Below are 57,671 nucleotides of genomic sequence, written 5' to 3' on the forward strand. Positions count from 1 at the left end.
CGTCGTCGCTGGAGGCCGCGCTCACGGAATACGCCGTCGCGCAAGATGACCCGCTGCACCCGGCCGCGCTGACGGCCGCGGCGCTCGGCTATCACCGGCGCGAGCGACAGCCGCTGTGGTGGGCGCATGCCGACCGGCTCGACCATCCGGTGGAGGAATGGGCCGACGCGCCGGGAGTTCTGGTCGCCGACTGGGGCACCGTCGACACCAAGTGGCATCGCCGCCCCGACCGCCCGACGATGCGGCGTTACCTGACCCTGACCGGCCGGATCGGAACCGGTGCGAGCAGCTCTCCGGGGCCCAGCGCACTCACTCCCGGCACCACTGTCTACACCTTCTACGACCAGCCGATGGCCGGGATGGTCACCGGCGCGGGCCGGCGGGCCATCGCGACGGCGACGGTGCTCGGCTGCTCGGTGGACGCCGAATTCGACGACACCGTCCGGCTGGAGGAATTGCTGCCCGAGGGCTGCGAGCCCTACGACGAACTGCCGTCCGCGATCGCGCCGGGACTTCCCGCATGGGACGAGAACGCCGCACTGGCAATCGAACTCGCGGCGCAGCAATTGCTGATGACCTTGCCCGGCACGCCCCGCACCGCCGTCTTCGACCTGCTCGCGCGCCGTCCACCCCGGCTGCACGGCGACGCCGGGTTACCCGAGGTGCACGGCGACTACGCCGCCGCGATCACCGCCGCGCTGTGCGCCCTCGACGACTCCTACGTCGCGGTGCAGGGCCCGTCGGGCACCGGGAAGACCGCGACCGCCGCGCGGGTGCTGGAGCGGCTGATCACGCGGAACAAGTGGCGGATCGGCGTTGTGGCTCGTGAGCCTTCGATCGTGGAGAACCTGCTCGACGCGATCGTGCGCGCCGGCGTGCTGCCCGAACTGGTCGCCAAGAAGGACGCGGCGACGGTCGCCCCGGAGTGGGTCGTGATCGACGCCGCCCGCTACCCGCGGTTCCTGGACAGCGCGATCAGCGGGTGCGTCCTCGGCGGCGCACCAGCTGATTTCGCGAACGAAGACCTGGTACCACGCGGGGGCCTCGACCTGCTCGTCATCGCCGACGCAGGCCGCTTTCCGCTGGCCGAGACCGTGTCCGTCGCGGCGTGCGCACGCAACCTGCTGCTGCTCGGCGATCCGGTGCCGTCGACCGCTCGCGGCGCGCATCCGGCCCCGGTCGGCGAGTCGGCGCTCGCCTGGCTGGCCGAGGGACGTCAGACGTTGCCTGCCGAACGCGGCTACTTCCTGGACCGCACCTGGCGGATGCACCCCGCTGTCTGCGAACCCGTCTCCCGCCTGTACTACGACGGCCGCCTGCGCGCCAACGAAACGGTCACCTTGGCCCGGCGTCTGGACGGCGAGGAGCCGGGCGTGGACACCGTCCTGGTGGAGCACTACGGCAACGCCACCGAGTCACCGGCGGAGGCGCGGGAAGTGGTGCGCCGGGTCCGCGCGCTGCTCGGCATGTCCTGGACGATCGGCGCGACCACCCGCAGACTGCACCCGCACGACATCTTCGTGGTCGCGCCGTACGCCGCGCAGGTCGGGCGCATCCGGACCCTGCTGGCCCGCGCCAAGATCGAAGACGTCCTGGTCGGCACGCCGGATCGATTCCGCGGCCGGGAGGCGGCGGTGGTGCTGCTCTCCATGACCACCTCCAGTCCCGCCGACGCTCCCTACGGCATGCCGTCGCTGCTGTCGCGCGGCCTGATCCACGCGCTGTGCCGCGCCATGTGGAAGGCGGTGGTCATTCGCTCACCGCTGCTGATCGAGTACCTGCCCGCCACCGCGGACGAACTCGCCGATCTCGGTGCGTTCCTGCGGCTGGCCGCCGCGGGTCAGCCGAAGCAGACGCCCTCGCCCCGATAGGTCGGCACGGCGACGCGGGAGCCGTCCTCCTCGACCAGATGCACCGTGTCGAAGCGCTCGCACAGTTCACCGGCCTTCGCGTGCCGGAACCACACCCGGTCGCCGATCCGGAGTTCCGCAGCGCCCGACAGCGGAGTCTGTACTTCGCCCGCGCCCTCCGTACCGAGCAGCTTCAGTTTGCGCGGCCAGACCGGTTTGGGTACCCGCGACGGCCCGGCGGGGCCGGAGGCGATGTAGCCGCCCGCGAAGACGGTGGCGATATCGGGCGCGGGCAGCCGCAGCACCGGCATCGCGAAATACAGCGCGGGTCGCGGGGTGAACGAGCGGTAGGCGTCGAACAGCGTCGGCACGTACAGCCCGGACCCGGCGGTCACCTCGGTGACGTCCGGATCGGCGACGCTGACCTCGATGGATCCGCTGCCGCCGCTGTTGACGATCTCGAGTTCGCCGGTCACCGAGCGGACCGCGTCGAGCACCTCGGCCCGGCGCTTGCGGATTTCCGCCGCTGAGGCCCGTTTCACCAGGCGCACCGCGACATTCGAGTCCGGCAGCCCCGCGATCTGCGCCTCGTAGGTCATCACGCCCACCACGTGGAAGCCCTGCCGGAGCGCCTCGCCCGCGAGGGTGGCCGCCTGCCCCGGGGTGCGCAGGGGAGAACGGCGCACACCGAGGTGCAGCGGGCCGATCCGCAGGGAGGCGTCCACGTCCAGGCAGACGCGCGGCCGCACCCGGTCGGTGCCGACGGCGGCCCGGATCAGATCGAATTGCGCGGCATCGTCGATCATCAGCGTGATCGAGCGCAGCAGGAGGTCGTCGGCCGCCAGTTCGGCCAGCGCCGCGCGGTCCACGCTCGGATAACCGAGCAGGACATCGCGCGCGCCGTGGCGCACGAGCCAGAGCGCTTCGCGCAGGGAGTAGGACATGATGCCCGCGAAGCCGCCCGCGGCGGTGAGGTCGGCGCCGAGGACTTCGGCGAGGACGGCGCGGCAGCGCACGGATTTGCTGGCCACACGCACCGGCGTGCCACTAGCGCGGCGCACCAGATCGGCGGCGTTCGTTCGCAGGGTGAGCAGGTCGAGGGCGGCCAGGGGTGGGTCCAGTTCGGCGGTGGCCGCGTGCAGCCCCGCGATCGGCGACGTCTCGGTCACCAGGACAACTCAACCACCAAGTTGGTCAAACGTCCAGTATTTGTCAGATCTCCACGGCCTTGGTGGCGAGTGCGCTGACCATCTCATCGAGCACCACCAGCATGGTCTCGTCGTTGCAATCGGCCAGCCAGCGCAGGACCGTACCTTGCACGATCGAGACGACGTTGCAGGCGATCGCCTCCACCGGCTCCAGCCACTGCGTTTCCGACAGCTCCGCGCACAGCTTCAGGAACGCGGTGACCTCCGCGTCCTTCTCGCGGTAGAACTCGGACGCGATCGGATCCGGGAAGCAATCGCCCCTGACCTGCCAGCGGGCGCGCAGCGCCTGCACGGTCATCTCGTAGGACTGGATCTGCCTATCCGGAGTGGCCTTGACCAGCGGCCAGTAGGCGCTGACCCCCGCATGCAGCAGTACTCGCAGCGCGCGCAGGCCCTTGTAGTCGAGCGTGGCGGCCGCGGCTTCGACTGCGGCGGTGACGGCGGGTCGTAGCCGGATTTCTGTTATCACTTCTCCACGTGCGCTCAACGACGACTCCCTCGGCGAAAGAACTCGCGCACCTCCGCGGCGCGACTCCGCTGAACAGGGCGGGCAACATCGGGAAACACCTGGGCTGCCCGGTCCAACGTTCATCAATGGTAGAGCGTTTTCGGGGTTTGAGAATGGGTTCGATGGGTAATTCCAGACTGAAAGAATGTTTTGTTACCCAACCGGGACCGGTATGCGATCCCGCCGTGTCGCCCGGAAATCCCGCTATGACGGTGGATCTCGGGGCCACCCTACTACTCGGCAGACCGTTGACAACGGTACGGTTCGAGTCGCTGGCAACCCAAATTCTGTGGCGCATCCCACACTGAAACCGCCCAAAACGGTCAGCTTATCGTGTGAGGTCCGATCCGCAACCGACACCTTTTCGTTCCGTCATGCGGATAGCCTGGATCGGTGACTCTCTCGCCCCCCGCCGACCAGTACTTCCTCTCCGGCACGTTCAACTTCCGAGACACCGGCGGGCTGCGCACCGACGACGGCGCCAAGGTCCGCCCCGGCGTCCTGCTGCGCTCGGCCCAGCTGAGCGGACTCGATGAGACCGGCCACGCCGCGCTGCGCGAACTGGGCGTCAGCGATGTGCACGACCTGCGCGGACAGCGCGAGATCGACCACATGGGCGCCGACCTGCTCCCCTCCGGCGTCCGGCTGACCGTCACACCGTTCGACTCACGGATGGCCGAGGCGCCGCCGCACGAGGCGACCGCGCGAACCGCCTACACGCACATGCTCGAGGTCTACCGGATGTTCCCGGCATTACCCGAGGCACATGCCGCCATCGTCGCCCTCGCCGAGTCCATCGTGCGCGGAGACGGCGCCGTGCTGGTGCACTGCGCGGCGGGCAAGGACCGCACCGGCTGGGCCGTCGCGACACTGCTGCGCGCGGTCGGCGTCACCGAGACCGACGTGCAGGCCGATTACCTGCTCAGCAACGGGGCCATCCCCGCGCTGCGCGCCGTCATGACGACGAAACTGCTCGCCGGCGAGGAAGTCTCGGTCGACCTGCTCGGCGTGCGCGAGGAGTACCTCGACATCGGCACCGCCTCGATGCGCGAGTTGCACGGCGGCCTGCACGGCTATCTCGCGACCGCCGGGCTGACGCCGGAACTGCTGGCGCGGCTGCGCGAGCGCATGCTCGAGTGAGACCGGCTCACTCGACGGACGCCGCCGCTCCCCTGCGCACCAAGCCGTCGGCGTCGATGGTCACCTGATCGCCGGTGTGGAACCAGGTACCGGTGAACCGCGCCGCGGTCGTGGTGGGGTCGTTCCAGTAGCGCGGCGTGATATTCGGCCCTCGGCACAGCAGTTCGCCGTGCCCCGCCTTCGCCTTCGGACCCCAGAGCGCCAATTCCGTACCGCCGAAGGGGAATCCGAGCACCGTGGCCGCGTCGGACGGATCGGCGTCCTGCTCGGCGTCGTCCACCGCGAGGCCGATGCCGCTGGTCTCCGTCGCGCCCCACACCGACCACTGCCGGGCCTCGGGAAACACGCCGCGCAACTCGATCGTCAGGTCGGCCGGAGCGCACGCGGACGCGGCGCGCTCGGCGCGATGACCGGCTTTGCTGATCCGTGCGATGCCCTCGGTGCGCAGGCCCTCGGCGCGCAGATCCGCCAGTTCGGGCAGCAGGCCCGCGAAGATACGCGGCGTCGCGGAGACCATGTCGACCCGCTCGGCGGTGATGGCTTCGGCCAGGCCGGGCGCGTCCCGGGCGAGCACGACGGTGCCGCCGACGGCGAAGGTCGGCAACAGCTGGTCCACACAGCCACTGGCGTGCGCCAACGGCAGCAGCACCAGGTTGCGCAGGCCGTCGGTCGGCAGATCCAGCGCCGCGACCACCGAGCGCACCGCGGACAGCAGATTCTCGTTGGTCAGCTCCACGCCTTTGGGCGTGCAGGACCCGCTGGTGTAGCACAGCAGCGCCAAGTCGCCGAGCGCCGCACCGTCATCGATGTAGGCGGCGCCGTCCGGAAACTCGCTCTCGGCGCCCGTGCGCCCGACCACGAAATCGGCACGGCTGTCGGCGATCACGCGCTCGGCCATCGCCTCGGGCAGCCCGTCGGGCACCAGCACCGGTACCGCGCCGCTGAGCAAGGCGCCGAGGAAGGCCTGCACCCAGCGGACGCCCGCGGGCATGCGGATCGCGATCCGGTCGCCGTACCCGATGCCGTGCTCCTGCAAACCGCCCGCGATCCGGGAGGCGGAGTGCCACAGCTCGCGGTAGGTCAGGCGCGGGCCGCCGACCTCGACCACGGCTTCGCGGGTGGCGAACGCGTGCACTTGCAGATCCAGGAGTTCGGTCAGCGCGGGTGTGAGGTTTCCGTAGCGCAGCACCCCGTCGGCGCCCCGGGCCAGCGGGTTGTCCAAGGCGTGTGCGCCGGTGAGGGGATATTCGACGAGCAACTGCGACATTCGTCCTCCGCATGCCTCGAGGTATCAGGCACTGCGACTATATGACGCATGTCACAACTTCGCTGCGATAGGCGACGAACGTGTCCTAGCTGTCACCGCCCGGCGTAGCGAGCCTTCCCCGGCCCCTGCTCGAGAAAACTGCGCACGCCACCCTTCAGGTCCTCGGTGTCGAACAGCACTCCGGACACCTCCGGCGTCACCGAATCCGCATGTGCCACACCGCCGGAACGCCAGGCCTCGATGATCTTCTTGGTCGCCGCATTCGCCTTCGTCGGGCCCTCGGCCAGCCGGTGGGTCAGGGCCCGCGCGGCGGCGTCGAGGTCGTCGTGCACGGCGTTCACCACGCCCCACTCGGCCATGGTCGCCGCGTCGTAGAGGTCGCCGGTCATCACGAACTCGCGGGCCCGGCCCGAGCCCGCGCGCTCGGCGAGGCGCTGCGGACCGCCCATCGACGGGGTCAGCCCGACCACGATCTCCACCAATCCGAACTTCGCCTTCGGCGCCGCCAGCAGGATGTCGCAGGCGAGCGCGATCTCGAAGGCCGCGGTCAGGGTCAACCCGTGCGCGGCGAACACCACCGGGCACGGCAGCGCCTCCAGCGGATGGATGATCTGCGCGAACAGGGTGCGCCACAACTCGGCGCCCTGCTCGGGGGACAGGCCGTCGAAGACGTGCACGTCGACGCCGCCGGACACCAGTTTGCCCTCGGCGCGCAGCAGCACCGCCCGCGGCGGCCGCGCCGACAGGTCGGCGATATCGGCGATCAGCGCGTCCAGCATGGCCCGATCGAAGAGGTTGAGCGGCGGATGGGCGAGCGTGAGGGTCGCCACCTCCGCACCGCCGTCGGTGCGGTCTCGTTCCAGCCGGGTCGCCTTCGTTTCACTCATCCGGTCAGCGTACGAGGTCGATCTGGAAGACTGTGGGTGTGATCAAGTCGGCCAGCGAACGCGGTTCCTACGTCGAGCCCGGCGAGTTCAAGCGGGACACGAACTACATCACCACCCGGATCACGGCCGACGGCCGCGACGGCTACCCCGTCGAGCCGGGGCGCTACCGGCTCGTCGCGGCTCGCGCCTGCCCGTGGGCCAACCGAACGCTGATCGTGCGCCGTCTGCTCGGGCTAGAGCCGGTGCTCTCGCTCGGCCTGTGCGGGCCCACGCACGACAAACTCAGTTGGACCTTCGATCTGGATCCCGGCGGCGTAGACCCGGTACTCGGCATTCCCCGGCTGCGCGACGCCTACCTGGCCCGTTTCCCGGACTACCCGCGTGGCATCACGGTGCCCGCTGTCGTGGACGTGCCGACCGGGCAGGTCGTCACCAACGACTACGCGCAGATCACGCTCGACTTCTCCACCGAGTGGACCGAGCACCACCGGCCCGGCGCACCGCAGTTGTACCCCGAACCGCTGCGCGCGGAGATCGACGAAGTGAGTCTCGCGGTGTTCCGCGACGTCAACAACGGCGTCTACCGTTGCGGGTTCGCCGGGGCGCAGGACGCCTACGACGCCGCCTACGACCGGCTCTTCCACCGGCTGGACTGGCTGTCGGAACGCCTTGCCGGACAACGCTATCTGGTCGGCGACACGATCACCGAGGCCGACGTGCGGCTGTTCACCACGCTGGTCCGCTTCGACGCCGTGTACCACGGGCACTTCAAGTGCAACCGGTCCAAGCTCGCCGAGATGCCGGTGCTGTGGGCGTACGCGCGCGATCTGTACCAGACCCCCGGTTTCGGCGACACGATCGACTTCGAACAGATCAAGACGCACTACTACGTCGTGCACCGGGACATCAACCCGACGGGAATCGTCCCCAAGGGCCCGGATCTGGCGAACTGGCTGACCCCGCACGGCCGAGAGGTCCTCGGCGGCAGGCCCTTCGGGGACGGAACCCCGCCGCCCCCTCCGCAGCTGGTCGAACGCGTGCCCGCGATCCACACACCGTAACGAGCGCAGCCGGACGAAGTCCGACGTGAACCGCGCCGGGCCGAGCGAAGCCGAGGCAGCCGCATAACGGACGCAGCCGGACGGAGTCCGACATAAGCCGCGCCGAACCGAGCGAAGCCGAGGCAGCCGCATAACAGGCGCAGCCTGACGAAGTCCGTCCGGTCCAAAGCAGGCGGCCGCCGGTGGAACCGATCCGCCTGGGTACTTCGTTGTCATGACGAGCTGACGGCAACCGGTGCCATACAGTTCTACCCAGCAGACCGGAAGAGGAGGATGCCGCCGATGCTCAAAGGCGCGTTCGAGAAGACGGTGGTCGAACTGCTCGACACCGGGTCCCGCCTGCAGGCCCCCGCGGTCGCAAAGTACGTGGACCGAATTCGCCGCTCCCACCCGGACGAAAGTCCCGCGCAGATCATCGATCGGTTGGAGAAGCAGTACCTGCTCGCGGTGACCGGCAGCGGCAGCGCGGTCGGCGCGACCGCCGCTTTCCCCGGCGTCGGCACCGTCGCGGCCATCGCCGCGGTGAGCGCCGAGACCACCTTCTTCATGGAGGCCTCGGCGGTGTTCACCCTGGCGGTCGCCTCGGTGCACGGCATAACGCCGGAAGACCAGGAGCAGCGCAGGGCGCTGGTGCTTGCCGTCGTGCTGGGCGAGAGCGGCATGCAGATCGTCCAGAAGAGCGTCGGCACCTCGGCGAAGAACTGGGGCACCGCCTTCGCCAACCGGATTCCCGGCCTGTCGAGCATGAACGATTCGCTGTTGAAGCGGTTCATCATTCGGTTCATCACCAAGCGCGCCGCGCTGATGGCGGGCAAGGTGCTCCCGGCGGGCATCGGCGCCGTGATCGGCGGCGCGGGCAACCGCGCGCTGGGCAAGGCCACGATCTCGAACGCGCGCAAGGCATTCGGGCCGCCGCCGGGCACCTGGCCCATCGACCGGAACCTGGTGATCGACGCCGATCCGCTCACCGCGATCGACCCGGCGAAGCCGCAACCTCCGGCCACGCCACGATGAGCGGGGCGCGTCCGGTCGCGTTCGCGGTCCGCGGACTGACCAAGCGGTACGACCTGACGACCGCCGTGACGGACGTCAGCTTCACCGTGCCCTCCGGCGCCGTCGCCGCACTGGTTGGTCCGCGCGGTGCGGGTAAGACCACGATCCTGCGGGCGCTGCTCGGTCTGCTCGCCCCCACCTCCGGCACCACATCCGTCGGCGGCCCCGGTTCCCGGCGCGACGGCGTCAGCGCTGCGGGCGTGATCGGCGGCGTCCTCGCGCCCCGCGGGTTGCATCCGGCGCGTACCGTGCGAGACCACCTATGGATCTACGCCGCCGCGGCGCGCGTCGCCGACAGCCGGGTGGCCGAGGTGCTCGAGCTCGTCGGTCTGGACGAACAGGCCACGACGAAAATCGGCGCCCTCTCGATCGGACAGCAGACGCGGCTGGCCCTGGCCACCGCACTGCTCGGCGATCCGCCGCTGCTGGTGCTCGACGAGCCGATGGACGGGCTCGACGCCGCCGAATGCGGTTGGCTGCACGACTTCTTGCGCAAGCACGCCCGTCGCGGCGGTAGTGCCCTGCTGACCAGCGAGAGCCTCGGCGCCGTCCTGCCGGGCGCGGATCAGTTGATCGTGCTGCACGAGGGCACGGTGGCCTACCAGGGCACACCCGCGCGATTGCGGCGCGGGCATCCGGACCGGCTGGTCGTCGCGGCGTCCACCCCTATCGCACTGGCCACCATGCTCGCGGCACAAGGATTCACCGACGCGGTCATCCGGCCCGACGGCCGTCTGGCCGTCGCCGAAGCGAGCGAAGCGCAGATCAGAGCCGCGGCCACCGCGGCACAGGTGCGGATCGATAGCATCGTCCCCGACCCGATCCACCCCGACCGGGTGCTCGCGTCGCTGACCAAACCCAGCGCCGCGCCGGCGCCGCCCTATCCGGGCCTCGCCGCGCCCGGCCTCCAGCCCATGCCGACGCCCTACGGGATTCCACGATGATCGCCATCCTGCCCGCGGACCTGGTGCCGAACGTCGACTCCGAGGTCCGCAAGATCGTCACGATGCCGCGCGTCCGGGTGCTCGCCGGTGCGCTGGTCGCCGTGGCGCTGTTCGCCGGCCTCGCATCGGCGAGCATGGCCGGACCGCCGGATCCGCGCGGCCAGCCCGCCACGGGCGCGGCGACGATCGGGCTCTACGTCGGCCTCGCACTGGTGGCGCTGGCCGCCGCGGTCTTCGGCGCGGTGGGCAGCGGCTCGGAGTACCGGTATCACAGCATGGCCGTGACCGCGCTGTTCACCGCCGACCGCGATCGGCTCGCCGCCGCGAAGTTCCTGGTCATCGGGTGCTGCGCGCTGGCGGCGGCGGTAGCGGTGGAAGTGGTGTCGGTCGGCGCGCTGTTCGGCGTCGGTCGCGGCAAGGTCGCCGTCACCGGGGAGTTGTTCGCGGTGCTGGGCGGCGGACTGCTGGCCGCGGTCTGCTGGTCGCTGATCGGCGCGAGCGCGGGCATCCTCCTGCGGTCCTCGACCAGGGCGGTGACGCTGCTGCTCGGCTGGATCGTGCTCGCGGAACCCTTGCTCTGGCTGATCGCGCGCGGCCTGGGCATCCCGGGCGTGGTCACCCTGCTGCCCGTCTCGGCCAGTGTGGGCGCCGTCGCCGTCGGCTCCTACCCCGACAGCGATCTGCTCGCACCCACCCCCGTTGCCGTCGTGGTGCTGCTGCTGTGGACCATCGGCCTGGGTGCGACGAGCTGGTGGAGCCTGCGCACCCGCGATCTGTGATCCGAGGGCGGACCGGGAACAACGAGATGTCGGCCGGTGTCGGTACCGTCGATGGCGAACACGGTACGACGAAGGGGGCCGGCGAGCGTGGACGGGGGACACAGACCGGGGTGGATGAGCAGGCTGTGGGCCGAGTGCCTACCGCACCGCACGGTGCTGGCCGGCCTCGCGGCGGCGGTGCTCGGCGGGGCGATCGTCGAGACCGCGGGGCCACTGCTGACCAAACAGGCCATCGACGCGGCGGGCATCGGCGACACCGGAACGATCGGCGCCGTCGCGGCGCTGCTGCTGGTTCTGGCGGTGAGCCGGTCCGCGGCCGGGTTCGGGCGGCGCTGGCTGGCCGGACGGCTCTCCCTGGACGTGCAGCACGCGTTACGGGTGAATCTGCTCGGCTCACTACAACGACTGGACGGCGTCGGACAGGACACCTTGCGCACCGGGCAGGTGGTGTCGCGATCGATCACTGATCTCCAGCTGGTCCAGGGTCTGATGGCGATGGTGCCGCTGTCGGGTATGGCACTGCTGGAATTCGTGCTCGCCGCCGGGGTGATGATCTGGCTTTCGCCGCCGCTGGCCGCCGCGGCGCTGCTGGTGGTGCCCGCGATCGGCCTGGTGGTCTACCGCATGCGACCGCGCCTGCACGCGGCGACCTGGTCCGCGCAGCAGCGCGCCGCCGATCTCGCCCAGCACGTCGAGGAGACGGTCACCGGTGTGCGGGTGGTCAAAGGTTTCGGCCAGGAAGCGCGGATGGTCGATCTGCTGGAGCGGCACGGACGCAAGCTGTTCGCCGAGCGGATGCGGGCCGCCCGGATCGACGCCGGGTTCGCGCCGACCATCTCGACGATTCCGCAGGTCGGCATGGTCGCGGTCATCGCGCTCGGCGGGCTGCTCGCGCTGCACGGCAGCATCGGCATCGGCACCTTCGTCGCGTTCGCCGCCTACGTCGCCGTCATGACCGGTACCGCGCGCATCCTCTCCTCGGTGATCGTCATGGCTCAGCTGACCCGAGCGGCGGCCGAGCGCGTGTTCCAGGTGATCGACACCGCGCCGGTCGTCGCCGACCCCGATCGTCCGGTCGACCTGCCGGACGGACCGCTCGGCATCGAGATCGACGCGCTCACCTTCGGGTTCGATCCCGACCAGCCCGTGCTGCGCGAACTGGACCTGCGCGTGCGGCCCGGCGAGACGGTGGCCGTCATCGGCCCTGCGGGTTCGGGCAAGTCCACCCTCGCCCTGTTGCTGCCCCGGTTCTACGCGCCGGACGCGGGAAGTATCCGGCTGTTCGCCGACACTGTCCCCGCCACCGGCGTCCCGCCGCGTGACGACCCGGCCGACGCGTTCCGCGCCGCGCACGCGGGCTCACGCGCCGCGACCCGCACCGCCGAGACCGTCGGGGTCGACATCGCCGACGTGCGCGCCGCCGACCTGCGCGCCGCCATCGGTGTCGTCTTCGACGACCCCTTCCTGTTCTCCGACACGATCGCGGCCAATATCGCGCTCGGGCGACCGGACGCGACCGACGAGGAGATCCGCCACGCGGCCGTGCAGGCCGCCGCCGACGAATTCATCGCCGAACTGCCCGACGGCTACGACACCGTGGTGGGCGAGCGCGGCCTCACCCTGTCCGGGGGGCAGCGGCAGCGGATCGCGCTGGCGAGAGCGCTGCTGTCGCGCCCGCGCATCCTGGTGCTGGACGACGCCACCTCCGCGGTGGACGCCGTGACCGAGGCGGCGATCTTCGACGCGCTGCCCGGCGACGGCGGCCGGACCACACTGATCCTGGCGCATCGGGAGTCGACGCTCGCCCACGCCGACCGCGTGATCCGGTTGCCCGCTCCCGCCGCACCTCTGGCTCCGGAGCCGAACGCGGTCGCGAGCAGGCGAGCGGTCAGCGGTTCCGCCGGCCGCTTCACGGGCGCGGCGGCCGACATCAGCGAGACACCCGAGCTGCGCCGGAACATCGAACGCCTCCCACCTGCCACCGAGCAGCCGGGCCTGGACGCGGAAGGACTGCGCGAGCCGGACCCCCGCTTCCGGCTGGCCCGCATGCTGCGCCCCGTTCGCGGGCTGGTGCTGACGGTGATAGCGCTGCTGGCGGCGGACGCGGCGATCGCGCTCGCGTTCCCACCTCTGGTGCGGTACGCGATCGACGGCGGCGTGCTCGGCCACAACGCCGCGGCACTGGTCCGCGCGGCGCTGCTCGGCGCGATCCTGGCCGCCGTGGGCTGGGCGGTCGGCGCGGCCACCACCTTGCTCACCGCGCGCACGGGCGAACGGGTGCTGTTCGGGCTGCGGGTGCGCAGCTTCGCGCATCTGCAACGGCTCGGCTTGGACTACTACGAACGCGAGTTGTCCGGGCGGATCATGACGCGGATGACCACCGACGTCGACGCCCTGTCCACGTTCCTGCAGACCGGTGTCGCCACCACCCTGGTCGGCTTGCTGACGCTGGCAGGCATCACGGTCGCGTTGCTGGTCATCGATGTCTCGCTGGCGCTGGTCGTGCTGTCGACGGTGCCCGCCCTGGCGATTGCGACAGTGCTGTTCCGGCGGGTGTCCTCCACCGCGTACACCGTGTCGCGGGAGCACGTGTCGGCGGTCAACGCCGACTTCCAGGAGAACGTGACGGGCTTGCGCGCGGTGCAGGCCAACCGGCACGAGCCGCGCGCCGCCCGGCGCTTCGCCGAATACTCCCAGCGCTACCGCAACAGCAGGCTGCGGGCCCAGCGGGCGATCGCGCTGTACTTCGCGTTCGTCGTCGGGTGGGCGGACGTCGCGCTGGCCGCGGTGGTGTTCTTCGGTGCGCGCGAGGTCGCCACCGGCGCGACCAGCGCGGGGACGCTGGTCGCGTTCGTGCTGTATCTGCAGTTGCTGTTCGTGCCGATCCTGCAGTTGTCCCAGGTCTTCGACGGCTACCAGCAGGCCAGGGTCGGCCTGCGCCGGATCGGGGACCTGCTGCGCACGCCCTCCTCGATCGCCGCCGATCCGGCCGAGCCGGTGCCGATAAACCAGGGGCTGCGCGGCGACGTGGCGTTCGACGACGTCCGCTTCCACTACGCGGGCAGCCACGTTCCGGCGCTGGACGGCGTCTCGCTGCGCATCCCGGCCGGTTCCACCCTGGCACTGGTCGGGCCCACCGGCGCGGGCAAGTCGACCGTCGTCAAGTTGCTGGCTCGGCTGTACGACCTGCCGCCCGATCCGGGCGGAAGTCCGGCGGAACCGGACGAGGTCGCGGTCCCGGCCACGCGGGAGCCCGCCGCGGCGACGAACGGCGCCCGACCGATCGCGAGCGATCCCGGCGCGATCCGCGTGGACGGCGCCGACATCCGCGACTACCGCCTCGCCGACTACCGCTCCCGGCTGGGCATCGTCCCGCAAGAAGCTCACCTGTTCAGCGGTGACGTGGCGAGCAACATTGCATTCGGGAAACCATTCGCGACCGCCGCGGAGATCGCCGCGGCGGCCGCGGCCGTGGGGGCGACGGACATGATCGCCGGCCTTCCGCTGGGGATGAGCCAGCCGGTCGGTGAGCGCGGCCGCGGACTGTCGGCCGGGCAGCGGCAACTGATCGCGCTCGCCCGCGCGGAACTGGTCGCTCCGGACTTGCTGCTGCTCGACGAGGCCACCGCGACGCTCGACCCGGACACCGAGGCATCGGTGCTGGCCGCGAGCCGATCGCTGAGCCGGGAGCGGACCACGGTGATCGTCGCGCACCGGCTCGGCACGGCGGCGCGCGCCGACCGGATCGCCGTGGTCGATCACGGGCGCATCGTGGAATTCGGCTCGCACGAGCAACTGCTCACGGCAGCCGGCCCATATGCCCGGCTGTGGGCAGCGGCGCTGCCGTCGGAGGGAATATTCTCGGGAGACGACGGGTCGTCACCAATAGGGTCGGGGGTGTCGGGTGGTCAGTGAATCCGCCGATTTGCTGCTGGGCCTATCCTCAGATAGGGCGCATCGGCGCGCAATCCGCTGATCCCCGTGCCGGGCACGTCACAAACGTCGCAGCGCGAAGAACGAAATGAGGCGAACACCTGCTGTGAGCAGCTCAACTTCCCAGTTCGGACAGAACCAGTGGCTAGTCGATGAGATGTATCAGAAGTTCAAGCAAGATCCATCCTCGGTCGATGAAAGCTGGCACGAGTTCCTGGCCGACTACACGCCTGACGCGAGTGGCGACGCCGGCAACAGCCAGCCCGCCTCCGCGCCCGCGCAGGCTGCCGCTCCTGCACCGGCTCCAGCGGCCACCAAGCCCGCTGCCGCCAAGCGCAACGACGCCGCGACTGCCGACACCAAGCCCACCGCCGCCGCCGTAGCCCCGAAAGCGCCCGCGCCTGCCGCCGCCAAGCCTGCCCCGGCCGCCGCGAAGCCCGCCGCAGCGACCACGCGCACACCGCAGACCACGCCGGCGCCGACGTCGAACGCCGCACCGACCTCCGGCCCCAAGCAGGCCGACACCGCCACCGACGAGTCCAAGGTGCTGCGCGGCGCCGCCGCGGCCGTGGCGAAGAACATGGCCGCTTCGCTGAGCATCCCCACCGCGACCAGCGTGCGCGCCATCCCGGCCAAGCTGATGATCGACAACCGCTTGGTCATCAACAACCACCTCGCCCGCACCCGGGGCGGGAAGATCTCCTTCACCCACCTGCTCGGCTACGCCATCGTGCAGGCGGTCAAGGCTTTCCCGAACATGAACCGGCACTACGCCGAGGTCGACGGCAAGCCGAACGCGGTCACCCCCGCGCACACCAACCTCGGTCTGGCCATCGACCTGCCCGGCAAGGACGGCAGCCGGTCGCTGGTCGTCGCGGCCATCAAGGGCTGCGAGGCGATGACTTTCGGGCAGTTCCACACCGCCTACGAGGACATCGTCCGGCGCGCCCGCGACGGCAAGCTCACCGCCGAGGACTTCTCCGGCGTCACCATCTCGCTGACCAACCCGGGCACCATCGGCACCGTGCACTCGGTCCCCCGCCTGATGAACGGTCAGGGCGCGATCATCGGCGCCGGCGCGATGGAGTACCCCGCCGAGTTCCAGGGCATGAGCGACGAGCGCATCGCCGAACTGGGCGTCGGCAAGCTGATGACGCTCACCTCCACCTACGATCACCGCATCATCCAGGGCGCGGAGTCCGGTGACTTCCTGCGCACCATCCACCAGCTGCTGATCTCCGACGACTTCTTCGACGAGATCTTCCACGGCCTCGGCGTGCCGTACGAGCCGGTCCGCTGGCGCAAGGACATCCGCGAACGCGGCGTGGACAAGAGCGCGCGCGTGCTGGAGATGATCGCGGCCTACCGCAACCGCGGTCACCTGATGGCCGACACCGATCCGCTGCGGCTGGTCAAGGACAAGTTCCGCAGCCACCCGGACCTGGACGTCACCCAGCACGGCCTCACCCTGTGGGACCTGGACCGCACCTTCAACATCGCGGGCTTCCACGGCCAGGAGCAGATGAAGCTGCGCGACGTGCTGTCGATCCTGCGCGACGCCTACTGCCGCCACGTCGGCGTCGAGTACACCCACATCCTCGACCCGGAGCAGCTGCACTGGATCCAGGAGCGGGTCGAGCAGAAGCACGCGAAACCGACTGTCGCGCAACAGAAGTACATCCTGAACCGGCTGAACGCGGCGGAGGCCTTCGAGACCTTCCTGCAGACCAAGTACGTCGGGCAGAAGCGCTTCTCGCTGGAGGGCGCCGAAGCCGTCATCCCGATGATGGACGCGGTGATCGACCAGTGCGCCGAGCACAGCCTCGACGAGGTCATCATCGGCATGCCGCACCGCGGCCGGCTCAACGTGCTGGCCAACATCGTCGGCAAGCCGTACTCGAAGATCTTCACCGAGTTCGAGGGCAACATGAACCCGGCCGCCACCCACGGCTCCGGCGACGTGAAGTACCACCTCGGCGCGCAGGGCACCTACCTGCAGATGTTCGGCGACAACGAGATCGAGGTCTCGCTCACCGCCAACCCCTCGCACCTGGAGGCGGTCGACCCGGTCCTGGAGGGCCTGGTCCGCGCCAAGCAGGACCTGCTGGACAAGGGCGACGGGGCCGAGGGCTACTCGGTCGTGCCGCTGATGCTGCACGGTGACGCCGCGTTCGCCGGTCAGGGCGTGGTCGCCGAGACGCTGAACCTGGGTGGCCTGCGCGGCTACCGGGTCGGCGGCACGATCCACATCGTGGTGAACAACCAGATCGGCTTCACCACCGCTCCGGAGAACAGCCGCTCCACCGAGTACTCCACCGATATCGCGAAGTTCATCGGCGCGCCGATCTTCCACGTCAACGGCGACGACCCGGAGGCGTGCGACTGGGTGGCGCGTCTGGCGGTCGACTTCCGGCAGAAGTTCCGCAAGGACGTCGTGATCGACATGATCTGCTACCGCCGTCGCGGCCACAACGAGGGCGACGACCCGTCGATGACACAGCCGTACATGTACGACGTCATCGACACCAAGCGCTCGGTCCGCAAGGCCTACACCGAGAGCCTGATCGGCCGTGGCGACATCTCGCTGAAAGAGGCCGAGGACGCGCTGCGCGACTACCAGGGCCAGCTGGAGCGGGTGTTCAACGAGGTCCGCGAGCTGGAGAAGTACTCACCCGGACCGAGCGCGTCGGTCGAAGGCGACCAGCCGGTGCCCGCGACCGTCGCGACGGCCGTGGACAAGGCCGTCCTGCAGCGCATCGGTGACGCGTTCCTGCACGTGCCCGACGGCTTCAACGTGCACCCGCGCGTCAAGCCGGTGCTGGAGAAGCGCCGCGAAATGGCCTACGAGGGCAAGGTCGACTGGGCCTTCGCCGAGCTGCTCGCGTTCGGCACGCTGATCGACGAGGGTCGCGCGGTGCGCCTGACCGGTCAGGACTCCCGCCGCGGCACGTTCACCCAGCGGCACGCGGTGATCATCGACCGCAAGACCGCCGAGGAGTACACCCCGCTGCACAACATCGGCAGCGAGAACCCGGGCTGGTTCGCGGTGCACGACTCGGCGCTGAGCGAATTCGCCGCCGTCGGCTTCGAATACGGCTACTCGCTGGGCAACCCCAACGCGCTGGTGTTGTGGGAGGCGCAGTTCGGTGACTTCGTCAACGGCGCGCAGCCGATCATCGACGAGTTCATCTCCTCCGGTGAGGCCAAGTGGGGCCAGCTCTCCGACGTCGTGCTGCTGCTGCCGCACGGCCACGAGGGTCAGGGCCCGGACCACACCTCCGGCCGCATCGAGCGCTTCCTGCAGCTGTGCGCGGAGGGCTCGATGACCGTGTCGGTGCCGTCCACTCCCGCGAACTACTTCCACCTGCTGCGCCGCCACGCACTGGACGGCATCCGCCGCCCGCTGATCGTCTTCACTCCGAAGTCGATGCTGCGCAACAAGGCCGTGGTCTCGGATCTGAAGGACTTCACCGAGAGCAAGTTCCGCTCGGTCTTCGACGAGCCGGCCTACGAGCAGGGCATCGGCGACCGCAGCAAGGTCAAGCGCATCCTGATGACCAGCGGCAAGCTCTACTACGAGCTGGCCGCCGAAAAGGCCAAGCAGAAGCGCGAAGACGTGGCCATCGTGCGGATCGAGCAGCTCTACCCGCTGCCCGTGCGCCGCCTGAACGAGGCCCTGGAGGGCTACCCCAACGCCACCGACCTGGCGTGGGTCCAGGAGGAACCGGCCAACCAGGGCGCCTGGCCCTTCTTCGGCCTCAACCTCCCGGAAACCCTCCCCGACCGCCTCGGCAAACTCCGCCGCATCTCCCGCCGCGCCATGTCGGCCCCGTCCTCGGGGTCGAGCAAGGTCCACGCGGTGGAGCAGGCGGAGATCATCGCGGAAGCGTTCGAACCGACCAGCTAGATTTCTGAACTGACGCCGGGCCGGATCGCTCTGACCAACAGAGCGATCCGGCCCGGCGTTCACGTTTCGAGGTATGACAGTTGAGGGCGCCCAACCGAGTCTCGCTGTCATAGCGAAGAAGTGGGGGCAGATTCGTTGCCTCGCAAGCTTCCCGAAGCGCACCCCCTCCGTCGTTCACAGCTACAACGCGTCTACACCTTCACGATCTCGATCTCCGTGCCGCACAGCAAGGCCAGATCCTCAGGGTCCGACGTCACCACCGTGACCAGGCCGTGAACCGACCGGGCGGATGCCGCGAGAACGGCGTCGATCGCGTACTTGTGGCCGCTCAGCCCGTGTTCCCGCAACAGCGCGGCGGCCTGCGCGGCCAACTCGCGGGTGACGACGTGAACATCGATCTGTGACAGTGTCCAGGCGATCCGGGCCGGATGCACTTTGCTGTAGTCGGCTTCCACCGTCGTCATCGCCGTGGTCGCCACGCGCACGCCGTCCTCTTTGGCCGCCTGCACCCATGCGAGCATTCGGCGATTCTTCCGATACAGCATCGACAGCCCCTCGCTATCGAGAAACAGCACATCCGGCATCAGGCGGCCGATCCGCGCGAACCCCGACGGCGCCGCTCGAAACCCAATTCCGCCCGCGCCTCGTCGACTTCCACACGCGTCAGCGGCTCGTTGTCCTTCTCGAAATCGGCCACCAGCTCACCGAGCTTGTCCATCGCAACTCGCTGCTCCAGCGCTTCGGCGACGTAGGCGGAGAAGCCGCCGGGCCCAACGTGAGCTCGGGCCTGCTCGGCAAGATCTTCCGGGAGGCTGATCGAGTACTTCTTACTACCACCCATACGCTCGATGCTACCAGCCGTAGCAATCCCAGCTGCACCCGAGAAGAGATTTTCCAAGTCCCTGACGGCCTCTGTGTCCAAGGTGGCGAGGCGGCGGAGGACAGCCGCCACCTCGCCGTACGCCGGAACAGTCGGCCCTGGGTTCGGACCGTCAGGACGGCGCGAGCGCCTTCATCAGCGCAGCAGCGGTAGCGTCATCGATGCACGTCGGCTTACCACCGTTGTCGGAGTGGAATGCACCGCCTTTGGTGTTTCCGGTGAAGTAGCACATCGGAAACGCCGGTTTGCCTTCCGGGAAGGTCAGCGGCGGAGCGAGGCCTCCGAGGGTCTCGTCGCGCAATGCGCGCAGCCCTTTGATCACATCCGCGCTCGTCGATGACGGCGACAGGCCGGCAGCTTTGGCCGCCGCCAGGAAGAGCTGCCCGCCTGCCCACGGCCACAGCAGTGGGGAGCTGAAGTCCGCGCTGTCCCGAAGGCCGGGAATATACTCGGCGAGAGCGTCATTGAAATCCTTGACGGCCGGAATCGATTCGTCGGTGTACAGCGCATTGGAGCCTGCGAAAATGCTGCCCTCGAAGTTCGGGTCCGTGGCCCACGCCTTCTGCAGGCTCACGCCGGTAGGAGCCTGAATCGGTTTATAACCTTGCTGCGCACAGGATGCCGCGATGCGCGAAATCGCCTCGACCGAGACGCCGGGGAATACGGCGTCGACACCCTTTTCCTTGAATGCCAGGCAGGGCGCGATGTAGTTCGGCGCCGCAATCGCGACTTTCTCCGAAGCGAATCCCAGACCGGCCTGTTCGGCCATCGGCTTCACCATCTGCGGTAGCTGCTCGCAGACCGGGATCTCGGCGCAATAGTAGACGCCGAGTTTCTTCGCGCCCGCCTTCTTGGCCTGGGCGACTTCGCCCAGCATCAGCACCGGCAACGTAGTTCCGGAGGCGAAGAAGTTCGGATCGGTGATGAACGGGGCATCGACCGGCTGTCCGCCGATGACCGGAATGCCCTTGCTGTCGACGTAGCTTTGCCAACTCGAACTGACCAGGCTGGTTTGGCCGACGATGGCGACCACCTTGTCCTCTTCGACCAGTTTCTTCGCCACAGCCAGCGCCGTCGTCGGATTCTGCTGGTCGTCGTAGGTGATCAGCTTGACCGGGTGCCCATTGATTCCGCCACGATCGTTGACCCATGACGCCCATGCCTGCAGCACATCGCTGCTACGCCCGACCGATCCGGCGGCGGGGCCGGTGCAGCTGCAAATCGATCCGATGACGATCGGATCGCCTTTGAGCCCGCCGTCGGACACTTTCCCCGGGCCAACGGTTTTGGCCCCGTCGCTCGTCGAGTCGGCGGAACACGACGTGAGCGCGAGCGCTGCCGCCAGTATCGGTGCCACGCACCACAGAAACCTTCTCTTGCTCATTACTCCACTCCTGGACCGAGTATTCGCTACGCCCATGGCCCGGCCGCGGTTCCGGATGGGTGTCCCGCCGACGATGCCGGCAAGTCTGTGTGTCCCCCGTCGACGCCGAGATAGTTCTGCAGCACGACATCTCGGTCGATCCCTGCGGCGGGCCCGGCGAACGCGACGGTGCCGCGGCTGAGCAACACCACGTGATCGGCCATCGTGAGCGCGCGGTCGACGTACTGTTCGACGAGCACAATCGCCGCGCCCGTGGTGCGCAATTCGCCAAGGGCCGCGAAGATCTCGTCCACGACCAGCGGAGCCAGGCCCATGGACACCTCGTCGAGCAGGACAACCGCCGGATCGGCCAGCCAGGCGCGCCCCAGTGCCAGCATCTGCTGCTGCCCGCCGGACAGGGAACTTGCCCGCTGATCGAGCTTCGCCCGCAGCGCGGGGAAGACATCGAGCACGTCATCGGTCCTGACTCGGCGCCACGGCGGTGTCAGCAGGCGCAGGTTCTCCCGGACCGTCAAGTCCGCGAACACACCGCGGCCCTCGGGGATCAGGCACAAACCCGCGCGGGCGCGGCGTGCCGGGCGAGCGCGGGTCAGATCTGCTCCGTCGATCGACACGGTTCCCGATCGTGGTCGCAGTAGCCCGGAGGCCACCCTGAGCAGCGTCGACTTTCCGGCGCCGTTCGGTCCGAGCAACGCCACGACCGAGCGAGGTGGAACGGCCAGGTCGACGTCGTGGAGCACCATCGTCGAGCCGTATCCCGCGGCGATCGAGCGCAATTCGAGTGCGAAATCGGTGCCGGTGGTGCTGTGTCCCTTTGCGCATGCCCCGGGATCCCGAGCTGCGGCCTCCTTGCCCTGGCCGGTCATGCTACGGGCTCCTTCAGCCGGTTCTCGTCCGTGACCGGTACGCCGAGATAGGCGTGCTGCACCACCTCCGAAGCCCGGACCTGCGCGGGCGAGCCCCGGAATATCAGGCGACCGAAGTCCAGTACGAAGATCTCCTCGCAGATCTCCAGCACCAGCGACATGTCGTGCTCTACCAGGACGATTCCGACGCCGCGTTCGGCGACGACATGCGTAAGAATCTGCCCGAAGCGCGCGGTCTCCGCAGGATCGAGACCCGCGCTCGGCTCGTCGAGCAGCAGGATCCGGTACGGCCCGGCAAGACATCGCGCGAGTTCGACCAGTCTTCGCTGGCCGGTGGACAGTGCGCCGACGCGAGAATCCTTGATGGACTCGATACCGCACAACGCCATAGCAGAAGCCGCCGCGGCGCGCACCCTCCGGACATGTCCGTGCGCCGCGAACAGTTGGGCCAGCGGATTCGCCCCGGCGAGTGGGCCTTCGGCTCCCATCGCGACGTTTTCGGCCACGGTAAGGGAATCGAACAGCTCTGTCCGCTGAAAAGTTCGCCCGATGCCGAGCCGCGCCCGGCGGGACGCCGAGACTCGACTGATCATCCGGTCCTGCAATCGCACCTCGCCGGCGTCGGCCTGGACGAGACCGGTGCAGGCATCGAACGTCGTCGTCTTTCCCGCACCGTTCGGGCCGATGAGTCCGGTGATCCGCCCGGTACGTGCCTCGAACGAGATGCCATCGACGGCCACCACGCCGCCGAAACGAACCGAAAGATCCCGCACCTCCAGCAGTGCCGAGGGCTGCCTCGGGGCCGGCTCCACCGCGACAACCGCCGACGACCGCTTGCCGCGAAACGCGCTGTCCAGGAGGGACCGGATCGGTCCGGGAACCTCCAGGCGGCTCGCGGTAGCGGCACGGAGCACCACCAGGATGCCGAACAGGACCTGGAGCCACAGCGACACGCCTGCGACGGGGACGTAGGACGGCACCAGGATGAGCGCGACCGCGGCCAGCAGCGAATACCACGGCTCCCGGCCCACCATGATGACAATGACGGCGAAATAGGTGACCGACAGTAGCGGCTGGTAGTTGGTCGCGGAGGCAGTGGTCTGGGCCATTCCTGCGAGTGCGCCACCCAACGCCGCGATGAACGCCGACACGCAGAAGACGAGAACGCGGGTGACCTCGATCGAGACACCGTTGGCCCGCAGCGCGGTCGGCGATTCGGCCAGGCCCCGGAGCAATCGTCCGAGCCTGCTCTTGTCCAACGCCACCACCATCAGCGTGCCGGCCGTGGCCAGTACCAGCACCAGCCGGTAAAAGGACGGGTCGGAGTCCAATCCGAATACGCTGGGGCGCGGCATCGGCAGGCCGAGACCGCTGGTGCCGAACATATAGGGCCGGCTGTAGAACATCATCTGGAGCACGACGCCGAATCCGAAGGTCGCCAACGCCAGATACAGGCCGCTGAGCCGAATGGCCGGAATCGACAACACCGCACCGATCGGCACGACCACCAGACCACAGGCGAGGAGAGCGAGCGGCCACGGCCACCGCCAATCGACCGCGAAGTGCGAGAACGCGCACGCGCCGATCGCGGTGAAAGCCACGTGACACAGCGAGACTTGACCGGACGTACGAACCAGCAGACCGAGCGAGAAAAAGACGAGCGTCATCGCCAGCGCCACAGTCCAATCCGTCAGGTGAATACCGGCGAACGACGGAACCAGCGCCAGCACGACCAACACCACCACCCCGCCAATGGATTGCAACGCCGGCGGGGCAGTCCAGCCGGATCGGATCCGCCGGACCACCCGATCCCGGTCCAGCGCGAAGCGACGCGGCATGACGAGCAGTACGAGGAACAACGCCAGGAACGGCAATGCGGCGGGAACTCCCGCGGCCGGCCCGGTGGTGAAGTAGCGGGTAGCCAGCGCGGCGAACACCCCGATGAGCAGTCCACCGCCGAAGCTCCATGGCAGGCTCGTGAATCGGCCGATGGCCGCCGCTCCGAACGCCTGGATGACCAGCAACGTCAGCTGCATGGGATCAAGCGGAATCAACGGCGCGAACAACACCCCGGACAGCGACGCCAGACCGGTGCCGACACACCAGGCCCATCGCCGAGTGCTCACCGGACTGGTCCCGGCGAGATCCAGCAACGGCGCGTTCCCGACGACCGCGCGCATCGCGACACCACGCCGGGTGAACCGCAGCGCGGCCGAGAGCGCGGCGGTCGCCAGTACCGCGACCCCGAACGTGGCGACATCCGACCACTGCACCTGCACACCGACGGCGGCGAATCCGCCTTCCGGCAGGAAGGCCGGAACGATGCGCGTCGTCGTCTGCCCGTAGTACAGAGTCACACCCGCCTGGACAACCAGCAGAACGCCGACGGTCGCGGCGATCCGCAGTTCCACTGTCGCCTGGTCGACAACGCGGGCCAGCAATTCCAGCGCCAAACCCATGGCCGGACCGATACCGAGAACACAGATGGCCGCGGCGAGCTGCCAAGCAAGCCCATTGACGACATGCAAGGTGTAGAAGCCGTACGCCGACACCGTAGCCATGGCACCGTGGGCGAAATTGAACACTCCCGACGTCTTGTAGGTGAGCACCAAACCCACCGCGGCCAGCCCATAAACCGAGCCGGATACGATTCCCGCGATTACGAACGGCAAGAGATCTGCCACGATGTACTCCACTTTTCACTGGTCACCGACAGTCCGCGACCGTGACGGAGCGTCGGCGCACGCGTGCCCGAGATGGTCGGCCGCTGATCGAAGAACGACCCACCAGAAAGGGCATCAGCGCTATTTGGTATGAATGGCTCTATCGACAGGGCAACTGGACAATTGACTCGGTCATGCCGTCTCCGGGCTTCGATGAACAGGTGATACGCGCTGGGTCGAGCTCGCGCCAGGTCAGTGTTGATCGTCGGCCCACGCCACACCAAGCAATCTCGCAGCTTCTGCCTCGCAACAAAATTCGACGGCACCAAAACGTAAGCCGCGAGCCGGAGTCGGTGATGGACACCCGGAAGACTCCCCCGGTACCCTTCGGCGTATGAGCGACGGGGGAATCCGGAACCCGGCCCGCGCTTGTCGGTTGTCCCTGAGAAGGTGCGCGAGGTAGGGCAGTACGACGTCTACGACGTGGCGGAGGCCCTGCGGTCTCGATAAGTATTCGGCGGCCCGGAAGTGCCGCGTAACGCGGCTAGCACCGGTCAAGCGCATCCTGATGACCAGCGGCAAGCTCTACTACGAGCTGGCCGCCGAAAAGGCCAAGCAGAAGCGCGAAGACGTGGCCATCGTGCGGATCGAGCAGCTCTACCCGCTGCCCGTACGCCGCCTGAACGAGGCCCTGGAGGGCTACCCCAACGCCACCGACCTGGCGTGGGTCCAAGAGGAACCGGCCAACCAGGGCGCCTGGCCCTTCTTCGGCCTCAACCTCCCCGAAACCCTCCCCGACCGCCTCGGCAAACTCCGCCGCATCTCCCGCCGCGCCATGTCGGCCCCGTCCTCGGGGTCGAGCAAGGTCCACGCGGTGGAGCAGGCGGAGATCATCGCGGAAGCGTTCGAACCGACCAGCTAGATTTCTGAACTGACGCCGGGCCGGATCGCTCTCTCTCGCAGAGCGATTCGGCCCGGTTTCGCGTTTTCCGGAGCATGACAGGTCAGCGAGCCAAAAACCAAGCCTCGCCGCCAGTTCCGAGAAATACGTTTAGCCCAACGCGCAGCTACCGACTAGGTGGCGAAGGCGAGTCGACCGCTCACACCTTCACGATCTCGACCTCCGGGCCGCATAGCAACGCCATGTCCTCGGGATGTCCTCATGGCCGCCTGCACCCATGCAAGAGTTCGGCGATTCTTCCGATACAGCATCACAGCCCCTCGCTGTCGAGAACAGCACATCCGGCATCAGGCAGCCGATCCGCGCGGACCCCGACGGCGGCGCTCGAAACACAATTCCGCCCGCGCCTCATCGATTTCCGCACGCGTCAGCGGCTCGTTGTCCTTCTCGAAATCGGCCACCAGCTCACCGAGCTTGTCCGTCTTCACCGGCCGCGCTCGATTCCCCGGCTCCGTTCTTGACTGTGCCAATAACCACGCTGCACGCGCGGTGACGTGCCCGGAGGTTGCTTCACCGCTGCCGATGGCGGTTGCGCTTGGCCAATCCCGAGAAGCTGCACCACCTCCGGCGGAATCCCCCGCGCCTGCAACCGCGCCAGTTCTTCCGCGCGTCCCTTCTCCGCCGCCTCACGTGCCTTGAACGCGGCCTCTCGTTCCTCCTCGGCGGCCGCGCGCGCCTCGGCCGCGGCACGCTCGACGCTGGCAGCCTCAACCTCACGGGCCGCTTTTCCTCCAGCGTCAGCGGCGTCCCGTTCCTGAAAGTGACTGGGCACCGGAAATTCTTGCGCCACCCGTTCGGCGGCCTCACGTTCGACCCGTGCACGCTCAGTTTCCGGCGTTCTACCTGCTTGCCTGGTTCGCTCGGCTTGCTCTTGCGCCCGTCGGACATGTTCGGCTCGCTGCGGAGCCTCTGGCCGGGCACGCGTGGCACCTTCCCGAAACCGCAGCATGTTCCGAAATTTTGCTGCTCGCTCGCGGGCCTTCTTCGCCAGTTCCGCGGCCTTCGATTGCTGCTCGCGCTGCTGCGTATTCTGTTGCCGCGCCTTCTCGCGGACACCGGGGAATTCGAGCTGTTGCCCCGCTTCTCTTTGCAGCCCGATCGACCAGATCTCACGGGCCGTCTCCCGGGATATTTCTTGATGGGTGAACTTGTCCGGAAAATCTCGCACCAAGCCTTCGATGAGCTTCTGTATTTCGTTCGACCTATACTCACCTTGGACCGACCGCAGTACGTGTTGCTCGATGACCCCCCTATCGAGGAGCGCCCGGACAGCTTTCAGTTGGGTCTCGTCTTTCTTGCCGTCCATCCTTCCGGACTTGTCTTCAATTGTGAAGATCAGCCCCCGGACTTCCCTGATTTTATCGAACTGGACGCGACCCTTAGCGGTGGTGAATATTCGGGACTGCTGGACGTAACCGTTCTCGCGGTCGCGAAAATATGTATATGTGCCGTTCTCGAATATCCTTCCGCGCTTGTTCGGATCGAATTCATCACGGTCTTTGTCGTATCCATCCGGCATGGCCGGCTACATCCCCCCGTGCACGGAAGTACTGATAGACGGTATCGAACGACGAACTATCAGGTGTCAGTAGAGGTTTCCTCGCGACGTTTCGCTTCGTGGTAGCCAGCGTATTCACGTAGTGCCGCTGCAATGTAGCTGAACATGCCGTCGTAGTCCTCCCGGTTGTAGTCGATCATGTCGTCCATCAACCCCCATACCGTGAATTCGTCTTCGTCCTCCGTATCACATCTCAAAGACGGGTTCACGTGGTCATAGAACGAATTTTCGCGGCCGAACCATTCAAAATCCGCCCATTCAGCGCCAGCGAACCGGATGAAGCATTCACCCACAAAGCAAATAAAAGCGTCGGCCATGTCCGCTTTCTCCGGAGCCATCGCGGTAGCCATATCTGGGAACAATTCCGCGACAATTGGGTCCAGCCGCTTCACCTCCGCGGAGCCTTCCGGCCACGGCTCTGAAGGAAAGCGGCTGATGTCTGCGCGCTCCATGAACTTCCGGACTTGCGCCTTGTGGCGGTCCGGATCAACCCATTTGCCCCACTCGGTCTGCTCGACAGGTACGCCGAGATCGATGATCAACTGCTCGTCATTCCCCACGTCGACTCCCTTCCGTCATGATCCGAACAGGTCAGTGTTGCGCCTGCGAACTTCACGGGCAAGCGACGAACAGAAGCGCGAGTGTCGCGGTCGCCGGATGCCTGAAACGCAACGATCATCGCTCCACATACAACCGTTCACACGGCAACCGGGGCAGCCGATCAGTTCCGCCACCAGCGACGCACACGGCGTCGGTGCAATGGCGGATGCCTTCGTCTTGGACGAACACAAGAGCCGCAGTCAGGCACGCCGCGTAGTGCAGTTGGTAGCCGCGCATCCGCACAATCAAGTGCACATCGGGTTCGTCCGGGAGTGGTGACCTCATCACATGCCCCGATCCCGAAACCATCGGTAGTCGTCGCGGATGACGATGACTGCCGAGACGCGCGTCGAGCACGTTAACGGGTCGCAATCCATGTGCGCCTCATACGCCTTGTCGGCAGCGGTGCGGCTCATCAACGGCAGACCAGGGTTGTTGTGCGACGACAACCGTTCGAGCAGTCTCGCTAACGCTGCCTCAACGTCGAACCTGCTGGACCTGCCGCCCTGTATCAGGGTCAACGTCGGGTGTGTGTCACGGTCAGCGTGCGTCATGACCAGCCCAGCCGCGCGGTACCGGTGTGCGGCCAGTGAGAGATCCCCTGGCTCTGTCCGCATGTGTATTCACGCATACGTCATCACCCGCCGACGCCGCGCGGTCTTCTCGGCTCGGATCGCCCGGATGGCTTCCACGATCACGTGACCGGATGGGCGAACATGACTGTGGGGCCGCACGACCCACGCACGGAACTTGGTCCCCACATCGGCCGGGCTGGGCAGGCCGATCGTTCCGCCTTCACGCACGATCGATACATCGAACCGAAACATTTCGGCGAACAATTGAATCTCGTCCGGCAGGTCCGGTCGAATGATGAACGTCCACCGCTTCGACCGTGGGTGCGACAGGATCGGCCCCAACGTGTACCCCTGGTTCTGCATCCACACCTTCACGGCTTGCCCCAACACGGCAGGCATCGTGATCGCCCACACCGACCCGCAACGGGCCACGATCCGGCCCACGTGAGGAGGGTCCGCAGTCGCTGGTATGTCACACACGTTCCGGTAGTAATGGCATCGAGACATCGGCGTGTCTCCAAACGCTTCTCGGCGCATCGCTCCCCTGCTCACACTGGTCGGGATAGGCGCGTCCGGCCCTGGCAGCCCCCTGATCGGTACCCGGGACAGGAGCGGACTGCGGTAAGGGGCTCGCGGTTCCGTACTCCATGCCGGACGCATACTCAGAGGACCACGGAATATGGGGCGTGGAACACGGATCGGCGTCCACAGCGCATCCACAACTGGCGGTCCGCGAGTCCGTGACCAGCTAGATTCGGAAGTATGGACGGACACGCCGCTATCGTCGGTGCGCAGCTCCGAGCGGCCCGCGAAGCCGCTGGAGTGTCCCTGGCCTCACTGTCTGCTCAGATCCACTACAGCAAGTCGGTGCTTGCCTACTACGAGACCGGAGAACGCACACCGACGCCCGATGTCATAGCGTGTTACGAGAAGCATTTCGGTCGCATCCAAGACCCAGTAGCGGCCTTGCTCAACCTCGGAAAGGCTGATGTGGAACGGCGCTCTTTCCTACGGGTCGGATACTCCACAGCACTCAGCGCATCCGTCCTGCTGCCCGGCTGGCTCGACAACGCGGCCACCCTTCCGCGCCAGGAATCCCGAGTTCGCTACGTGGGGGAAACCGACGTAGCCGCTGTACGAGACGTGATGCTCGTGTTCTCCCATATAGATCAGCGACTCGGCGGCGGGCATGGACGAACTGCCGTCGTCCAATATCTGACCAACGAGGTAACCGGCTATCTGAAGGGGTCCTTCGCCAGCAAGACCGTGCGTCGCGAGATGTTCTCCGCGGCAGCGGAAATGGCCTACCTCGTCGGGTGGATGGCGTTCGACAACGATGAGCACGCAGCCGCACAGCGCTACTTCGCCACATCGACCCAGCTCGCCGCCGAGGCGGAAGACGCGCCGCTGGTCGGTCACGTGCTGCGCGCCATGGCCCACCAGGCCGTCGACCTCGGACACCCCGAGCAGGGTCTACAGCTGGCTGAAGCATCCGTCAGCGGCGCTCGCTACCGGACAGCCTGCCGCCGCGAGCGCGCATTGCTGAAGGTGGTGCACGCGAAGGCATTGAGCGCGGCCGGTCGGCCCGCCGAGTCAGCGAAAGCTCTACTCCAGGCCGAGCAGGATCTCGCGGCAGCATCCGACTCCGATCGCGAACCCGCTCGGGTGTTCTTCTTCTCCGAGGCGAGTCTTGCCCACGAAACCGCGTGCGCACTGAGGGACGCGGGCAATCTCACCGGGGCCGCTGACCAATTCCAGCTCAGCGTCCGCATGCGCAAGGCCACCGCGTTCACACGCACCCATGCGGTGACTCTTGGCTACCTCGGCACGGTGCAGGCCCGCAGCGGCGAAATCGAGCAGGCTTGCGCCACGTGGCGTTCCGCGCTCGGCGCGATGGGCGGGGTGCAGTCTGGACGCACCCGGAACGTGGCCCGCGACATACGCTCAACGCTGGCACCGCACCGCGGCCAGTCCATTCCCGGTGTCCGCGAAACCGACGAGCGGGCAACAGAGTATCTAGCCGCAAACAAGAAATAGGGCAGGGGTCGTATGGCTGACGAAGTGTTCGAGGTAGTGCCGGTCGCGCACGTCGTAGGTGGCCGACGTGAACCGACCGATGATCACTGGGGCGGCACCGAGGCGATCATTCGCGTCGACGACCCCAGGTTCACCGAAGAGTCGGTACAGGGGTTGGAAGAGTTCAGCCACCTGGAGATCCTGTTCCGGTTCCATCTGACCGACCCGACAGACCTGCACTTCGGTGCGCGTAGCGCACGCGACAATCCGGAATGGCCAAAAGTCGGCATCTTCGGGCACCGGAACATGCGGCGCATCAACTGGCTCGGCGTCTCGCGCTGTCGCCTGCTCCGAGTGGACGGTCTGGACCTGCATGTCGCCGAGCTGGACGCCGTCGACGGCACGCCCGTGCTGGACATCAAACCCTGGTTCGCGGAGTTCGGCCCTCGCGGAGAAGTCCGGCAAGCTGCGTGGTCCACTGAAATGCTCAAAGACTACTTCTAGGGCTTAGGTAGAAAGCCGCCAGCTTGGCAGAGGTGCAAGACCGACAGCCCGCCGGACACGAGGTGGTGGGCATCCGCACGGGGTGGTGGGCGGAGGTAGCAGATGAGCGTGTGGCCGGCGAGCGTGCCGTGCGTTCATATCGCCGTAAACCGTTGTGCCAGGTGTGACCACGTGATTAGCGTGGCCTTGCGCACGCGTCGGGGGGTTATGAGGTGTGAAGATCGGCGTCGCCTTTATCACGGCCGAAATCAAGCTGATGCAACGCAAATTGGTCACCATCCCCGCTGGCCACCCCGCGCGGGCAGTGTGCCTGTTCCGCCTCGGGGACGCTTTTCATCGTCGGTTCAAGGAGACCGGGGCGATCGCCGATCTGGACGAGGCCATCGTCTCCCTCCGGGAGACCGTGGAGGTGATCCCTACCGGTCACCCGAACCTCGCCGTCGCGCTCACCGAATTGGCCGGCGGACACTGGATCCGGTTCCAGCAGACGGAGGATTCGGCCGACCTGAACGAGGCGATGCGGACCACTCGACGCGCGGTGGACGCCACGCCCCATGATCACCCCGACATGGCCTCCCTGCTGGGTTTCATCGGGGCGTGTCTGAAGATTCGGTTCGAGCGCACGGGCGCACTGACCGATCTGGACGAGATGGTCGAAATGCTTCGGAGGGTGGTCGCGGCCACGTCCACCGATCACCCTGAGCGGGCCGGAAGGATCAGCGCGCTGAGCCGCGCTCTGCGGCAGCAGTTCACGGTGACGATGGCGCTGCCCCATCTCGAGGAGGCGATCCAGGTCGGCCGACAGGCGGTAGCCGCCACGGACCCGGACCACCCCGAGCATGCCCGCATGCTGTCCGATCTCGGGGTCTCCTTACGGGTGAGGGCTGAGCGGACCGGTGCGCGGGCCGACCTGGACGAGGCGATTCGACTGGGTCGGCAGGCGGTAGCCGAAACACCCCCCGACGACCCCAAGCGCGGCGACCACATGACCAGCCTCGGCCGAGCCCTGGTGGACCGGTTCGCGTGGGCGGGACTACCGGACGATCTGAATGAAGCGATCGAAATCGGTCGACGAGCGGTAGCGGCCACAGCCTCGGATCACCCCGAGCGTGCCGCAAGTATGTCCATTCTCGGAGCGGCCCTACGGTTCCGGTTCGGGCGAACAGGCGCCCCGGCCGATCTGGACGAGGCCGTCACTGCTCTGCGGAAGGCCGTGGAACTAGCCGATGACACCGTGCGTCCTGTGTCGCTGTCCGATCTCGAGACAGCCCTTATGAACCGTTTCGAAAGGACCGGGGCGCAGACCGACCTGGACGAAGCGATTCGAATCGGACGGCAGGCGGTGGCAGCCGGCTCCGACCGCTTCGACCTGGGCAACATCCTGTCCAGTCACGGGGTCGCGCTACTGAGGCGGTTCGAGCGGACCGGCGAAATGAGCGATCTGAACGAGGCTGTCGCCACCCTACGGAAAGCCGTGGACCTCTCGACCCCCGATCATCCCGACCTGGCGAGCACACTGACCAACCTGGCGGTCACCTTGCAGAAGCGGTTCGAGCGGACCGGCCGGCTGCCCGATCTGGACGAGGCGATCGAATTCGGCCGACAGGCGGTGGCAGCCGTGCCCACCGGCCACCCAGACCGGGCCAGCACACTGTCCAATCTCGTTACCTGCCTGGTGAGCCGATTTCAGCGGACAGGCGAAATGGCCGACTTGGACGAGGCGATCCGAATCGGTCGAGAGTCGGTCGCTGCCACGCCCACCGACCACCCCGGACTGGCCGTCACCCGGTCCAATCTCGCCACCTGCCTGGTGAGCCGGTTCCAACGAACGGGAATGACGACGGACCTCGACGAGGCGATCGTCAACCTCCGGAAAGCGGTGGACGTCTTTCCTCCAGACCATCCCGGTCTTGTCACGATGCTGTCCAATCTCGGTGTCGCATTGTGGAAGCGGTTCGATCGGACGGGAGCGCCGGTAGATCTGGACGAGGCGATCCGCATGAATCGACTCGCGGTGGCAGCCACACCGGCCGATCACCCCCTCCGCGCCCGTTGCTTGTTCAATCTCGTTTCCCCCCTTCGGATTCGGTTCCAGTGGACGGGAGCGAATGACGACCTGGACGAGGCGATCCGAACGGGACGGCAGGCGATCGCGGCCACGCCCACAGACCATCCCGACCTTCCCACCATACTCACCGAACTCGCGGCCGCCCTGATGAGCCGGTTCGAGCGGACGGGGATGATCGCCGCTCTGGACGAAGCCATCGCCACGCTCAGGGAATCCTTGGACATCGTCCCACCCGACCACCCCGCTCGCGCCGGGATGCTGTCGGATCTCGGTGCCGCCCTCTGGAGGCGGTCCGAACAGATCGGGTCGGCGGCTGATCTGGACCAGGCGATCCCAATGGGCCGGGAGGCGGTCGCGGCCACGCCCGCAGATCATCCCGAACTTGCCGACCGACTGACCAATCTCGCAGTCCCGCTGCATATCCGGTTCGAGCGGACGGGGACGACAGACGATCTGGACGAGGCGATCCGGATCGGTCGGCAGGCAGTCGCGGCCATGCCGGCCGACCACCCAGGCCACGCCGTCACGCAGATCAACCTCGCCGAAGCTCTGCGGGCACAATACGAGCTGACCGGCACGCCAACTGATCGAGAGGAGGCCACGACTGCCCTGCAGCACGCCGCGGAGCTGGCCACAGCGGCACCGTCGATCCGCATTCGCGCAGCTCGTACCGCCGCCGAACTCGCCGCGACGGCACAACCGGGCCGGGCGGCGGAGCTGCTGCGGGGGGCGATCCGATTGTTGCCCGAAGTCGCGCCACGCGAGTTGGCCCGCCCGGATCAACAGCATGCTCTGGGCGAGTACGCCGGAATCGCCTCCGACGCGGCGGCACTGGTGCTGGAAGATCCGTCCACACCGCCGGGCGAGCGGCCCATCCTGGCGCTGCAACTACTGGAGGCGGGGCGGGCAGTGCTGTTGAGCCAAGCATTGCAGGTCCGCAGCGACATAACCGATCTCGCGGAGCAGCATCCGGATCTGGCCTCCGACTTCGTCCGATTGCGGAACCTTCTCGACCGGACGCCCGATGCCGCCGCTGTGCCGGACACGGCGGCCGACCCGGTAGCGGACCGGGCGCGATCGGCACGGGAGTTGAACGATGTGCTGGCGCGGATCCGTGCGCACCGCGGATTCGAATCCTTCGCCCTGCCGCCGTCGCCCGAAGAACTCATCGCTCGAGCCGACCAAGGCCCGGTGGTGGTGTTCAACATCAGCCGATATCGCAGCGATGCGTTGCTGCTCACCCCGGACGGTGCAACCTGCCTGCCGCTGCCCGGCCTGCGGCTCCAGACCGTGATCGACCAGGTTCTCGCCTTCCACGAAGCCTTACAGATCGCTGGTCACGGCCCCACCGGGCGGCAGCGGCAAGTCGCCCAACGACAGCTCAGCGGGATCCTGGAATGGCTGTGGGACAACGCCGCGGGCCCCGTCCTGGAGGCCTTGGGCTACCCGGAGAGGTCTGCTCCGAACCGGCCGGGCCCGCGAGTGTGGTGGATCCCCGGCGGCCTGCTGGGTCTATTGCCCATCCACGCCGCGGGCTATCACAGCACACCGCCCGATCCCGCCGGTCGGGCCGTGATGGACCGGGTTGTCTCCTCCTACACCCCCACCGTCGCCGCCTTGCGCCACGCGCGCCTGCGCTCAGCGAACGCCGAGCCACCTACACGCAGTCCCGCACTCGTCCTCGGAATGCCGACCACCCCGGGCGTCGCGGGGCGCCTGCACCACGTACCCGATGAGGTCCGCACGGTCGCTGCCCACCTGTCGCCCGTGGTGACGCTCACCGAGCCCGACGCCGAGATCGACCTTCCTTTCGACGGCTCCGAGACCACGGCACCACCTGGCTCCACGACAACCCTTCCGACCAGGGAAAATGTCCTGAATCACTTGGCCGACTGCGCCATCGCGCACTTCGCCTGCCACGGCGCCACCGATCCGGCCGACCCGTCCCGCAGCCACCTGCTGTTGCACGACCACGACACGAACCCGCTCACCGTCGCCGCGCTCGCCCCGATTCACCTCGAGCACGCACGACTGGCTTACCTCTCGGCCTGCGAAACCGCACTCACCGCCAACACCGAACTCCTCGACGAAGCCATCCATCTCACCTCGGCTTTCCAACTCGCGGGATACCCCCACGTCATCGGCACGCTGTGGACCGTCGACGACGAGATCGCCGTCCGAATCGCCGACGCGTTCTACTCCGCCCTGGGCGCCACGAATCACGGCGGTGCGCCCGACGTGAATCACGCCGCACACGCACTGCACTACGCCATCCGCGATGTGCGCGACGCGCTTCCCGCCACCCCTTCGCTCTGGGCGACCTACCTGCACGCCGGGGCGTGAGACGGACGACAGGATGCCTCCCCGTCGCCCGGCGGAGGTACCGCTGAACGCGTGTCAGCGGCAACGCCACCAGCAGCGGGCTCTGGTCGACGCCCCATCTGGCCGATCCGCGTTCTCAGCACTTGGGTTTGACGGGAGTGCACAAGGGCAGCAGATTCAGCCGGGCCGGAGTCTCCGTGACGGTCGGGGGTGGGGACACGACCTCGGTTGCGGACACGGGGGCTTGTGGCTGCTGCACGGCGCCGCCCGTGGGGGTCGAGCAGGAGGCGGCCAAAATCCAGATCGTGCCGATGACCAACGCGATAAGCGCCACCGCCGCGATCTGTTGCGAGCGATGCCCACGCGGCTGCGGCTTCTCGGCCGCGCGGCCGGAAGTTCGCGCAGGCAAGGCGGTTATGCGCCGGAGATCCGCGATTCGTGGACGGCGCTCGATGACAGCGGTCGGCGTGGATCGGCGCAGTGGCTGAGGTTCGGGACTGGGCGTGGACCACGATGCCGGTCGGCTCGGCGGGGATGCGGGCGCGGGCCGCGGGCGCAGTGGTCGATCGGGGGCGGATTCGATCCACGACGACCAGTTGTCCGTGAACGACGGTCCGTGCGCTGAGTCCGCCACCGGATCCGGCGTGGCTGCGAGCCGTCCCTCGGCGCGAGGCGGCTTCGAGGCCCGTTCCGCGGCAGCATCCTTTGGCTCGTCCGCCGACTCACGCGACTGCGCATACGCCGGAGCGGGCGGCGTGTGGTGCGTTTCTTCGCGACCGTCCTGATCGGGATGGACTGTCGCACTGGACGACGCGGGCTCGAATGCCGCGGGCTCCGGCGCGAGGAATTCCGGTGCGAACGGGTCCGGCTCGGCAGGTCGCGTCGGCACCACCCTCGCAGCGGGCGCATCCTGCGCAGGATGTGACTCGGAGGCGTACACCACTCGGATGTCGTCTGATACATCCACGTATTCGAGCGGCTGCTGAACCGTCGACGAGAACGCGTCCGCTTGCTGTCCGCTCTCCGCATCGGATTGCATCGACGGTCCGGGCTGCGATACCTCGGATTCCGAAATATCGGGTTCCGAAGCGTCAGGTTCCGCGGCGTCGGTTCGCGTCCGCGCTGGTATCGCGGACAGCGGCGGGGTCGACCGATCCGATTCCGGCGCGTGCTTACTTACCTCGACCGGTCCGTCATCCATCTCAGCGCTTCGCATCGAGCTCGATGCGGTCAGTTGCGCCGCAACGGGAACCACGTCCGACGGCGGCGAGTCCGAGCCTTCCGAGCTGTCATCGGTTTCCGAGATCTCGGCTGCGGTAGCTCTGCCGTCAACTGGGCGCGTCTTGCGCGTCACGCTTTCCAGCGCCGCCAGCGTCCCGGCCCGCAACTTCTGCTCCGGCGGGAAACCGTCCGCGACCAAGTCGTCGATGGTGACCTGGTCGCCCAGGTTCAGATCGGTGAGCAGGGCGTGGGTGCGTTCGGCGGTCCAGATGAGTTTGCGGCTCGCGGTGCGGTGGAACCACGCGCGAAGGTCGACGGGCGTCGTTCCGAGGACCACTGCGCAACCGCGCCGACGTGATTCGACGTTCAGCGTGAGGTTCGAGTCCTTGGGCGGCACCACCACGATGAGGCCGTCCACGAAGGCTTCGGCATTGTGCTTGCGCACCAGTGCCTTCAGGTTGAAGACGTTGCTCGTCACCTGGTCGAACGGGCTGCTGTCGTGGTCGCGCACGTGGATCGGGTCGCCCGCGAAGCCGGACAGCCGCCAGCGCCCGTTGGCCTGCACCGAGAGGACGCCCGTCGTGGCTTCCGGGACGGCGCCCTTCACCTCGATCACGACCGCCGCCCTGGGCGTGATGACCACCAGATCGGCTTCCTGTGTCTCGTCCTCGCGGTCGCGATCGGGTAGGTAACACCCCGAGATCGCCAGCCCCACAATGACGTACTGGCCGGTCCAGGTCCGCATCCAGTTGAGCACACGCTGCTCGGATTGCGGCGCCGTCGTTCGTTCGTTGATGACCAACATCGGCGGCCTCCATCGTCGTCCCACGCCATGGACCCCACAACGGTAAGCGCCGGGATATCCGGCACAAAATCGAAAGGCACTGGAGGAGCACGGTATTGGCAGCACAAGGGCATACGGAGTACGGCGTGTGGGCAGCGCCACAGTGGGGACGTGCGACGCGGGAACTCGTCAACCCCGCAGTCTCGTCAACCTCGCAGCGCCGAGGCCAAGGCCGGATCGACGGAGAAGGCTATGGCGATCAGTGACTCGACCAGCAGGTCGACGAGTTGTTCGCGGGAGACGGGTTCGGAACGCAGCCACGTCAGGGTGGATTCCTCGACGAACGCGATCCAGCCGCGCATGGCGAGCATGAGGCGGGGATGGTCGGACTCGGAGACCGGCACGGGCGTCTCGGCGAGGATGATCCCGATGATGGCGTCGCGAGTCTGGTCGACCAAGGGGGCCAGGTCGGGGCTGACGCTGGTCGGGCCGCGAAGGAGCGCGAGGTAAGAGGTGCGGTTCTCGGTGACGTACTCGATGTAGCGCTCGATCGAGTCGCGCAGCATTTCGAAGATGCCGAGCGAGCGGTCCGGGACGACGCGCTCGAGCAGTTCGGCGTTGGCGTGTCGAACGATCGCCAGCTGGAAATCCTGCTTGGTCGGGAAGTAGTGGAACAGCAGGCCGCGGGAGATACCGGCCTGGGCGGCGATCTCGCTGACGGAGATGTCCTCGATGGAGCGTTCGCCGAGCATTTTGGCGCCCAAGGTGATCAGCTGCTCGCGGCGCTCGTCGGGGCTGAGCCGCGTGCGCTTGGGGGCGTCTGCTCGGGTTCTGGTCACCAGCACATCCTACTGAACGGAAGTCAATATACTGTTGACTCGTGCTCAATAGCACCGTAGTCTCGATTACATGAGTCGCAAGGTTACAGACAAAGCTGTCGCCGCCCGACCCACGCGCCACGCCAGGACGATCATCATCGGCAGCGGGTTCGCGGGTTTGGGTCTGGCCATCCGGCTGACCCAGCAGGGTCGCAACGACTTCCTCGTGCTGGAGCGCGGCGGCGATGTCGGCGGCACCTGGCGCGACAACACCTACCCCGGCGCGGCCTGCGACGTCCCTTCGCACCTGTACTCGTACTCGTTCGCGCTGAACCCCGACTGGTCGCGGTCGTTCTCCCGGCAGGGCGAGATCCAGCAGTACATCCAGGACGTGTCCAAGCGCTACGACGTGCGCGACAAGCACATCTTCGACTGCGACGTGACCAGCGCCCGCTGGAACAACGAGGTCTCCCGCTGGGAGATCGAGTCGACCAAGGGCAGCTTCACCGCCGACACGGTGGTGTCAGCGGTCGGCGCGCTGTGCGAGCCCGCGTTGCCGGACATCAAAGGCATCGGCGAGTTCGAAGGCGAGATCTTCCACTCCGCGCGCTGGAACCACGACGCCGACCTCACCGGCAAGCGGGTAGCCATCATCGGCACCGGCGCCTCGGCCATCCAGATCGTGCCCGCCATCGCGGCGCAGGTCGGTCACCTGGACGTCTACCAGCGCACCGCGCCGTGGCTGCTGCCGCGCCTGGACCGCCCGTACACGAAGGCCGAGCGACTCGCCTTCAAGTACGTGCCCGGCCTGCAGCGACTATCCCGCGCGGCCATCTACGCCGCGCGCGAGACCCAGGTGGTCGGCTTGGCCAAGGCTCCGGCCATGATGCAGCTGTTCGAGGCCATCGCGAAGGCCAAACTGCGCTACGAGATCCGCGATCCGCAGTTGCGCGCCAAGGTCACGCCGAACTTCCGGATCGGCTGCAAGCGCATGCTGATCTCCAACGACTACTACCCGGCGCTGTCGCGCCCCAACGTCGACGTGGTCACCGACGGCATCGCCGAGGTGCGCGCGAACTCGATCGTCACCGAGGACGGCACCGAGCGCGAGATCGATGCGCTGATCGTGGCGACCGGCTTCCACGTCACCGACTCGCCGACCTACGACACGATCGCGGGCCGCGACGGCCGCACCCTGTCGGAGGTGTTCGACGAGATCGGCCAGCAGGGCTACAAGGGCGCCTCGATCGCCAACTTCCCCAATATGTTCTTCCTGTTGGGGCCGAACGTGGGCCTCGGGCACACCTCGATGGTGTACATGATCGAATCGCAGATCAATTACGTCGCCGACGCACTGGCTACCATCGACCGCCTCGACCTGCGTACCGTGGAAGTGCGCCGCGACGTGCAGGATGCCTACAACAAGCAGCTGCAGGCGAAGCTGGCCGGGAGCGTCTGGCTCACCGGCGGGTGCTCGAGCTGGTACCTGGACAAGCACGGCAACAACACCACGCTGTGGCCGGACTTCACTTTCGAATTCCGTAGGCTGACCAGAACTTTCGACGTGGCGGCGTACGAGATCTCCATTTCCCGAACCGATGTGAAAGCAGTGGCATCGTGAGCAATGACGCTTACTTCAAGAACAAGGTCTGTGTGATCACCGGAGCGGGCTCCGGGATCGGTCGTGCGCTGGCGGTGAATCTGGCCAGGCGCGGCGCCAAACTGGCGCTGTCGGACATCGACGTCGAGGGTCTGGCCGAGACCACCCGCCGCTGTGAGCAGCTGGGCGCCGAAGTCAAGTCCGACCGGGTGAACGTGGTCGAACGCGAAGCGGTCATCCTCTACGCCGACGCGGTGAAAGCGCACTTCGGCGCCGTGCACCAGGTCTACAACAACGCCGGCATCGCCCACCACGGCGAGGTCATCCGCTCGGAGTACAAGGACTTCGAGCGCGTGATGGACGTCGATTTCTGGGGTGTCGTCAACGGCACCAAGGCGTTTCTGCCGATGGTCATCGAGTCCGGTGACGGCCACATCGTCAACGTCTCCAGCCTGTTCGGGCTGATCGCGATCCCCGGCCAGTCGGCGTACAACGCGGCCAAGTTCGCGGTGCGCGGCTTCACCGAGTCGCTGCGTCAGGAGATGCTGGTCGCACGGCACCCGGTCAAGGTCACCTGCGTGCACCCCGGCGGCATCAAGACCGCGGTCGCGCGCAACGCCACCTACGCCGAGGGCATCGACAGCAAGTCGGCCGCGTCGATGTTCGACAAGAAGCTGGCCATCCACACTCCGGAGATGGCGGCGCAGACCATCACCGAGGGCGTGCGCAAGGGGCACGGCCGCGTGCTGATCGGCTGGGAGGCCAAGCTGCTGGATCTGTTCGTCCGGGTGACCGCGTCGGGCTACCAGCGGATCGCGGCCAACGTCGAACGCCGCTTCCTGCCCTGACCCCGGGATTCGAGAGACGACGATGCGGGACATCAACCTTCCGCTGCCCCTCGCGCGGGCGGTACTGAATCCGATCTTCCGGGTCACGCTGAACAAGCGGTTGCCGTTCGCAGTGCAGCGCAGGCTGCTGGACGTGACCTCGCGGGCGCAGCTGCTGCCCGCGGGCGCGGTCGTGCGACCTATCCGGCTGGGCGGCAGGCCCGCCGAGCGAATCGGCTTCGCGGACACCGCCGACGACGGCGCCGTCCTCTATCTCCACGGGGGCGGCTACGCGGTCGGCTCCCTGGCGACGCACCGCTCCCTGGCGGCCCGCCTGGCGCGAGACACCGGTTACGCGGTCTACGTACTGGACTATCGCCTCGCGCCGGAACACCCGTTACCCGCGGCGCTGGACGACGCCGAGGCCGCTTTCCTCGAACTCGTGACGAGCGGGGGATTCCTGCCGGGCCGGATCGCCGTCTCGGGCGATTCCGCGGGGGGCGGGCTGTCGCTCGCGCTCGCGCAACGCCTGATCGCCCGGCACGGGCAGACCCCGGCGGCGCTCGGGCTGATCGCACCGTGGGCCGACCCCAACGAGATCCCGGAGCGCGAACGCGACCTGGTGATCAACAAGCCGTGGTCACGCGCCTGCGCGTCCGCCTACCTGGGCGCCGGTGACTCGTCCGATCCGTCCTACGCCCCGCTGACCGGTGAACTGCGCGGCCTGCCGCCGACCTACGTGCAAGTGGACGTCAGCGAACTGCTGCACGGCCAGTGCGTCGCGCTGGTGGCCGCGCTGCGTGAGGCAGGCGTGCACGTCCACTTCACCGAGAGCAAGGGATTGTGGCACGTCGCACAGTTGCAGGCCGCGCTGGCCGCGCCCGCGGGGGCCGCGCTGCGCGAACTCGCCGAGTTCCTGCGCGAAGCGATTCAACCGGCGGACCTGCGCGAACTAGGATGAAATCCGAGCGGGTCCCTACCCTGCGGTGATGTACGGAGGCGATTTCGGTGGTCGACCTCACGACCCTGGCGCAGGTGTCGTAGATTACTGGCGAGTAAACCCACGTGGAAGGGCACTGATGCGAGAGTTCGAAGTCCCGGCTTCCTACACCACTCCGGATGACGCGAACAATTCCGACAACGTCTTCCGCCACGCCGAGCAAGCGCCGAACGCGGTGCTGTTCAATGTGCCGAACGGCAGTGGCGGCTGGCAGGATGTCACAGCCGCGGAGTTCGCGAAGACCGTGACGGGCGTGGCGAAAGGCTTGATCGCCTCGGGCCTGGACTTCGGCGATCGCGTCGCCATCATGGCGCCGACGCGCTACGAATGGGCCGTCCTCGATTTCGCCATCTGGGCCGCGGGCGGCTGCACCGTCGCGATCTACGACAGCTCCGCCGCCGAGCAGGCCAAGTGGATCCTGCAGGACTCGGCCACCAAGCTGCTGATCCTGGACAGCGACAAGCACCGCACGGTGATCGATGAGATCGAATCCGGGTCGCTGCCCGACCTGCGGGAGATCCTGCAGATCGACAAGGGCGCGCTGGACGAGCTGATCAGTCGTGGCGCCGACCTGGACGACCAGGCCGTGCACGACCGCCGCGCCCAGGTAGGCGCGCAGTCCCCGGCCACCCTGATCTACACCTCGGGCACCACCGGCCGCCCCAAGGGCGTCATGCTGACCCACGCGAACCTGTACGCGGAGTCCAAGTCCGACCGGATCGCGCTGCACAAGTACGTCACCGAGGGCAAGAAGACCCTCATGTTCCTGCCGCTGGCGCACGTCTTCGCCCGCGCCGTCGCGCTCGCCGCGTTCGACGCGAAGGTGATCGTCGCGCACACCGCCGACTGGTCCACCCTGGTCGAGCAGTTCGGCAGCTACCGCCCGCACTTCATCCTCTCGGTGCCCCGAGTGTTCGAGAAGGTGTTCAACAGCGCCAAGCAGAAGGCCCACGACGGCGGCAAGGGCAAGATCTTCGACGCCGCCGCCGACACCGCCATCGCGTGGAGCGAGGCGCTCGACAACGGCGGACCGGGCGTCGGGCTGAAGCTCAAGCACGCGCTGTTCGACAAGCTGGTCTACAGCAAGCTGCGCGCGGCCCTCGGCGGCCAGTGCGAGGCGGCCGTCTCCGGCGGCGGCCCGCTCGGCGCGCGGCTGGGCCACTTCTTCCGCGGCGTCGGCGTGACCATCTACGAGGGCTACGGCCTCACCGAGACCACCGCGGCCATCGCGGTCAACACCCCGGAGCAGATCCGGGTCGGCTCGGTCGGCCGCCCGATCGAGGGCCACGCCGCCAAGATCGCCGAGGACGGCGAGCTGCTGCTGCGCGGCTCGGTCGTATTCGACGGTTACTGGGGCAACGCGGAGGCCACCGAGGACGCGTTCGAGGACGGCTGGTTCAAGACCGGCGATCTCGGCGCCATCGACAACGACGGCTTCATCACCATCACCGGCCGCAAGAAGGAGATCATCGTCACCGCCGGTGGCAAGAACGTCTCCCCCGCGCTGCTGGAGGACTCGCTGCGGGCGCACCCGCTGATCAGCCAGGTGATGGTGGTCGGCGACGGACAGCCGTTCATCGGCGCGCTGATCACGCTGGACCCGGAGTCGCTGCCCGGCTGGAAGGAACGCAACAACCTGCCCGCCGACACCCCGATCGAGAAGCTGATCGAGAACCCGGATCTGATCGCCGAGGTGAACGCGGCGGTGGCCGAGACCAACAAGAAGGTTTCGCACGCCGAGCAGATCAAGAAGACCCGTCTGCTGACCATCGACTGGACCCAGGAGACCGGCGAGCTCACCCCGAAGATGTCGCTCAAGCGCGCGGTCGTGATGAAGCAGCACGCCGACGACGTGGCGAGCATCTACCACTGAGCTGATCGCTGCGAGGCGCTGTCCGCGAACTGTTCGCGGACAGCGCCTTTCGCGTCTCCGGGAGCTGGTCACCCGACCCGCAGTAGTCTCGATGCCATGGCCGATCTGCGACTGCGCGTGGTGGCCGGGATCGTCTCGGCGGGGTTGACACTGGGCGTGGCCGAACTGTTCGCGGCTTTCCTCGGCCTCGACAACGCGCCGCTGCACGTCCTCGGCTCGGCCGTGGTCGACCACACGCCCGACGGATTGCGGGAATGGGCCATCACCACCTTCGGCACGAACGACAAGGCCGTGCTGTACCTGGTCATGGGCGTGATCGCGGTGCTGGTCGCCGGGCTGGCAGGAGCGATCGAGCGGACCGACCGTGCCGCCGGGTCGTGGTTGTTCGTCGGGTTCGGGGTCCTCACGGCATGGCTGGCCGTGACGCGTACGGGTCTGTCCGCCGCGATGCCGACGGTCGTCGGTGTGGCCGTGGGTATCTTCGCGCTGCGTGCGCTCACCCGTCGAATCGACGCTGCGACGGAAACATTTCCTGCCGACGGTCGGGCCGGGGCAGGGCGCTCGACCGTCGATTCCGAGACTCGGACTCCGGCGGAGACGTCGCGGACTGCCGGAGCCGAAGGTCACGCCGGGCGCACCGCGGGCACCGGCGATATGTCCGACGCCTCCGCTGATGGCGGCTCCGCCATCGGTTCGTCCCCGGAGCGCAGGCAGGTCTTGCAGGGACTGCTGGTGGCGAGCGGGTTGGCCGTGACCGCCGGGGTCACCGGACGACTGCTGGGCACCAGGCGCAGCGACGTTTCGGGTGAACGCGCCGCGGTGCGGTTGCCGGAGCCGACGGCTCCCGCCGAACCTCTAACACCCGGCGTCGATCTTCGAGTGCCCGGGCTGACGCCGTACCTGACACCCAACGACGACTTCTACCGGATCGATACCGCGCTGATCGTTCCCCAGGTCTCCAAGGACAGCTGGTCGCTGCGCATCCACGGCATGGTCGACCGGGAAATCCGGCTGAGCTGGGCGGATCTGGCGAATCTTCCGGTGGAGGAACACCTGGTCACCCTGGCCTGTGTGTCGAATCCGGTCGGCGGTGACCTGATCGGCAACGCGCGGTGGCTCGGCTACCGCGTGGATCGGCTGCTCGCCGAAGCCGGACCGCACCCCGATGCGGACATGGTGCTCTCGCACAGCGCCGACGGCTGGACCGCGGGCACTCCGCTGGCGGTGCTCACCGACGGACGCGACGCCCTGCTGGCTGTCGGCATGAACGGCGAGCCCCTTCCGGTGCAGCACGGTTACCCGGCCCGGCTGGTCGTGCCCGGTCTCTACGGCTACGTCTCGGCCACGAAATGGGTGACCGAACTGGAAGTCACCCGCTTCGACCGTGCCACCGCGTACTGGACCCGGCGCGGCTGGTCGGCACTCGGCCCGATCAAGACCGGCACTCGCATCGACACTCCGCGCGCTCGCGGCCGACTCCACCCGGGCCGCATTCCCATCGCCGGTGTCACCTGGGCACAGCATCGCGGCATCCGCGCCGTGGAAGTCCAGATCGACGACGGCCCCTGGCAGCGGGCCCGCCTTTCCGACGAACAGTCCATCGACACCTGGCGCCAGTGGGTCTTCGACTGGGATGCCACCTCCGGCCCGCACACCATCCGCGCCCGCGCCACCGACGGAATCGGCGAAACCCAAACCGCCGAACGCCGCGACGTGATCCCCGACGGCGCCACCGGCTATCCCTCGGTCACCGTCCAGATCGCCTGAGCGCGACCTGTGCCCGACCGAACCGAGCGGCCGTGACGCCGCGTCGACGAACATGCCCCGCAGAAGGGCGTTCTTTCGCGGGGCATGAGGTTTCGGGACGTCAGCTCGCCGCGGAGTCGGCCGTGGCTCGTTCTTTCTCGAGTTGCGCCGGAGCGGACGCGCCGTGGCGGATGAACAATACCGAGGCGGCGACACCGAGGAGCAGGATGGCCGCGGGAAGCAGGGTGGACTGGCTCAGCGCGGTGCTGAAGGAGTCCTTGACGAACTCCGGGATCGGGGCTTGGCCCGCGCCGCCCTCGGCGACGGTCCCGCCGCCCAGTCCGTTCGCCGTCATCCTGGCCGCCACCAGCGCGCTGATCGCCGCACTGCCGAGCACCGAGCCCACCTGGCGGGTGGTGTTGTAGACACCGGCGCCCGCACCAGCCTGCTGGACCGGCAAGTTGTGGGTCGCCGTGGCCGCCAGCGGAGCCCAGATGCAGGCGTTGGCGAAGCCGGCCAGCGCGGCGGCCACCAGGAACCAGGCCAGCGACGAGTGCGGATCCATCAGTACGGAGAACCAGAACACCGACAGCGCGAACAGGCCGAAGCCGATGGTGGGCACGGTCCTCGGGTGCAACCGGTCGGCGAACTTGCCGACCAGCGGGGCCGCGAAGCCGGTCACGATCGCCATGGGCGCGAAGACCAGCGCGGACTTCGTCGGCGACATTTCCCGCACGGCCTGCAGGTAGAAGTACGTCGGCACCATCAGGGAGGTCACTGCCGCACCCATCGCGGCGATCGCGGCGTTGGACAGCGCGAAGTTGCGGTCCCGGAACAGGCTGAGCGGCAGCAGCGGCTCCCCCTTGTTCCTGGCCTGGTTGACCAAGAACACCGCGAACACCGCCAGGCCGGCACCGATCAACAGCCAGATCCGCAGCGACCAGTCGTAGCTGTTGCCCTCCTGGATGCCGAACACCAGCAAGAACATGCCGATACCGCTGAGCAGCACGCCGGGGATGTCGAACTTGTGCTCGTGGGTGGGCAGCGCGGGCACCAGCCAGACCGCCAGCGCGAAGGCGACCGCACCGACCGGAACGTTCACGATGAAGATCCACTCCCAGCCGAGCCCGTCCACCAGCACACCGCCGAGGATCGGCCCGATCAGCGTCGCGAGCCCCGCCACGCCACCCCACAAACCCATCGCGGCGCCGCGCCGGTCCGGCGGGAAAGTCCTGGTGATCACGGCCATGGTCTGCGGCGTCATCAGTGCGGCGCCGACACCCTGTGCGGCGCGCGCCGCGATCAGCATGCCGATGCTGCCGGACAGGCCACACCACAGCGACGCGGCGGTGAACACCGCCAAGCCGATCAGATAGATGTTCTTGGGGCCGAAGCGGTCACCCAACCTTCCGGTGACCAGCAGCGGCACCGCGTAGGTGAGCAGGTAGGCGCTGGTCACCCAGATCACCTGGGAGATATCGGCGTGCAGGCTCGTCATGATCGCGGGATTGGCGACCGCGACGATCGTCATGTCCAGCAGGATCATGAAGAAGCCCACGACCAGCGCGAGTAGCGCCGGCCACGGATTGCGTGGTGTGGACATGTGTTTCGTTCCTAACTCGGACTATCCGAAAAGCTCGGGTCGGGGTTCGCCACGAGGCCGCTCGGCACCGATGGCGTCGTGCCGGCGTCGGACGATGGACCGTCGCCGGAGCCGACGGGCGCGCCGGTCCGGGGGTCGAAGTCCTCCCATTCGAGTGCGCCGCTGTCCAATTCGGCCGTGAACTCCTCGACCCAGGTCAGTTCGGCGGCCAGCATCGCCCGCAGGTAGGGCAGGGCGATCCAGTAGCGGCGCGGGACGGCGTGCTCTCGAGCCCACGCATTCAGCATGTCGGTGTCGGCCAACTCGGCTTTCAACACGCCGATCCGTTCGCGCAGTAGCGCGAGCGCCTCCGGCTTGGGCAGATTGTGCATCTCGCCCAGCGCCACCGGGAAGATCGGATACTCCGGCACGGGTTGCCGCACGATCTCGGCGATCCGGTTGCGCAGTGCGTCCCTGCCGCGCCCGGTGATCCGGTAGGTGGTGCGTTCGGGCCGGTTGCCCGCACGGTCGACGCCCTCGGCGCGGACCAATTGCTGGTCGGCCAGCCGGGACACGGTGTGGTACAGCGAGCCGGGCCGCACCTTCACCAGCTTGTCCTCCCGCCGGGCGATCAGCGTCTGGAACATCTCGTACGGATGCATGGGCCGCTCCTCGAGCAGCGCGAGCACAGCGATGGCCAGCGGCGTCACCGAGGAATGCGCCTGCCCTTGCCCCACGCCTGTTCACCTCCGTTGCGGATGAGTCTCGACCTGTCGGCCGCCTCCACGCCGAGCTTGCCCCGCAAAGGTATCGGCGGATGCCGACATGCTCCACGCTAAATATTCCACGTGGAATATACGGCGCGGAACAGTCCATCGACAAGGATGTGTGACCGGTGATGGGCGACACAGTTCTTCGTCGGCGCGTTCCCGTGGCCTGCCGAATAGATGAGAGGCCGTCGAGAGATGACTCTCGACGGCCTCTCGATCAGCTCCCGCCGCGAGGTCGGCAACGTCGGCGACCCCGGTACAGCGCCATTGCTGATACGGGACTGGGTAGTGATGTTGTTCGCGAAGCCCTCCAGAGGGCTCGTCTAGAAGACTATGCCCGGGCTCGCCGGAGCGGCAGTGTCGGATGCGACATCTATCGCTCGATTTCCGACATCAGTCTTGCGTTGGCCTCGAGCTCACCGGGGTATCGAAGCAGACCGGTCGACCGGCTACAGGGCGTGCTGGTCCAACCAGTCGCGCGCGACATCCCCCGGCGCGGAGCCCTCGTCACGAACGCGCCGGATCATCACGGCCAACTCGTCCGTCGTCAGTTCACCCGCGACATAGTTCAGCTTCTTGATCTGGCGCTGGTCCAGCAAGCCCTTGCGGAACAGCGGCAGCACGTTCTCGGCGCGCACCGCGTAATCGTCGTCGGACAGCACGGCCAGACCGTCGGTCGCGCCGGGCGCCAGTTCGGGCGGACCGCTCAGCAAACCGGCCTGGACCTGACCGTCCAGCAATGCTTTTCGCAGCGCGGCCGGATCCGGGAACGCCACGGTGGCCGCGAAGTCGCACCCACCGACCCGATCGCGCCCGGCCGACGGCAACAGGCCGGGCGTGACCGCCACGCCGACGGTCAGCTCACCGCAGCGTGGCGCGAGATCGCCCACCGAACGCACCTTGTCCTGGGCCGCCGCCTGCGCGGTGAGCAGCACCCGCGGTCGCAGATCGGCGCCGTCGGCGAAGTCGGAGACCACCAGCCCCTCGGGCAGTGCGGCGCTCACCGCGTTCGCCACGGATTTCGGCAGCCGATCCGTCGCGTGTTCGTCGAAATGGGTGAGCAACGCGCCGGTGTGCTCGGCGAGCACCTGGACCCGGTCGGCGTCCAGCGCGGCGAGGTAATCCTCCCGGCCACCCAGACGCGCGGAGACCGCGGTGCGCGCCCCGGTACGCGCCAGTGCGCCCGCATAGATTTCGGCGAGCACCGACGACTCCACCGAATCACCCGCGCCGACGGTGATCGACGGTCCCGGCGCGTCGTTCCCGCAGGACACGACCAGAGCGACGGAAGCGACCACCAGCAACCGAGCCAGCACCCGCTGTGACGCGGCCAACACCATCCGGCGACACCAACTCTCCGTCGAATCGACACAGCCAACAGAAAAACCCGGAAGCGGGCAGTATGGACACCCAGAATGTACCGGCGGCCGCTCGGTGCCGAGACCGCGCACCGCCGTCATGTCGGAAGGACTCTCGTGAAATCCACCCGCATCCCCGGTGCCGCCGGGCGTCGGCGCCCCGCTGTGCGCGCCGCGCTGCGCGCCGCTCGCGTCCTCGCCGCCGCCGCGGCGCTCGCCGTCGCGATGATCCTGTCGGCTTGTGGCAATTCCGACCCGCTCGCCACCGGTGGTAGCTGTTCGGGAGACGGATTGATCGTCGGTTCGGCGAACTTCCCGGAATCCGAGACCGTCGCCAACGTGTACGCGGAGGTGTTGCGCGCCAACGGTTTCACCGTGGACACCAAGCTCAATATCGGCAGCCGCGAAGCCTACGTTCCCGCCGTTCGGCAGTGCGCCATCTCGGTGATCCCCGACTACACCGGCAACCTGCTGCAATACCTGGACAAGAACGCCACAGCCACCAGCGCGGCCGATGTCGAGAGCGCGCTGGGCGAGGCGCTCGGTTCCGATCTCGCGATCGGCACGCCCGCGCCCGGGGAGGATTCCGACGCCGTCGTGGTCACCCGCGCCACCGCGCAGCGCTGGAACCTGCGCACGATCGCCGACCTGGCCGCGCACTCGGCCGAGGTGAAATTCGGCGCGCCCGCCGAGTTCCAGGAGCGCGCAGGCGGCCTGCCCGGCCTGAAGAAGAACTACGGCCTCGACATCGCCGCGAACAATTTCGTGCCGATCGCCGACGGCGGCGGCCCCGCCACGGTGCGCGCGCTGGTCGAGGGCCAGGTGACCGCGGCCAATATCTTCACCACCGCACCCGCCATCGCGCAGAACGACCTCGTGGTGCTGGAAGACCCGAAGCACAACTTCCCCGCGCAGAACGTGGTGCCGCTGCTGAACGCGAGCAAGAAGTCGGACAAGCTGCTCGCGGCGCTGAACGCGGTGTCGGCGCAGCTGACCACCGCCGAGCTGGTCGAGTTGAACAAGGCCGTATCCGGTAGCGCCAAGACCGAGCCCAAGGCCGCCGCAGCGGCCTGGGTCGCCGCCAAGGGGCTGAACAAGCCGGTGGGCTAGGGGGCGAGTCGATGTCCGATATCGCGTTCTCCGGTATCAGCAAGATCTATCCGGACGGCACCCATGCCGTCACCGACCTCGATCTGCGCATCGAATCCGGGTCGTTCACCGTGTTCGTCGGACCCTCCGGCTGCGGGAAGACGACCTCGATGCGGATGATCAACCGCATGATCGTGCCGACTTCGGGGACGATCACCATTGCCGGACAAGATATTTCGACCGTTGACCCGGTCCGGCTCCGCCTCGGGATCGGGTACGTCATCCAGAGCGGCGGCCTGCTGCCGCACCGGACGGTCCTCGACAACGTCGCGACCGTTCCGGTGCTGCGCGGTGACTCGCGCCGGGCCGCCCGCGCCGCGGCGCTCGAGGTACTCGACCGGGTCGGCCTGGACCGATCGCTGGCCCAGCGGTACCCGGCGCAACTGTCCGGGGGTCAGCAGCAGCGTGTCGGCGTGGCCCGCGCGCTGGCGGCCGATCCGCCGATCCTGCTGATGGACGAGCCGTTCAGCGCGGTCGACCCGGTGGTGCGCGCCGAATTGCAGATCGAAACGCAAAGGCTCCAAGCCGAATTACACAAGACCATCGTTTTCGTCACGCACGACATCGATGAGGCGATCACGCTCGGCGATCGCGTGGCGGTGTTCGGCCGCGGCGGCACATTGCAGCAGTACGACCCGCCGCAGCGTCTGCTGGCGCAGCCCGCCACGGACTTCGTCGCCGACTTCGTCGGCCGGGACCGCGGCTACCGCGGGTTGTCCTTCCGCACCGCGACCGACGTTCCGCTGCACGAGATCCGGACGGCCGTCGTGGACGAGGTGGACCGGCTGCGGCTGGACGCGGGCGAATGGGTGCTGGTGGTGGACGCGCAGCGCAAGCCGGTCGGCTGGATCGACGTCACCGGGGTCGAGGGCTTGCGCGCGGGTCGTACGCCGGCCGAGAGCATGTCGGCGGGCGGCTCGCTGTTCACCCCGACCGGTGACCTGCGCCAAGCGCTGGACGCCGCGATCTCCTCACCCTCCGGAGTAGGCGTAGCCGTGGACGACGCGGGTGCGGTGCGGGGCGGGGTGCTGGCCACCGAGGTGCTCGAGCAGTTGGCCGGGCAGCGCGCGCACGAAGACGCCGAACGCAACCGGCACTTCTTCGAAGAACAGGTGCGATAGCCGGCCATGCGATATCTCGTCGAGAATTTCCCGGAGGTCATGGGTTTCACCGCGACCCATCTCTATCTCGCGCTGACGCCGTTGCTGCTGGCATCGGTGATCGCGATTCCGGCCGGCGCGCTGGTGCGGCGGGTGCCGTGGCTGCGCCGGGTCACGGTGACCGCCGCGAGCCTGGCCTACACGGTTCCGTCGCTGGCGCTGCTGGTGATCATTCCTCCGCTGGTGGGGATCTCGGCCATCGACCCGCTGAACGTGATCATCGCGCTCACCATCTACTCCACGGCCCTGCTGGTGATCGCCGTGCCCGCCGCTCTTGATTCGGTGCCCGCCACCGTGCTCGACGCGGCCGACGCCGTCGGCTACGGCCCGCTGCGCCGCACCCTCACCGTGGACATGCCGTTGGCCGTGCCGGTTTTCGTGTCCAGCCTGCGGGTGGTGGTGGTGACCAACATCGCGATGGTGTCGGTGGGCGCGCTGATCGGCGTCGGCGGGCTCGGCAAGCTCTTCACCCAGGGTTATCAGCGCGACTACCCGGACGAGATCATCGCGGGCGTCCTCGTGACGCTCGTGCTCGCACTGGTCGCCGACCGTGTGGTGTACGCGCTGGGCCGCTGGTCGACGCCGTGGGTCCGCGCGGACGCCAGGACCGTGCGGGCGAAAGGCGCCGCCGCGTGAATCTCTTTATCGACGCCTGGCAGTACTTCACCGACGCCGCCAACTGGCGCGGGCCTTCCGGCATCGGAACCCGCATCGTTCAGCATCTCTGGTACAGCTTTCTGACCATCGCCGTCTCGGCGGTGATCGCGGTGCCCCTCGGCCTGGTGATCGGTCACACCAGGCGCGGCGCGGCGGTGCTGGTCGGCTTCGCCAACGCCATGCGCGCGCTGCCGACCCTCGGCCTGTTGACGTTCCTGGTGCTGCTGCTCGGCCTCGGCCTGATCCCGCCGCTGCTGGCCCTGGTCACGGTCGGCGTTCCGCCGCTGCTGGCGGGCGCGTACGCCGGAATCGCGAACGTCCCCACCGATGTCGTGGACGCCTCGCGCGCCATGGGCATGACCGAACGGCAGATCCTGTTCCGGGTGGAGGTGCCCAACGCGCTGCCCATCCTGCTCACCGGCCTGCGCGGCGCGACGCTGCAGGTGGTGGCCACCGCGACGATCGCCGCCTACGTCAACCTCGGCGGGCTGGGCCGGTACATCTTCGACGGCATCAGCCTCTACCGCTACGACCGGGTGCTGGCGGGTGCGTTGCTGGTGGCCGTACTGGCGATGCTGCTGGATGGTCTGCTGGCGTTCGCGGTGTGGGCGAGTGCGCCCGGCGCGGGCCGATTGCGCCGGTTGCCCCGCCCGATGGGTCCGCCCGCGGCCGAATTGCAGACCACGAACTGAGTTCGGCGAACCCAGGCAGTTCGCGGCCGCTACGACGAAGGCGCCCCGTTCGAGGTGAACGGAGCGCCTTCGTCGATGCGGAGAATGCGCGTTACGCGACGCCCTCGGCACGGGCGGCGGCCGCGACCGCCTCGGCGACAGCCGGAGCGACCCGCGGGTCCAGCGGACTGGGGACGATCTTGTCCGGACCGAGCTCGTCGGCCACGACGCTGAGGATCGCGTCGGCGGCGGCGATCTTCATGCCCTCGGTGATCCGCCGGGCGCCCGCGTCCAGCGCGCCCTTGAAGACGCCGGGGAACGCCAGCACGTTGTTGATCTGGTTCGGGAAATCGCTGCGGCCGGTGGCCACGATCGCGGCGTACTTGCGCGCCACCTCGGGGTGGATCTCCGGGTCCGGGTTGGACATGGCGAACACGATCGACTCCGGGGCCATCGACGCGATGAGCTCCTCGGCGATCAGGCCCGCGGACAGCCCGAGGAACACGTCGGCGCCCGCCAGCGCCTCGGCCGCACCGCCGGTGAGGCCGCGCGGATTGGTGCGGGTGGCCAGCTCGACCTTCACCTCGTTGAGGTCGCCGCGCTCCCGGTTCACGATGCCCTTCGAATCGAGCACGGTGACGTCCCGGACACCCGCTGCGAGCAGGATGTTCGTGCACGCCACACCGGCGGCGCCCGCGCCGGACACCACGACCTTCAGTCCCTCGATGCCGCGGCCCTGCACCTTGGCCGCGCCGTTGAGGGCCGCGAGCACCACGATGGCGGTGCCATGCTGGTCGTCGTGCATCACCGGGCAGTCGAGCGCCTCGATCACGCGCTTCTCGATCTCGAAGCAGCGGGGCGCGGAGATGTCCTCCAGGTTCACCGCGCCGAAGCTCGGGCGCAGCCGGATCAGCGTCTCGACGATCTCGTCGACGTCCTTGGTGTCCAACACGATCGGAATCGAATCCAGCCCGGCGAACTTCTTGAACAGCGCCGCCTTGCCCTCCATCACCGGCAGCGAGGCGCGCGGGCCGATGTCACCGAGGCCGAGCACGGCGGTGCCGTCACTGACCACGACCACGAGCCGGTCGGTCCAGGTGTAGCGCTTGGCCAGCGCCTCGTCCTCCGCGATCGCGCGGCTGACCTGGGCGACCCCCGGGGTGTAGGCGATCGAGAGGTCGCGCTGGGTCTCCAAGGGCGCACTGAGTTCGACCGAGAGCTTGCCGCCGAGATGTCCCGCGAAGATTTCGTCGTTTGTGATTTCAGACAGGCTTGCGGTGGAATTCGGTGCGTCAGTCACAGGTGACACGATTTCACTCCTGCTCGGGTCGGGCTAAACCGGGGGACGGTTACCACCGGGTAATGGGTATAAGTCGTTTCACTACGCTCATCGAGTGCGCTGACCGGTATGTTTCGAGGCGGCTGCGAGCGAGCGAACACGGCTTGCCGGTATCTCGACGACGGGCGCGGCACTGATCCGCGAAGCGGAACCGGACGGGTGGGCCCGGACAGAACATGCGGTGTGGTCTCTCGGGTCGCGACGGTACGTCGGCGAGGCGGAGACCTCCGTGATTCCCTCACCCGGCGGTGGCGGAGGTAAGGAATCCGACACATTCTGCCAGTCCGGTAGGCGAGTTGCCAAACCGCATACCCTCTGGGCCGTGTCGCGCTCCATCACCCAACGTTAGGGGCCGGGAATTACCTTCAGGTAAGGGGAAACTCGCCGTTTCCGGCCAGGACGCGGTGAGTAGTCGCACTGCTCGAGGCGGCACCGGTGTGAGAATTGCCTGCACACGACGGGCAGCCGCGGCCGCAGCGGCGCCCGGCCGCCCGCGTCAGGCGACGATATCGCGGGGCTGCCGCGGCATCGTCCGCGGCGCCTCCGGGCGCACCCACACGCTACGCACTCCGCCCGAGGTCAACCGCACCCGCCAGCTGTCGGTCGCGCCGGGATGATCGGTCCTGCGGTGCATGCCCCGGCTCTCCGCGCGCATCAGCGCGCTGTATTTAGTCCATCGCGCCACCGCAAGCAGCGCGGCGGCCTGCCGGGCGCGCAGCAGGTCAACCCCCCTACCGCCCAGGTCGAATTCCGCGCCCGGCCACATCCCGTCGAGTTCGCCGATGCTGTCGCGCAGGCTGCCCGCGCTGCGCCAGTAGCTGCGCCGCAGCGGCAAAGTGTGCTCCTGCACGAGACCGATCACCGCCCGCGGATCGATCCGCGCCACGGCATTGAGCCCGGCTCCCGGCACCTCCTGCGCCGGGGCACGCCGATCGGTCGTGCGGGCGAATGTCGCCGCGCCCGTGCCCGCCCAGACACCGGAGGCCATCGCCCACGCCCCGCCCAGGCCGTCGACGCCGCTCACCGCTCCGGTGACCGACTCGCGGCTGACGACGTCACCCGCGGCGAACAGGCCCGCGACGGTCGTCGCGCACTCGGGCCCGGTGACGCGCAGTCCCCCGGTACCGCGCACGGTGCCGTCGAGCACCGCACGCAGTGGCACTCGCGTCGCGCGGTCTGCGATGCCCTGGTGCGCCGGCCGGGCGCGAACGGCGGCCTGCCCGTCGTCCACAGCGGCGAAGACCCGGCGACCATCGGCGATGGCGGCCAGCGCCGCCGAGCGATGCCCGGGCAACTCGGCGCCGGATTCGTCGTAGAGCGTGGCGAACCGCAGGCCGAGACCTCGCAGCGCGGCGGTGTCGGCATTCCCCTGCGGCAGCAGGCTGTAGGCGCAGGAGAACTCCATCCCGGACAGCTCGGCGCCCGCTTCCGCGGCGAACAACAGACCGTCGCCGGTGTCCACATCGGTTCCCGCACCGCCGGACAGGAACGCGCAGCCGCCCGTGGCCACCACCACCGCGCCGGCGCGCACGGTCCAGCGCTCGAACCCTTCGGCGTTGCGCAGGCCGGTGGCGCCCGCCACCACGCCGTCGCGGTCGACGAGCAACTGCAGGACGGGATGATGATCGAGCACTCGGACGCCGGCTTCCCGCACCCCGCGGCGCATTCTGCGCAGGTAACCGGCGCCGTCCAGGTAGATCCGCCGCGCGGCCGGGGCGGCCGGATCAGTGGCGATCCGATATCCCCACCGCGCCACCTGCTCGATCCGCTGATACGTCTCCTCCAGTACGCGGTACATCAGCTCCGGGTCCCCCAGCCCGCCACCGTGCGCGTGTGCCCGCCGGACCGCCTCGTCCCGCGCGGGGCCCGGCGGGATGTGCCACAACGAGATCACACCGTGCGCGGTCGGTCCGCTCGACCCGCACCGCGCCTTGTCGACCAGCACCACCGTGGCGCCCGCCGCGGCAGCCGAGACGGCCGCCCAGGTACCGGCGGGACCACCGCCGATTACCAGTACATCCGTCTCGAGTTCGGTCATAAAGAAAAATATTCGGGCACAATTCATTCACCCGCAACCAAAGCGGGGTGTCAGCTCCACCATTGCGTCCACAGCAATAGTCCAGCAGCCAGGAAAACCACCATGGATCCGGTAAAAGCGGCCGGACCCCGATGCCGATCCGAATAGATCTGCGCCGCGAGAGCGACCGCCGCGGCCGCCACATGCCAGACGACCGATTCGCCCCCGGGGCCGGGAAAACCGCGCCGGTCGGCGAGGACGGCGGTACCGACCACCACCAGCATGCCTACCACCGTGCCCCCGGCGACGATGCCGCTGAGTCCGCGCACCGGTCTCACGAGCTGATCACCGGTACGCCGGAGGCCTTGTCGGCCAGCTTCTCGAACTGCGCCGGATCCGTGGTGAATTCGCCGAGCCGGATGGTCTTGTTCGTGCCGTGGTAGTCCGACGAACCGGTGGTGAGCAGGCCGAGTTCGGCGGCGAGATCGGTCAGCACCGCGCGGTCGGCTGCGGAGTGGTCGGGGTGCGCGATCTCCAGGCCGCCGAGGCCGAGGGCGGCCAGCTCGCGGATGTCGTCGAGCGCGAGCAGCCTGCCCCGCTTGCGCGCCCTGGTGTGCGCGAGGACGCTGACGCCGCCCGCGGTGGCGATCATCTGCACCGCGCGCCGCAGCGGGGTGTCGGCCTTCTCGGCGTAGTAGCGGCCGTGCGGGGCGAGCAACTCGTCGAACGCCGCGTCCACGGTGGGCACCACGCCGGCGGCGACGAGCGCGCGCGCCAGGTGCGGACGTCCCGCCGAGGGGCCCGCCGAGGCCAGAACGGCGTCGGGATCGATCGGCAGTCCGTCGGCCGCCATGCGCTCGGCCATGGCGCGCAGCCGCTCCACCCGTTCGGCGCGCAGCCGCTCGCGTTCCTCGGCGAAGCCACGGTGGGTGGGGTCGAACAGGTAGGCCAGCAGGTGCACGGGCACCGGCCAGCCGTCCGCGCCGAGGCCGACACAGGACATCTCCATGCCGCGGACCAGCGTCAGCCCCTCCGGCAGCGCCTCGACCGCCTCGGCCCATCCGGCCGTGGTGTCGTGATCGGTGATCGCGACGACGTCCAAGCCCGCCGCGGCCGCGTTCCGCACGAGTTCGGCCGGAGTGTCGGTGCCGTCGGACGCGGTCGAATGGGTATGCAGGTCGATGCGCACGCCTTCAAGTCTTACAGTGCGACGAGGTCGTCCCGCACGCGCAGGCGATCTTCCCCCAGCTCGGTCCACGTAGCATCGTCACGTGCCGTCGTTTTCTCCGCTTTCGTCGCTTCGTGGCTCCGGCCGCACGCCACCGCGGCGGGAACAACGGTTCATCCCGGTTCCGACGGCTCAGGCGATCGTCGACTGCGCGGTGTACGTGGACGGCGAGCGGCTGCCCGGGCGGTTCACCCACAAGGCGGCGCTCGCGCGAGCCCGGGAGGAGCAGAACGGATTCGTCTGGGTCGGGCTGCACGATCCGGACCTGGCGCAGATGACCGACATCGCCGAGACTTTTGGATTGCACCAGCTGGCCACCGAGCACGCCCTGCAAAAACACCAGCGGCCGAAGCTGGAGCGTTACGACGATTCGCTACTGCTGGTGCTGCGTACGGTCAGTTACGTCGAGCACGAGATGAACAGCGTCAGCGAGATCGTGGAGACCGGCGAGATCATCGTGTTCACCGGTCCCGACTTCGTGGTCGCCGTCCGGCACGGTGAGCACTCCGGGCTCGCCGAGGTGCGCAAGGCATTGGAAGAAGATCCCGCGCAGCTGGCGCTGGGTCCCGGCGCGGTGCTGCACGCGATCGCCGACCGGGTCGTGGACTCCTACATCGAGGTGGCCCAGTCGGTCGAGGACGACATCGACGAGATCGAAGAGGAGATCTTCACCCCGCGCAGCAGGGTCACGGTGGAATCCATCTACCAGCTCAAGCGCGAAGTGGTCGAGTTGCGGCGGGCGGTGAATCCGCTCGCGGCGCCGCTGGAGCTGCTGAGTCACAAACCGGATCTGCCGGTGCCCAAGGAGGTCCGGCGCTATCTGCGCGACGTCGCCGAGCACCACGCCGCCGTCACGGAACGGATCAACGACTTCGACGAGGCGCTCAGTGCGCTGATCAGCGCCGCGCTGGCCCGGATCGGCGTGCAGCAGAACACC

The 57,671-nt window shown here is 68.1% G+C and carries 43 protein-coding genes and 1 pseudogene (1 of these 44 running past the window's edge); 22 read left to right on the plus strand and 22 right to left on the minus strand.

Annotated features, from left to right (window positions below; genetic code table 11):
- A partial coding sequence (locus ON19_RS23805) for a DEAD/DEAH box helicase (RefSeq protein ID WP_043697167.1) occupies positions 1-1,871 on the plus strand: 1,871 nt, incomplete at its 5' end.
- On the opposite strand, the gene ON19_RS23810 is transcribed toward ON19_RS23805, so the two are convergent.
- Positions 1,841-3,019: an amino acid deaminase/aldolase gene (locus ON19_RS23810; protein WP_043697170.1), complete on the minus strand. Its 1,179-nt coding sequence runs from the start codon at positions 3,017-3,019 to the stop codon at positions 1,841-1,843. The genes ON19_RS23805 and ON19_RS23810 overlap by 31 nt on opposite strands.
- 43 nt (positions 3,020-3,062) lie before the next feature.
- Positions 3,063-3,545, minus strand: a complete 483-nt coding sequence (locus tag ON19_RS23815; protein WP_043697173.1) for a hypothetical protein — start codon at positions 3,543-3,545, stop codon at positions 3,063-3,065.
- Positions 3,546-3,959: 414 nt separating this feature from the next.
- Between ON19_RS23815 and ON19_RS23820 the strand changes: the two genes are divergently transcribed.
- Positions 3,960-4,706 (plus strand): tyrosine-protein phosphatase, encoded by a 747-nt coding sequence (locus ON19_RS23820; RefSeq protein ID WP_043697177.1) that lies wholly within the window; start codon positions 3,960-3,962, stop codon positions 4,704-4,706.
- A gap of 7 nt (positions 4,707-4,713) precedes the next feature.
- Here the strand turns inward: ON19_RS23820 and ON19_RS23825 are convergent, their stop codons facing one another.
- Together ON19_RS23825 and ON19_RS23830 are read right to left on the minus strand one after the other, a co-directional pair.
- Positions 4,714-5,973 (minus strand): class I adenylate-forming enzyme family protein, encoded by a 1,260-nt coding sequence (locus ON19_RS23825; protein ID WP_043697179.1) that lies wholly within the window; start codon positions 5,971-5,973, stop codon positions 4,714-4,716.
- A gap of 92 nt (positions 5,974-6,065) precedes the next feature.
- Positions 6,066-6,860, minus strand: a complete 795-nt coding sequence (locus tag ON19_RS23830) for an enoyl-CoA hydratase/isomerase family protein (protein WP_043697182.1) — start codon at positions 6,858-6,860, stop codon at positions 6,066-6,068.
- 41 nt (positions 6,861-6,901) lie between these two features.
- Here ON19_RS23830 and ON19_RS23835 point away from each other — a divergent pair, with 41 nt between their 5' ends.
- The 6 genes from ON19_RS23835 (at position 6,902) to ON19_RS23860 (ending at position 18,537) form a co-directional block, all read left to right on the plus strand.
- The gene (locus tag ON19_RS23835; protein WP_043697260.1) at positions 6,902-7,921 is read left to right on the plus strand and encodes a glutathione S-transferase family protein; all 1,020 of its coding nucleotides are present in this window, start codon (positions 6,902-6,904) and stop codon (positions 7,919-7,921) included.
- Between the two features lie 282 nt (positions 7,922-8,203).
- On the plus strand, positions 8,204-8,935 hold the full coding sequence (locus ON19_RS23840) for a hypothetical protein (protein ID WP_051169235.1): 732 nt from the start codon (positions 8,204-8,206) through the stop codon (positions 8,933-8,935).
- Complete coding sequence (locus ON19_RS23845) at positions 8,932-9,918, plus strand: ABC transporter ATP-binding protein (RefSeq protein ID WP_043697188.1); 987 nt, start codon at positions 8,932-8,934, stop codon at positions 9,916-9,918. Before ON19_RS23840 ends, ON19_RS23845 begins: the two co-directional genes overlap by 4 nt.
- Positions 9,915-10,697 carry an ABC transporter permease gene (locus ON19_RS23850; RefSeq protein WP_043697191.1) on the plus strand — a complete coding sequence of 261 codons (783 nt, stop codon included), beginning with the start codon at positions 9,915-9,917 and terminating at the stop codon, positions 10,695-10,697. The genes ON19_RS23845 and ON19_RS23850 overlap by 4 nt, the downstream gene beginning before the upstream one ends.
- A 51-nt stretch (positions 10,698-10,748) precedes the next feature.
- Complete coding sequence (locus ON19_RS23855; protein ID WP_051169240.1) at positions 10,749-14,612, plus strand: ABC transporter ATP-binding protein; 3,864 nt, start codon at positions 10,749-10,751, stop codon at positions 14,610-14,612.
- Between the two features lie 175 nt (positions 14,613-14,787).
- Positions 14,788-18,537: a multifunctional oxoglutarate decarboxylase/oxoglutarate dehydrogenase thiamine pyrophosphate-binding subunit/dihydrolipoyllysine-residue succinyltransferase subunit gene (locus ON19_RS23860; protein WP_043697194.1), complete on the plus strand. Its 3,750-nt coding sequence runs from the start codon at positions 14,788-14,790 to the stop codon at positions 18,535-18,537.
- Between the two features lie 191 nt (positions 18,538-18,728).
- On the opposite strand, the gene ON19_RS23865 is transcribed toward ON19_RS23860, so the two are convergent.
- The 5 genes from ON19_RS23865 to ON19_RS23885 all read right to left on the minus strand — a co-directional run bounded on the left by ON19_RS23865 (position 18,729) and on the right by ON19_RS23885 (position 24,351).
- Positions 18,729-19,058: a DNA-binding protein gene (locus tag ON19_RS23865; RefSeq protein WP_218006472.1), complete on the minus strand. Its 330-nt coding sequence runs from the start codon at positions 19,056-19,058 to the stop codon at positions 18,729-18,731.
- Between the two features lie 62 nt (positions 19,059-19,120).
- Positions 19,121-19,378 (minus strand): hypothetical protein, encoded by a 258-nt coding sequence (locus ON19_RS23870; RefSeq protein WP_043697265.1) that lies wholly within the window; start codon positions 19,376-19,378, stop codon positions 19,121-19,123.
- 151 nt (positions 19,379-19,529) lie between these two features.
- Positions 19,530-20,801 carry an ABC transporter substrate-binding protein gene (locus ON19_RS23875; protein ID WP_157229821.1) on the minus strand — a complete coding sequence of 424 codons (1,272 nt, stop codon included), beginning with the start codon at positions 20,799-20,801 and terminating at the stop codon, positions 19,530-19,532.
- Between the two features lie 26 nt (positions 20,802-20,827).
- Complete coding sequence (locus tag ON19_RS23880) at positions 20,828-21,667, minus strand: ABC transporter ATP-binding protein (protein WP_063709483.1); 840 nt, start codon at positions 21,665-21,667, stop codon at positions 20,828-20,830.
- On the minus strand, positions 21,664-24,351 hold the full coding sequence (locus tag ON19_RS23885; protein ID WP_043697274.1) for an ABC transporter permease subunit: 2,688 nt from the start codon (positions 24,349-24,351) through the stop codon (positions 21,664-21,666). Before ON19_RS23885 ends, ON19_RS23880 begins: the two co-directional genes overlap by 4 nt.
- A 532-nt stretch (positions 24,352-24,883) precedes the next feature.
- On the opposite strand from ON19_RS23885, the pseudogene ON19_RS23890 reads away from it, so the two are divergent.
- Positions 24,884-25,252: pseudogene (locus ON19_RS23890) on the plus strand (hypothetical protein); the annotation flags it as partial.
- A 326-nt stretch (positions 25,253-25,578) separates the two neighbouring features.
- On the opposite strand, the gene ON19_RS42190 reads toward ON19_RS23890, so the two are convergent.
- The 4 genes from ON19_RS42190 to ON19_RS23910 all read right to left on the minus strand — a co-directional run bounded on the left by ON19_RS42190 (position 25,579) and on the right by ON19_RS23910 (position 28,438).
- A complete protein-coding gene (locus tag ON19_RS42190; RefSeq protein WP_157229822.1) occupies positions 25,579-25,719 on the minus strand; it encodes a hypothetical protein in 141 nt (46 codons plus the stop codon).
- The gene (locus ON19_RS23895) at positions 25,716-26,810 is read right to left on the minus strand and encodes a hypothetical protein (protein WP_043697202.1); all 1,095 of its coding nucleotides are present in this window, start codon (positions 26,808-26,810) and stop codon (positions 25,716-25,718) included. Before ON19_RS23895 ends, ON19_RS42190 begins: the two co-directional genes overlap by 4 nt.
- 59 nt (positions 26,811-26,869) lie before the next feature.
- Positions 26,870-27,409, minus strand: coding sequence for a hypothetical protein (locus tag ON19_RS23900; RefSeq protein WP_043697204.1), 540 nt, complete (start codon positions 27,407-27,409; stop codon positions 26,870-26,872).
- A gap of 663 nt (positions 27,410-28,072) precedes the next feature.
- Positions 28,073-28,438: a hypothetical protein gene (locus ON19_RS23910; protein WP_227954632.1), complete on the minus strand. Its 366-nt coding sequence runs from the start codon at positions 28,436-28,438 to the stop codon at positions 28,073-28,075.
- Between the two features lie 348 nt (positions 28,439-28,786).
- Here ON19_RS23910 and ON19_RS23915 point away from each other — a divergent pair, with 348 nt between their 5' ends.
- The 3 genes from ON19_RS23915 to ON19_RS39130 all read left to right on the plus strand — a co-directional run bounded on the left by ON19_RS23915 (position 28,787) and on the right by ON19_RS39130 (position 34,955).
- On the plus strand, positions 28,787-30,061 hold the full coding sequence (locus ON19_RS23915) for a helix-turn-helix domain-containing protein (protein WP_051169238.1): 1,275 nt from the start codon (positions 28,787-28,789) through the stop codon (positions 30,059-30,061).
- A gap of 12 nt (positions 30,062-30,073) precedes the next feature.
- Positions 30,074-30,544 carry an SAM-dependent methyltransferase gene (locus ON19_RS23920; RefSeq protein ID WP_043697210.1) on the plus strand — a complete coding sequence of 157 codons (471 nt, stop codon included), beginning with the start codon at positions 30,074-30,076 and terminating at the stop codon, positions 30,542-30,544.
- 214 nt (positions 30,545-30,758) lie between these two features.
- Entirely contained in the window at positions 30,759-34,955 is a 4,197-nt protein-coding gene (locus tag ON19_RS39130; RefSeq protein WP_051169239.1) for a CHAT domain-containing protein, read from the plus strand.
- Between the two features lie 115 nt (positions 34,956-35,070).
- On the opposite strand, the gene ON19_RS23930 is transcribed toward ON19_RS39130, so the two are convergent.
- Together ON19_RS23930 and ON19_RS23935 are read right to left on the minus strand one after the other, a co-directional pair.
- Complete coding sequence (locus tag ON19_RS23930; protein ID WP_043697213.1) at positions 35,071-36,960, minus strand: NERD domain-containing protein; 1,890 nt, start codon at positions 36,958-36,960, stop codon at positions 35,071-35,073.
- 185 nt (positions 36,961-37,145) lie between these two features.
- On the minus strand, positions 37,146-37,778 hold the full coding sequence (locus ON19_RS23935) for a TetR/AcrR family transcriptional regulator (RefSeq protein ID WP_043697284.1): 633 nt from the start codon (positions 37,776-37,778) through the stop codon (positions 37,146-37,148).
- Between the two features lie 70 nt (positions 37,779-37,848).
- On the opposite strand from ON19_RS23935, the gene ON19_RS23940 reads away from it, so the two are divergent.
- The 5 genes from ON19_RS23940 to ON19_RS23960 all read left to right on the plus strand — a co-directional run bounded on the left by ON19_RS23940 (position 37,849) and on the right by ON19_RS23960 (position 44,824).
- The gene (locus tag ON19_RS23940; RefSeq protein ID WP_043697215.1) at positions 37,849-39,378 is read left to right on the plus strand and encodes a flavin-containing monooxygenase; all 1,530 of its coding nucleotides are present in this window, start codon (positions 37,849-37,851) and stop codon (positions 39,376-39,378) included.
- Positions 39,375-40,205, plus strand: a complete 831-nt coding sequence (locus ON19_RS23945; protein ID WP_043697218.1) for an SDR family NAD(P)-dependent oxidoreductase — start codon at positions 39,375-39,377, stop codon at positions 40,203-40,205. The genes ON19_RS23940 and ON19_RS23945 overlap by 4 nt, the downstream gene beginning before the upstream one ends.
- 22 nt (positions 40,206-40,227) lie before the next feature.
- Entirely contained in the window at positions 40,228-41,145 is a 918-nt protein-coding gene (locus ON19_RS23950) for an alpha/beta hydrolase (RefSeq protein ID WP_043697221.1), read from the plus strand.
- Positions 41,146-41,263: 118 nt separating this feature from the next.
- Positions 41,264-43,057, plus strand: a complete 1,794-nt coding sequence (locus ON19_RS23955) for an AMP-dependent synthetase/ligase (protein WP_043697224.1) — start codon at positions 41,264-41,266, stop codon at positions 43,055-43,057.
- Positions 43,058-43,153: 96 nt separating this feature from the next.
- The gene (locus ON19_RS23960; RefSeq protein ID WP_043697227.1) at positions 43,154-44,824 is read left to right on the plus strand and encodes a molybdopterin-dependent oxidoreductase; all 1,671 of its coding nucleotides are present in this window, start codon (positions 43,154-43,156) and stop codon (positions 44,822-44,824) included.
- Positions 44,825-44,924: 100 nt separating this feature from the next.
- Here the strand turns inward: ON19_RS23960 and ON19_RS23965 are convergent, their stop codons facing one another.
- The 3 genes from ON19_RS23965 to ON19_RS23975 all read right to left on the minus strand — a co-directional run bounded on the left by ON19_RS23965 (position 44,925) and on the right by ON19_RS23975 (position 48,495).
- Entirely contained in the window at positions 44,925-46,406 is a 1,482-nt protein-coding gene (locus ON19_RS23965) for a DHA2 family efflux MFS transporter permease subunit (RefSeq protein WP_043697229.1), read from the minus strand.
- An 11-nt stretch (positions 46,407-46,417) separates the two neighbouring features.
- Positions 46,418-47,122 carry a PadR family transcriptional regulator gene (locus ON19_RS23970; protein ID WP_083899590.1) on the minus strand — a complete coding sequence of 235 codons (705 nt, stop codon included), beginning with the start codon at positions 47,120-47,122 and terminating at the stop codon, positions 46,418-46,420.
- A gap of 482 nt (positions 47,123-47,604) precedes the next feature.
- A complete protein-coding gene (locus ON19_RS23975) occupies positions 47,605-48,495 on the minus strand; it encodes a glycine betaine ABC transporter substrate-binding protein (protein ID WP_043697233.1) in 891 nt (296 codons plus the stop codon).
- A gap of 243 nt (positions 48,496-48,738) precedes the next feature.
- Between ON19_RS23975 and ON19_RS23980 the strand changes: the two genes are divergently transcribed.
- From ON19_RS23980 to ON19_RS23995, 4 genes are read left to right on the plus strand one after another with little or no spacing between them, the layout of a single operon-like run.
- On the plus strand, positions 48,739-49,623 hold the full coding sequence (locus ON19_RS23980; protein WP_169334212.1) for an ABC transporter substrate-binding protein: 885 nt from the start codon (positions 48,739-48,741) through the stop codon (positions 49,621-49,623).
- 11 nt (positions 49,624-49,634) lie between these two features.
- Positions 49,635-50,783, plus strand: coding sequence for an ABC transporter ATP-binding protein (locus ON19_RS23985; protein WP_043697236.1), 1,149 nt, complete (start codon positions 49,635-49,637; stop codon positions 50,781-50,783).
- Between the two features lie 6 nt (positions 50,784-50,789).
- Entirely contained in the window at positions 50,790-51,458 is a 669-nt protein-coding gene (locus ON19_RS23990) for an ABC transporter permease (protein WP_043697240.1), read from the plus strand.
- Complete coding sequence (locus tag ON19_RS23995; protein ID WP_051169241.1) at positions 51,455-52,171, plus strand: ABC transporter permease; 717 nt, start codon at positions 51,455-51,457, stop codon at positions 52,169-52,171. Before ON19_RS23990 ends, ON19_RS23995 begins: the two co-directional genes overlap by 4 nt.
- Positions 52,172-52,262: 91 nt before the next feature.
- On the opposite strand, the gene ON19_RS24000 is transcribed toward ON19_RS23995, so the two are convergent.
- The 4 genes from ON19_RS24000 to ON19_RS24015 form a co-directional block, all read right to left on the minus strand.
- Entirely contained in the window at positions 52,263-53,459 is a 1,197-nt protein-coding gene (locus tag ON19_RS24000) for an NAD(P)-dependent malic enzyme (RefSeq protein WP_043697243.1), read from the minus strand.
- A 526-nt stretch (positions 53,460-53,985) separates the two neighbouring features.
- On the minus strand, positions 53,986-55,527 hold the full coding sequence (locus ON19_RS24005) for an FAD-dependent oxidoreductase (protein ID WP_043697246.1): 1,542 nt from the start codon (positions 55,525-55,527) through the stop codon (positions 53,986-53,988).
- Between the two features lie 50 nt (positions 55,528-55,577).
- Complete coding sequence (locus tag ON19_RS24010; protein WP_227954631.1) at positions 55,578-55,790, minus strand: hypothetical protein; 213 nt, start codon at positions 55,788-55,790, stop codon at positions 55,578-55,580.
- A gap of 50 nt (positions 55,791-55,840) precedes the next feature.
- Entirely contained in the window at positions 55,841-56,695 is an 855-nt protein-coding gene (locus ON19_RS24015) for a PHP domain-containing protein (RefSeq protein WP_043697251.1), read from the minus strand.
- Between the two features lie 82 nt (positions 56,696-56,777).
- Here ON19_RS24015 and ON19_RS24020 point away from each other — a divergent pair, with 82 nt between their 5' ends.
- On the plus strand, positions 56,778-57,671 hold the 5' portion of the coding sequence (locus tag ON19_RS24020; protein WP_063709484.1) for a magnesium and cobalt transport protein CorA. 189 nt of this gene lie beyond the right edge of the window; 894 of the gene's 1,083 nt are visible here — the first part of the coding sequence; its start codon is at positions 56,778-56,780; the stop codon falls past the right edge of the window.

The sequence above is a fragment of the Nocardia abscessus NBRC 100374 genome, assembly GCF_000308455.1.
GTDB classification, from domain to species: Bacteria; Actinomycetota; Actinomycetes; order Mycobacteriales; family Mycobacteriaceae; genus Nocardia; species Nocardia abscessus.

Coding starts and splice junctions, on each gene's coding strand:
- ON19_RS23825 (WP_043697179.1), bottom strand. CDS start 5,973: ATGTCGCAGTTGCTCGTCGAATATCCCCTCACCGGCGCACACGCCTTG.
- ON19_RS23830 (WP_043697182.1), bottom strand. CDS start 6,860: ATGAGTGAAACGAAGGCGACCCGGCTGGAACGAGACCGCACCGACGGC.
- ON19_RS23840 (WP_051169235.1), top strand. CDS start 8,204: ATGCTCAAAGGCGCGTTCGAGAAGACGGTGGTCGAACTGCTCGACACC.
- ON19_RS23845 (WP_043697188.1), top strand. CDS start 8,932: ATGAGCGGGGCGCGTCCGGTCGCGTTCGCGGTCCGCGGACTGACCAAG.
- ON19_RS23850 (WP_043697191.1), top strand. CDS start 9,915: ATGATCGCCATCCTGCCCGCGGACCTGGTGCCGAACGTCGACTCCGAG.
- ON19_RS23855 (WP_051169240.1), top strand. CDS start 10,749: ATGGCGAACACGGTACGACGAAGGGGGCCGGCGAGCGTGGACGGGGGA.
- ON19_RS23860 (WP_043697194.1), top strand. CDS start 14,788: ATGTATCAGAAGTTCAAGCAAGATCCATCCTCGGTCGATGAAAGCTGG.
- ON19_RS23865 (WP_218006472.1), bottom strand. CDS start 19,058: ATGCTCGCATGGGTGCAGGCGGCCAAAGAGGACGGCGTGCGCGTGGCG.
- ON19_RS23870 (WP_043697265.1), bottom strand. CDS start 19,378: ATGGGTGGTAGTAAGAAGTACTCGATCAGCCTCCCGGAAGATCTTGCC.
- ON19_RS23875 (WP_157229821.1), bottom strand. CDS start 20,801: ATGAGCAAGAGAAGGTTTCTGTGGTGCGTGGCACCGATACTGGCGGCA.
- ON19_RS23880 (WP_063709483.1), bottom strand. CDS start 21,667: ATGACCGGCCAGGGCAAGGAGGCCGCAGCTCGGGATCCCGGGGCATGC.
- ON19_RS23895 (WP_043697202.1), bottom strand. CDS start 26,810: ATGCCGGATGGATACGACAAAGACCGTGATGAATTCGATCCGAACAAG.
- ON19_RS23915 (WP_051169238.1), top strand. CDS start 28,787: ATGGACGGACACGCCGCTATCGTCGGTGCGCAGCTCCGAGCGGCCCGC.
- ON19_RS23920 (WP_043697210.1), top strand. CDS start 30,074: ATGGCTGACGAAGTGTTCGAGGTAGTGCCGGTCGCGCACGTCGTAGGT.
- ON19_RS23930 (WP_043697213.1), bottom strand. CDS start 36,960: ATGTTGGTCATCAACGAACGAACGACGGCGCCGCAATCCGAGCAGCGT.
- ON19_RS23940 (WP_043697215.1), top strand. CDS start 37,849: ATGAGTCGCAAGGTTACAGACAAAGCTGTCGCCGCCCGACCCACGCGC.
- ON19_RS23950 (WP_043697221.1), top strand. CDS start 40,228: ATGCGGGACATCAACCTTCCGCTGCCCCTCGCGCGGGCGGTACTGAAT.
- ON19_RS23955 (WP_043697224.1), top strand. CDS start 41,264: ATGCGAGAGTTCGAAGTCCCGGCTTCCTACACCACTCCGGATGACGCG.
- ON19_RS23960 (WP_043697227.1), top strand. CDS start 43,154: ATGGCCGATCTGCGACTGCGCGTGGTGGCCGGGATCGTCTCGGCGGGG.
- ON19_RS23965 (WP_043697229.1), bottom strand. CDS start 46,406: ATGTCCACACCACGCAATCCGTGGCCGGCGCTACTCGCGCTGGTCGTG.
- ON19_RS23975 (WP_043697233.1), bottom strand. CDS start 48,495: ATGGTGTTGGCCGCGTCACAGCGGGTGCTGGCTCGGTTGCTGGTGGTC.
- ON19_RS23980 (WP_169334212.1), top strand. CDS start 48,739: ATGATCCTGTCGGCTTGTGGCAATTCCGACCCGCTCGCCACCGGTGGT.
- ON19_RS23985 (WP_043697236.1), top strand. CDS start 49,635: ATGTCCGATATCGCGTTCTCCGGTATCAGCAAGATCTATCCGGACGGC.
- ON19_RS23990 (WP_043697240.1), top strand. CDS start 50,790: ATGCGATATCTCGTCGAGAATTTCCCGGAGGTCATGGGTTTCACCGCG.
- ON19_RS24005 (WP_043697246.1), bottom strand. CDS start 55,527: ATGACCGAACTCGAGACGGATGTACTGGTAATCGGCGGTGGTCCCGCC.
- ON19_RS24010 (WP_227954631.1), bottom strand. CDS start 55,790: ATGCTGGTGGTGGTCGGTACCGCCGTCCTCGCCGACCGGCGCGGTTTT.